Source organism: Desulfovibrio legallii (assembly GCF_900102485.1).
Classification (GTDB): domain Bacteria; phylum Desulfobacterota; class Desulfovibrionia; order Desulfovibrionales; family Desulfovibrionaceae; genus Desulfovibrio; species Desulfovibrio legallii_A.
The window spans coordinates 1-46,917 of sequence record NZ_FNBX01000020.1 but is presented as its reverse complement, the minus strand read 5'-3'; the positions used below and the strand labels follow the sequence as shown (position 1 = coordinate 46,917).

General features: G+C 64.5%; 34 protein-coding genes and 1 tRNA gene. 23 read left to right on the top strand and 12 right to left on the bottom strand.

The features are described from left to right. Positions 1–4,727, bottom strand: a 4,727-nt coding sequence (locus tag BLS55_RS10570; RefSeq protein ID WP_143339550.1) for a DUF4347 domain-containing protein, incomplete at its 3' end; no start/stop codon positions are given. A 477-nt stretch (positions 4,728–5,204) separates the two neighbouring features. Between BLS55_RS10570 and BLS55_RS10560 the strand changes: the two genes are divergently transcribed. The 3 genes from BLS55_RS10560 to BLS55_RS12130 all read left to right on the top strand — a co-directional run bounded on the left by BLS55_RS10560 (position 5,205) and on the right by BLS55_RS12130 (position 9,188). Beyond that, positions 5,205–6,746 (top strand): TolC family protein, encoded by a 1,542-nt coding sequence (locus BLS55_RS10560; RefSeq protein ID WP_257243220.1) that lies wholly within the window; start codon positions 5,205–5,207, stop codon positions 6,744–6,746. Between the two features lie 289 nt (positions 6,747–7,035). Continuing rightward, positions 7,036–8,694 carry a ribonuclease J gene (locus BLS55_RS10555; RefSeq protein WP_092155004.1) on the top strand — a complete coding sequence of 553 codons (1,659 nt, stop codon included), beginning with the start codon at positions 7,036–7,038 and terminating at the stop codon, positions 8,692–8,694. A 338-nt stretch (positions 8,695–9,032) separates the two neighbouring features. Then, complete coding sequence (locus BLS55_RS12130) at positions 9,033–9,188, top strand: hypothetical protein (RefSeq protein WP_180365454.1); 156 nt, start codon at positions 9,033–9,035, stop codon at positions 9,186–9,188. Between the two features lie 257 nt (positions 9,189–9,445). Here BLS55_RS12130 and BLS55_RS10550 read toward each other — a convergent pair whose 3' ends face one another. From BLS55_RS10550 to BLS55_RS10530, 5 genes are all read right to left on the bottom strand, one after another. After that, complete coding sequence (locus tag BLS55_RS10550) at positions 9,446–9,739, bottom strand: type II toxin-antitoxin system RelE/ParE family toxin (RefSeq protein WP_092155002.1); 294 nt, start codon at positions 9,737–9,739, stop codon at positions 9,446–9,448. Next, positions 9,727–10,020: a CopG family ribbon-helix-helix protein gene (locus BLS55_RS10545; RefSeq protein WP_092155000.1), complete on the bottom strand. Its 294-nt coding sequence runs from the start codon at positions 10,018–10,020 to the stop codon at positions 9,727–9,729. Before BLS55_RS10545 ends, BLS55_RS10550 begins: the two co-directional genes overlap by 13 nt. A gap of 462 nt (positions 10,021–10,482) precedes the next feature. Then, on the bottom strand, positions 10,483–10,794 hold the full coding sequence (locus tag BLS55_RS10540; RefSeq protein WP_092154998.1) for an addiction module antidote protein: 312 nt from the start codon (positions 10,792–10,794) through the stop codon (positions 10,483–10,485). Next, positions 10,791–11,123 carry a type II toxin-antitoxin system RelE/ParE family toxin gene (locus tag BLS55_RS10535; RefSeq protein WP_092154996.1) on the bottom strand — a complete coding sequence of 111 codons (333 nt, stop codon included), beginning with the start codon at positions 11,121–11,123 and terminating at the stop codon, positions 10,791–10,793. The genes BLS55_RS10540 and BLS55_RS10535 overlap by 4 nt, the downstream gene beginning before the upstream one ends. A 405-nt stretch (positions 11,124–11,528) precedes the next feature. Continuing rightward, positions 11,529–11,620, bottom strand: a tRNA-Ser gene (locus BLS55_RS10530). Positions 11,621–11,776: 156 nt separating this feature from the next. Between BLS55_RS10530 and BLS55_RS10525 the strand changes: the two genes are divergently transcribed. Then, the gene (locus BLS55_RS10525; protein WP_092154994.1) at positions 11,777–13,504 is read left to right on the top strand and encodes a glutamine--tRNA ligase/YqeY domain fusion protein; all 1,728 of its coding nucleotides are present in this window, start codon (positions 11,777–11,779) and stop codon (positions 13,502–13,504) included. A 399-nt stretch (positions 13,505–13,903) separates the two neighbouring features. Then, positions 13,904–15,592, top strand: coding sequence for an L-lactate permease (locus BLS55_RS10520; RefSeq protein WP_092154992.1), 1,689 nt, complete (start codon positions 13,904–13,906; stop codon positions 15,590–15,592). Positions 15,593–15,900: 308 nt separating this feature from the next. Here BLS55_RS10520 and BLS55_RS10515 read toward each other — a convergent pair whose 3' ends face one another. Next, positions 15,901–16,206: a hypothetical protein gene (locus BLS55_RS10515; protein WP_092155012.1), complete on the bottom strand. Its 306-nt coding sequence runs from the start codon at positions 16,204–16,206 to the stop codon at positions 15,901–15,903. A gap of 174 nt (positions 16,207–16,380) precedes the next feature. Between BLS55_RS10515 and mutL the strand changes: the two genes are divergently transcribed. The 13 genes from mutL to BLS55_RS10450 all read left to right on the top strand — a co-directional run bounded on the left by mutL (position 16,381) and on the right by BLS55_RS10450 (position 37,027). Continuing rightward, positions 16,381–18,513 carry a DNA mismatch repair endonuclease MutL gene (gene mutL, locus BLS55_RS10510; RefSeq protein ID WP_092154990.1) on the top strand — a complete coding sequence of 711 codons (2,133 nt, stop codon included), beginning with the start codon at positions 16,381–16,383 and terminating at the stop codon, positions 18,511–18,513. A 195-nt stretch (positions 18,514–18,708) separates the two neighbouring features. After that, on the top strand, positions 18,709–20,730 hold the full coding sequence (locus BLS55_RS10505) for a monovalent cation:proton antiporter family protein (RefSeq protein ID WP_092154988.1): 2,022 nt from the start codon (positions 18,709–18,711) through the stop codon (positions 20,728–20,730). Next, on the top strand, positions 20,727–21,167 hold the full coding sequence (locus BLS55_RS10500; protein WP_373886030.1) for a YkgJ family cysteine cluster protein: 441 nt from the start codon (positions 20,727–20,729) through the stop codon (positions 21,165–21,167). The genes BLS55_RS10505 and BLS55_RS10500 overlap by 4 nt, the downstream gene beginning before the upstream one ends. 4 nt (positions 21,168–21,171) lie before the next feature. After that, positions 21,172–22,134 carry a J domain-containing protein gene (locus BLS55_RS10495; protein WP_092154984.1) on the top strand — a complete coding sequence of 321 codons (963 nt, stop codon included), beginning with the start codon at positions 21,172–21,174 and terminating at the stop codon, positions 22,132–22,134. A 52-nt stretch (positions 22,135–22,186) separates the two neighbouring features. Continuing rightward, positions 22,187–23,791 carry a sigma-54 interaction domain-containing protein gene (locus BLS55_RS10490; RefSeq protein WP_092154982.1) on the top strand — a complete coding sequence of 535 codons (1,605 nt, stop codon included), beginning with the start codon at positions 22,187–22,189 and terminating at the stop codon, positions 23,789–23,791. A 535-nt stretch (positions 23,792–24,326) separates the two neighbouring features. After that, a complete protein-coding gene (locus BLS55_RS10485; protein ID WP_092154980.1) occupies positions 24,327–25,535 on the top strand; it encodes an ammonium transporter in 1,209 nt (402 codons plus the stop codon). 28 nt (positions 25,536–25,563) lie between these two features. Further along, entirely contained in the window at positions 25,564–25,902 is a 339-nt protein-coding gene (locus BLS55_RS10480; protein ID WP_092154978.1) for a P-II family nitrogen regulator, read from the top strand. A 102-nt stretch (positions 25,903–26,004) separates the two neighbouring features. After that, complete coding sequence (locus tag BLS55_RS10475; RefSeq protein ID WP_092154976.1) at positions 26,005–28,191, top strand: glutamine synthetase III family protein; 2,187 nt, start codon at positions 26,005–26,007, stop codon at positions 28,189–28,191. A 560-nt stretch (positions 28,192–28,751) separates the two neighbouring features. After that, the gene (locus tag BLS55_RS10470) at positions 28,752–31,046 is read left to right on the top strand and encodes a type I secretion system permease/ATPase (protein ID WP_180365453.1); all 2,295 of its coding nucleotides are present in this window, start codon (positions 28,752–28,754) and stop codon (positions 31,044–31,046) included. Between the two features lies 1 nt (position 31,047). After that, positions 31,048–33,081, top strand: a complete 2,034-nt coding sequence (locus tag BLS55_RS10465; RefSeq protein WP_257243221.1) for an HlyD family type I secretion periplasmic adaptor subunit — start codon at positions 31,048–31,050, stop codon at positions 33,079–33,081. A 30-nt stretch (positions 33,082–33,111) separates the two neighbouring features. Continuing rightward, the gene (locus tag BLS55_RS10460) at positions 33,112–35,178 is read left to right on the top strand and encodes an HD domain-containing phosphohydrolase (RefSeq protein ID WP_257243219.1); all 2,067 of its coding nucleotides are present in this window, start codon (positions 33,112–33,114) and stop codon (positions 35,176–35,178) included. A gap of 242 nt (positions 35,179–35,420) precedes the next feature. Beyond that, positions 35,421–36,209, top strand: a complete 789-nt coding sequence (locus BLS55_RS10455; RefSeq protein WP_092154971.1) for a tetratricopeptide repeat protein — start codon at positions 35,421–35,423, stop codon at positions 36,207–36,209. Positions 36,210–36,232: 23 nt separating this feature from the next. Beyond that, the gene (locus tag BLS55_RS10450; protein ID WP_092154969.1) at positions 36,233–37,027 is read left to right on the top strand and encodes a hypothetical protein; all 795 of its coding nucleotides are present in this window, start codon (positions 36,233–36,235) and stop codon (positions 37,025–37,027) included. 167 nt (positions 37,028–37,194) lie between these two features. Here BLS55_RS10450 and BLS55_RS10445 read toward each other — a convergent pair whose 3' ends face one another. From BLS55_RS10445 to surE, 5 genes are all read right to left on the bottom strand, one after another. Beyond that, entirely contained in the window at positions 37,195–37,788 is a 594-nt protein-coding gene (locus tag BLS55_RS10445; RefSeq protein ID WP_092154967.1) for a TrmH family RNA methyltransferase, read from the bottom strand. A gap of 135 nt (positions 37,789–37,923) precedes the next feature. Beyond that, positions 37,924–39,150 (bottom strand): carboxynorspermidine decarboxylase, encoded by a 1,227-nt coding sequence (gene nspC, locus BLS55_RS10440; protein ID WP_092154965.1) that lies wholly within the window; start codon positions 39,148–39,150, stop codon positions 37,924–37,926. A gap of 25 nt (positions 39,151–39,175) precedes the next feature. After that, positions 39,176–40,177: a type I glyceraldehyde-3-phosphate dehydrogenase gene (gene gap, locus BLS55_RS10435; RefSeq protein ID WP_092154963.1), complete on the bottom strand. Its 1,002-nt coding sequence runs from the start codon at positions 40,175–40,177 to the stop codon at positions 39,176–39,178. Positions 40,178–40,258: 81 nt separating this feature from the next. Then, complete coding sequence (gene fba, locus BLS55_RS10430; protein WP_092155008.1) at positions 40,259–41,185, bottom strand: class II fructose-1,6-bisphosphate aldolase; 927 nt, start codon at positions 41,183–41,185, stop codon at positions 40,259–40,261. A 214-nt stretch (positions 41,186–41,399) separates the two neighbouring features. Next, positions 41,400–42,167, bottom strand: coding sequence for a 5'/3'-nucleotidase SurE (gene surE, locus BLS55_RS10425; protein WP_092154961.1), 768 nt, complete (start codon positions 42,165–42,167; stop codon positions 41,400–41,402). Positions 42,168–42,247: 80 nt separating this feature from the next. On the opposite strand from surE, the gene BLS55_RS10420 reads away from it, so the two are divergent. From BLS55_RS10420 to BLS55_RS10395, 5 genes are all read left to right on the top strand, one after another. After that, the gene (locus BLS55_RS10420) at positions 42,248–43,297 is read left to right on the top strand and encodes a 3'-5' exoribonuclease YhaM family protein (protein ID WP_092154959.1); all 1,050 of its coding nucleotides are present in this window, start codon (positions 42,248–42,250) and stop codon (positions 43,295–43,297) included. Next, complete coding sequence (gene tmk, locus BLS55_RS10415) at positions 43,273–43,926, top strand: dTMP kinase (RefSeq protein ID WP_092154957.1); 654 nt, start codon at positions 43,273–43,275, stop codon at positions 43,924–43,926. The genes BLS55_RS10420 and tmk overlap by 25 nt, the downstream gene beginning before the upstream one ends. A gap of 58 nt (positions 43,927–43,984) precedes the next feature. Then, positions 43,985–44,320, top strand: coding sequence for a hypothetical protein (locus BLS55_RS10410; RefSeq protein WP_092154955.1), 336 nt, complete (start codon positions 43,985–43,987; stop codon positions 44,318–44,320). Further along, positions 44,313–45,680, top strand: a complete 1,368-nt coding sequence (locus BLS55_RS10405; protein ID WP_092154953.1) for a histone deacetylase family protein — start codon at positions 44,313–44,315, stop codon at positions 45,678–45,680. Before BLS55_RS10410 ends, BLS55_RS10405 begins: the two co-directional genes overlap by 8 nt. Positions 45,681–46,069: 389 nt before the next feature. Next, the gene (locus BLS55_RS10395) at positions 46,070–46,771 is read left to right on the top strand and encodes a DUF134 domain-containing protein (RefSeq protein WP_092154949.1); all 702 of its coding nucleotides are present in this window, start codon (positions 46,070–46,072) and stop codon (positions 46,769–46,771) included. The last annotated feature ends 146 nt before the right edge of the window (positions 46,772–46,917 follow it).

Here is a 46,917-nt window from a genome sequence, read left to right as displayed (position 1 = left end):
GCGCTCAGGCTGTCGTCGCCGTCGCCGCCGTCGATGGTCAGGCTGCCGCCGGTGGAGACTGCGCCGATGGTGAAGCTGTCGTCGCCTGCGCCGCCGTCGATGGTCAGGCTGCCGGAAACGGTGCCCGCGCTCAGGATGTCGTCGCCGCCGTCCAGGGAGAAGGTGTAGTTCTCCGCCGCACCAACAGCGCGGCTGAAGGTGACGGTATCGGCATTGTCCGTACCGCCGTAGGCTTCAAAGCCGGTAATGACAGCCGCGGCGATGCTAGCAGCATTCTGATAGAGCGTCACGCTGTCGGCATCAGCAAAGCTGAAGTTGGCGGCAACGGAAGCGGCCGAGCCCTTCACTTCCAGGAGGTCGGTGCCGTCATCACCAGAAAGGGCCATGGTAGTGTTCGCATAGCTATTGGGCAGGTGCAGCACCACGGTGTCGTCACCCTCGCCGCCGTAGACCCTGGTGGCAGAAGAGAGCATCTCGGTCAGCGTGCTGCTATCCAGCGTAATGCTGTCGTTGCCCGCGTTGCCGGAGATGGTGTCGCCGCCGGTGCTGGTAATGGTGTCGTTTCTCGTGCCGCCGTAGACGGTGTTTCCGCCGCCGGTGGCCGTGATGCGGAGGAGATGGGTGGATGTGGCATCCGTTTCGTTCGCGCCCCCGCCAGTCAGAACCACCTGGCCGGCAAAGATGATGCTGTTGGGGTCGGTAATGCCTGCAAAGACCACGTTGATGGTCTGGCTGCCCTTGGTATAGGTGAAGGTGGTGGTCTTCTTCTTGCTGTCCACCACGGCGGCGTCGGCCTTGGACCAGCCAGCATCACTCAAGGCGCTGTCGTTGACGTAGTCGTCCGCGCCGTAGCCCTGGACCGTAATGGTGGTGACGCCCTTTTTGCTGTAGTTCAGGTCCGCGGCGGGCTGCAGCACGATGCCGTCCGAACCGCCCTTTGTGAGGTCCAGGGTGTCGTTGCCGCCATCGGCAATGAGCAGGTCTTCGCCGCTGCCGCCCACCAGCAGGTCGTTGCCCAGGCCGCCGGTAAGGATCATATCCTGCGTGGTGACCCCGCCGGCGTTGAGCGTATCGTTGCCCGCGCCGCCGGTGTAGACCTCAAAGCCGCTGATGCCGCCAATGGAAGTAAGGTCTTCACCGTTCACCGTGGCCGCGCCGGAAAGCACGTTGGTGCCGCTTTTGATGACCAGTTCGTCATCTTCGGTGCTGAAGGTGATCTTATCGTTGGTGGCGCCGAAGGAGAGGGTGTCCTCCCCTGCGCCGCCTTCCACAGCGCCGCGATTATATCCATAACTTCCGCGCTGGATAAAGCTGTTGGCGGCGATTTCCACAATATCGTTGCCAGCCCCGGCGTCGATGTAGTCCGCGCCGCCGCCGCCCACGATGCTGTCGTTGCCCGCACCAGTTATGATTTCTGTAGCGTAGGCGTTGCCTTGCACGGTAACGGCAGCATCGCCGGTGACGTAGACGCTGGCGTCCTGCGCGGCAGCGTCCAGCTTGACCACTTCCATGCCGGTGATGGCTGTGCCCGTGCCCAGGGAGACAATCCCGGCGTCCTTGGTCACCAGCAGGGTGTCGACGCCGCCGCCGCCACTTATGGTGTCATTCCTCACCTCAAATTCGCCTTCATCGCTTTCCACGTAGGTGAGGCCGTGGTAGTAGATGAGGTCGCTGCCAGAGCCGCCCACCAGGCTGTCCTCGCCGCCCTTGCCGTCCAGGGTGTCGCCATTATCGCCGGCCACGAGGGTTTCCGCAGCCGTGGTGCCGGTGAGCTTGGTGGCTGCGCCAGAGTTCTCCACATATTCCACGTTCTTAAAGCTGGCGGAACCCAGGTCGATGGCCACGCCGGCGGTGGAGATGCTGTCCACGCCTTCGCCGTCTTTTTCCACCACCTTGTCGCCCTTATTGTCCACATAGTAGAGGTCGTTGCCCGTGCCGCCCACCATGCTGTCCGCGCCTTCGCCGCCGTCCAGGGTGTCGTTGCCGCTGAAGCCCACCAGGGTGTCGTTGCCCGCGCCGCCGGAAAGCTCGTCGTTGCCGTTGGCTGTTGCACTATCATCATTGGTGGTGTTGCCGCCATAGAGCTTGTTGGCCGAGGCGTTGCCCACGAGGGTCATATTCTGCTGGTTTGCAGCTGCAACGCTGTCGCCCACATTCACTGCGCCCGCGGCGTCGTCCAGCACAACCACGTCAATGCCGTGAATGTTGTCGGCGCTGTCCAGCGTTTTATCGCCTTTTTTGAGGCTCATGACGTGCAGGGTGTCGGCACCCTCGCCAGCAGTTACGGTTTCCGCACCATAATAATAGATATAGTCGTTGCCCGTGCCGCCGGTAATGGTGTCCGCACCGCCCTGGCCGTCAATGGTGTACCCAACGGTGGAGTCGGTGGCCCCAGTGAGGGTATCCGCAGCGGCCGTGCCCACCAGATAGGTGTTGTCGGCGCTGCCGGTGATATTCACGCCGCCGGCTTTGCTGTCCGCAGCATTGCCGCGGTAGACGAAGGTAAGGTTGGTGGTGGTGCCGGTGATCCGGTCGCCGAAGTAGTTGATCCAGTCGGCGTCAGTCATCTCAGCGCCGCCCAAGACCTCATAGCTCACATAGACGACGTTGCTGCCGCCAGTGATCTCAATGTGGTCATTGGTGTTATTGACCACAAAGGTGGTGTGGCTGGTGCCGCCTTTGAGGGTATCGCCAGCGGTATTGGCCGCGTTCTGGCCGCCGTCCAGCACCACGTTGCCGCTGAGGGTGCTGGCGTCGATGACGTTGGCGAGCTCATTGCCCGTGCCCTTGGTCGCGCCGGCTGTAAGGACCAGATTCTCCAGGTTCGCGCCCAGGGTGTAGTCTATGTTGGCTTCCACCGTGTCGTCGCCGGCGTTTTTCGCTTCCTGCACCACGTCATCGGCGTCCACATAGTAGTAGTCGTTGCCCGCGCCGCCGATGAGGGTATCTTTGCCCGCGCCGCCGATGAGGCGATCGTCCCCATCGCTGCCGGTGAGCTTGTTGTTGCCGCTGTTGCCCACCAGGGTGGCGGCAACGGTCTTTTTGGCCGTGGCATTAATATTGCCTGAGCCAGTCAGCGTCACGGACTCGATATCAGCGTTTTTGAACTTGTTGAGGTCAATGGTGCCGGAGGCCAAGACGGTATCCGTGCCGCCCGCGTCCTCCAGGGTGTCTGTGCCGTCAAAAATGAAGGTATCGTCGCCGGTGCCGCCCACCAGGGTATCTTTGCCCGCGCCGCCGTCGAGCCAACTGCCCTTGGTGGCGTTGCCCTCAATGCGGTTGTTGAGCGCGTTGCCGGTGCCCGTATCGGCGCTGCCCAGGAGGACGAGGTTTTCCACGCCGTCGCCCAGGGTGTAGCCGCCGCTCACGCTGCTCTCAAAAACCACGGTGTCGTTGCCCGCGCTGTCTACGATGACGTCGTCAGCGTCGCCATAGAGGTGGTAGAGGTCGTTGCCCGCGCCGCCGTTGAGGGTATCGACCGCCGTGCCGTCCTTATTGCCGTAGAGGGTGTCGTTGCCCTTGCCGCCATCCAGATAGTTGGCGGCGCTGTTGCCGGAAAGCACGTTGTTCAGGTCGTTGCCGGTGAGGTTGCTGGCCTGGGGGGCGGTGGTGGTGCCGTTATTCAGCAGCGTGCCGTTTTCAATGTTCGCGCCCAGGGTGTAGTCCACAAAGGAATAGACCTGGTCCGTGCCCTCGTTCTTGTTTTCCACCACGGTTTCGTTGCCGGTGCGGACCACGTAGTTGTCGTCGCCCTTGCCGCCGATGAGGGTATCGTAGCCGCCGGTAACCGAAACCTCGCCGGCAGCGCTCAGGTCGCCGTTGCCGCCGTCCAGGTAGTCGTCGCCGTCATAGCCGTAGAGCAGGTCGTTGCCGCCCATGCCCGTGAGGTTGTTGCTGAGGGCGTTGCCCACCAGGGTCTGGCTGTAGTTGTTGCCCGTGGCGGACTGGTTGGTCATGCCGCTCTGGGCCTGGAGCACGACGTATTCGATCTGGGATTTGCCTTCACTGCCGTCAGCCGCCGTGGAGCTCGCGCTCAGGTCCAGATCCGCCACCTGGCTGTAGACCGTATCAATGCCTTCGTAGGCTTTTTCCACCACATTAGTGCCGGCGGTGCCCGATCCGCTGACGTAGTAAATGTCGTTGCCGTCCTCGCCGACCATGGTATCCGCGCCGCCGTTGCCGTAGATTTTGTCGTTGGCGGCGGAGCCGGTGATGGAATCAGCGCCGGTTGTGCCGTTGATGACGCCCCAGCCGGAAATCTCGCCGGCCAGATCGCCGTCGATGCCGGGGTTCACGGCGCCGGTGGTGACGTCGCCCACCGTGTATTCCAGGGTCCAGTCGCCGGACGCGCCGGTAACGTCGTCCGAAGCGGCCACGTCCACGCTGGCCAGGCGGGCCAGGCGGTTGATGAAGCTCTCGCCCGTGCTGCCCGCCGCCGTGTTGCAGCTGTAGAGCAGCAGATCCGCGCCCGCGGCCAGGCTCTGCCCGATGGCGGCCAGAGTTGCCGCATTGGCGTTGAGGACGGCCTCGTCAAAAACCTGGCCGCCCAGGGTTACGCTGCCCGCCGCGCCGTGGGCGTAAATGTGCACGGCCGTGGCCGGATTCTCCAGGCTGGCCAGGGCCTGCTCCATCTGGAGAAAGGCGTTGCTGGTGTTTTCTATAACAAAGATTCTGGAATCGTCGCCAATGGTGAGGGCCAGGGCTTCCGCATCCAACGAGGAATCCACAAAGTAGACCTCTCGTTGGACGCCGCTTCTTGCCGCACCTCATTGAGCACCTGGGACTGGCCGGAGGAACTGGTCAGCACATCCTGGCTCATGCCTTTCTCCTTTGTTGGCAATTGCAGAAAAGAGCCTTGATGCGCCGCCGTTTTCAGCGCAAGAAGGCTAAACTATTAACTTTTACACAGATGCTTACAGCATAACGCATTAGACGTTTGCTGTCAATGTAAATCGTGTTACAAGTTAGAAATTCAACTTGCTGAATACTGTTTATTTATGAGTAAAATACTATGAAATCCATGCACAACCCGTTTGCGGCCGCCATTGCCCCCAGGGCGGCCGCGAGCGGCCGCGCGCCCGGCAAAAAAACGGGGCTCCGCGCCGCGCCGAACGCGCGGCGGACGGCCGCCGGCAAAATGCGCCCGCCCTGCGCCCGCAGCCCAGCGCTTGCCAAAGCGCGGCCCGCGGTGTAGCATGCCCGCCATGCCTGAAAAAAACCTGCCGCCCACCCCCTGCCGCCGCGCCTGGCCCCTGCGCCTTGCGGCGCGCGCCTTTGCGCGCCTGCTGCCGCCCCTGGGCCTGCTGGCGCTGCTGGGCCTGGGGGGCCCGGCTGCAACCGCGGGCGCGCAGACAGAAACAACCGCGGGCGCACAAGCCGGCCCGGAGAACGCCCCCGACCGCAGCCTGGCCATCCCGGTGGGGCGCACGGCGGCCGTGCCCCTGTATTCCGGCGGGCGCAGCCTGGCCGCAGAAAAACCCCACACCCGGCCCATGCGCGCCCTGAGCATGCGCGAAGCCGTGGAGCGCGCCCTGCAGCAGAACCCCAGCCTGGGCTCCCAGGAAGCGCAGAGCAAATCCAGCGAAGAAACCCGCAAATCCGCCCGCGGGGCCTTTGGCCCCAAGCTGGGCATGAGCTATACCGCCACCAGAACGGACAAAGATTATTCCCCCTCTTATACCGTTACGCAGGCCCCCAAACAGGGCGTCTACACCTGGGGGATAGAGGTATCCCAACCCGTTTTTACCGGCTTTAAGCTGCTGGCCGATTATCAGAAAGCCGCCCTGCAGGCCGAAAGCGACAAGGCCAGCCTGCGCAGCGCGGAACTGACCATGACCGAAGAGGTGCAGACCCAGTTTCTGAACTATCTGCGCTATGAAGAAAGCGTGCGCAGCTCAAGCGACGCCCTGGCCCGCCTGCGCGACCAGCTGCGCATTACCCAGGCCTTTTACGACGTGGGCCTGCGCCCCCGCCTGGACGTGCTGCAGGCCGAAGTGGACGTGCGCAAGGCCGAAAACACCCTGATTCAGGACGAAAACAACCGCGACACCAGCCTGGCCAAGCTCAATACCCTGCTGGGCCTGCCCGCCCAGGCCGCCACCCGCTATACCGGCAACCTCAACCATGTGCCCTTTACCCGCAGCCTGGAGCAGTGCCTGGAGGCCGCCTACCGCCAGCGGCCGGACCTGTATATTGCCGCCAAATCCGTGGCCATTGCCGGCAAAAACCGCCAGGCCGCGCAGAGCGCCTACTACCCGCAGGTGGAGGCCTATTACAACGTGGCCCAAACCGGCAACACCATGGACCTGCAGCGCGTGGGCGACCAGGGCTACCGCGGCACCGCCTGGGAGCTGGGGGCCAAAGCCACCTGGGACATTTTTCAGTGGGGCACCACCTATTACGCCGACCAGAGCGCCGGCTGGCTGGTGACCAAGGTGCGCTACGAAGAAGAAAATCTGAAACTGAACGTGGGCTACGACATCAAATCCAAACTGCTGGCCGTGCGCGAAGCGGAAAAACGCATTGCCGTGGCCGAAACCGCCGTGGAACAGGCCACGGAAGCCTATAACGTGGCCCTGGCCCGCTATCAGGAACAGGTGGGCACCAACTTTGACGTGCTGGACGCCTCTTCCAACCTCACGGCGGCGCAAGCCTCGCTGACCAGCGCCAAGGCCGACTACCTTACCGCCCTGGCCCAGATCTATGTGGCCATGGGCGAGTTCCGGCCCGACCTGGCCCGGCGCTGACCCGGAAACCGGCCCAAAGACCGGCCCGGCCCCGGCCGCCACGGCCCCATATGGCCCGGATCTGGACTGGATCTGGCCCGGCCCGGATCTGGCCCGGAGACTGCCCCGGCCCGCGCTTCCGGCCCACACCCCGGCCACAGACACTTTTCGGGGAGACGCCTCCCCGCCTTCGGAACCGCCCCCCAGCCGCCAAGGGCCCCGCCTCCGCGCCCGGCCCTTTCCGCGCCCTTTCCTTCACCCTGCGGGCCTTGCGCCCGCCACAGAGACAACAGGATACAACCTACCCGACATGCACGATCCTTACCTTACCATCACCCCCCTGGGAGGCCTGGGGGAAATCGGCCTGAACTGCCAGCTCTGGGAAACCCCCGGCGGCGTCGTTATGGTGGATTGCGGCCTTATGTTCCCCGACGACGCCCACCTGGGCGTGGACGTGGTTATCCCCCACTTCGGCGCGGTGAGCGCCATCAAAGACAAACTGCTGGGCATTGTGCTGACCCACGGGCACGAAGACCACATCGGCGCGCTGCCCTGGCTGGTGCCGGAGCTTAAAGGCACCCGCATCTACGGCTCGCCCTTTACCCTGGCCCTGGTGGAACACAAACTGCGCGAACGCGAAATACTGGACTGGGTGGAGCTTTGCCCGGTCAACGCCAAAACCGTGCTGCCCCTGGGGGATCTGACCTTCCACTTCTTCCCCGTCTGCCACTCCATACCCGAAGGCTTCGGCCTGGGCGTGGAAACCCCCGTGGGCCGCGTGGTGCACAGCGGCGACTTTAAAATCGACCCCCACCCCTTAAGCGGCAGCGGCACGGATCTGCGCCTTTTTCGCAATTTTGCCGGGCCCAAGGGCGCGCGCCTGCTGCTCTCTGACTCCACCAACGCCATGCGCGAGGGGCGCTCCCTTACCGAGCGCGAGGTCAAAGACTCGCTGGATAACATCTTTGCTACGGCCAAAGGCCGCATTGTCATCACCCTGTTCTCCAGCCACATTCAGCGCATTCAGGAAGTTTTTGACCTGGCCCGCGCCCACGGCCGCACCGTGGTCATCAGCGGCAAATCCCTGGCCAACAACATCGAAATGGCCCGCGACCTCGGCATCGCCAAGCTGCCCCCAGCCTTCTTCAACGCCCACAACGGCGTGCCCGACCTGCCGGACGATCAGATCGTGCTGGTGGTCACCGGCGCGCAGGGCGAGCCGCTCTCCGCGCTCTCCCGCATGGTGCTGGGCGGCCACCGCCAGCTCGATATCCGCAAGGGCGATACCGTGGTCATGAGCTCGCGCATGATACCTGGCAACGCCAAGGCCATCTCCAAGCTCATCAATGAAATGTACCGCATGGGCGCGGAAGTGCTCTACGAAAGCGTGCACGCCATCCACGCCTCCGGGCACGCCCAGCGCGACGAACTGCGCGAAATGTTCGCCGCCGTGCGTCCGCAGCTCTTCATCCCCATCCACGGCGAATACCAGCACCTGGTCAAGCACGGCCGCCTGGCCGCAGAGTGCGGCGTGCAGCAGGAGAATGTGGTGCTGCTTGAAGACGGCCAGCCCATCACCCTTCGCCCCGAAGGCTTCCAGCTTGAAAACCGCGTGCCCGTGGAGTGTACCCTGGTGGACGGCAAGGGCGTGGGCGACGTGGGCTACGCCGTGCTCAAAGAACGCCGCATTCTCGGCGACGAAGGCATGGTCATTGTGGTGCTGGTGGTGGATTCCGAAACCGGCAGCATCCTGCACGGGCCGGAAATGATCTCTAAAGGCTTTGTTTTTGAACAGCACTACAGCCACCTGCTGGAAGACGCCAAGTGCCTGGTGCTGGACGAAATAGAAGCCGCCCGCCCAGGGCAGCTCAGCCGCCTGCAGGAAAACATCCGCTCCTCTCTGCGGCGCTTTTTCCGCCGCGTGCTGGAGCGCGACCCCATTGTGGTGCCCGTGATCAGCGAAGTGTAGCGCGCGGTGGCGGGGCGCAAGCCCCGCCACCTAAAATCCTGACCATAAATTTTTACACGCCTTCATCCACCGGAACAATGGTGAGCTTAAACCCCATCGGCGTGAGCACCTTGAAAAGCGTGTCGATTTTTGCCGGGAGCCGAAGAAGGGCAAATTCAGAAACACTTCGCCGATGCGTTTCATGAGCGCCAAGTTGTATACGGACCCGCCGATCGCCTTATAATAATACGTTGAGCGTTGCAGTTTGAGGATTTCGCACTGCCGCCGAACACTGAGCACTTGGTGGTCTGCGGCGACAATTTTACGCCTTCGCTCATAGCTCAAATTTTGGCGAAGGCTTGCTGCAAAAAATCCTTCTCCACAGTGCGTTGACCAATCGTGGCATGGAGTTCCCTTATCCGGACTTCATCGCTCTGCCGGGTCTTCTGGGCCTTGCCGGCAAAGCCTGCCGCAATCTGTTCCCTGGCCTGCTGTTTCCCCACTGGGAAACTTGATGGGGATGCACGCCATATTTGCCGGCGAGTTCGGACAATGTATGCTCTCCGGACAGGGCATCCAGGGCGACGCGAGTCTTAAACGCAACGGTGGACTTCCCTCCCCATTGGGACATAAAAGCCTCCTCTGGCTTCTTACGTCCACCTTAGCCCATGGTCCGTTTTTCCGAAACCACCTCTCTTTCATACCAACGGACATACCAACCGTCTGAGGAGATGTTGGGAGTTCGAGTGTGGATTACGCACTGCAAATACCGTCAATACCCTGCTTCGCGTTGATGCTTGAGGGAAAGGATAAGCGCATATCCTTCCCCCACTTCATAGAACACGGCGTAGCCAGAGGCGCCAAAAGGAATCAACAGCTCCCGGTGTTCAGGCTCCAAATCGTCAGTAGGCCGTCCGGCATGGGGGAATTGCTCCAACACGGCCGTACCCGCCTCTATGGCGTCCAAGGCCTTCTGCGCTGCCTGCGGGTCACTTTTCGCCCAAAAAGCATGCACCCGCACGAGTGAAGCCAACGCGTTGTCCGACCAGCGCACTATATATGACATTTGGGAGCATCCACCTGCTTACCTTGGCGGAGCTGGGCAATCCAGTCTTTCACTTCCGCCTGGGTGACGTGCAGGCCCGTCTGCTGGTAATGCTCATGAGCGGCGATACACTCCTGACGAAGGGCTTCCCGCTTTTCTTCCCGCTCCACAAAGGCCGCAACAGCCTGCACCACAAGAGCGTTGGTAGAACGCTGCCTTGCTGCGGCAAGGCCCTGCACCCGCGCTTTGAGGTCGGCGGGGAGTCGTATGCTTATGGGGGTGGCTTGAATTTGTGCTGGCATGGCTTTTAGTCTCCTATAGTTAGTCATATTAACTACACATAGCTACAAGGTCAAGCGAACGTATCCACGATGGCTGGGGAATCGGTCAGTAAAACTGTCGGGAAGGGGCCCGCTGAAAGCGGCTGCCCCGGTCTTTGGTGTAGACCCGCGTGGTGCTGGAACGCGAAAAGACAAAGCAGCCATACCCCCGCGCGTAGCACCTGGAAGTATAGCTGCTTATATTTACTTAGCTCATAACAATATGAACTAGTTTGATATTTCTGGCGGAGAGGGAGAGATTACAACATGCAGCGTACCATTCTGTAATTGATTGCTGTTTTATGTTTCAAGAATATAGCTACTTGTAAAGTTACCCACGCAAAATTTTCTTGAATTATTTGCATTCCACGGCGGACGCACCGGGAGTTAGCCGGAGCGTTGCGGATTCAATTAAAATCCTGAACATGGATTTTTACGCACGGCTTACTGATGCTGTTCCCGCGTCAGGGGCGTTACCGCAAGGCGCATGCCCATTGCGCCGAGAATGGCCTGAAAGCTGCGCAGTTCGGGGTTTCCGGCGGGCGAGAGCGTGCGGTACAGCGTCTTGGGGTTAAGCTGCGCGGTTTCCGCCACGCCTTTCATGCCGAAGGCGGCAGCAATACGGCGCAGGGCGAGCATAAGCTCTTCCTGATCGCCGTCCTCAAGCACGGCGTTGAGGTATTCGGCGGCATAGTTCGGGTCTTTCTTGAAGCTCTCGATAGTAGCTTCTTCATGGGAAATATACGGCTTACTCATTGTAATTCCTCCTTCATCCGGCGCAGGAAATCGGCCCTGTAGGCAACGGCCTTGCTGATATCCGCGTCCTGGGTGCGCTTGTCGCCGCCACACAGCAGCACGACCAGCGTTTGTCCATGTTGGAAATAGTACACACGATACCCCTGCCCGACATCAATGCGCATCTCGGAAACACCATCCCGGCAAGCCTTGTGGTCGCCGAAGTTACCCATTGCCGCCCGGTCAATCCGCCGCAGAACGGCAATCCTGGCGCGATTATCACGCAGAGCATCTACCCATTTTTGATATGGGTCTGTGCCGTCTTCAGTGGTGTAGTGAATAATTCCCACGAGGAGATGGTAGCTTTTAAGCGAAAGAAGTCAAGAGGTGGGTGTGAAAGCTGTTTGGAGCGTTGCACTGCCGAAGGCGAGCGAATACGCAGCTTTGCCCCGCTCGGCCCTCAAATCTTGCTGCCGGATATTGCCCGCTATTGTCCGCAACCAGGAAATGGGCGTTTCGGCAACTTCTGGCAACGATTGGCAAGAGTAGGTATCTTTCATCTGCAATTTGCAATACTTGGCAACCCCAAGCAACATAAGCACTAACTTACAAGTGGAATACGCAATGGGGTAAGCTCACCCAGACAAGAGGCGGTTTTCTCAGTTTCTTACCCGACGACATGAGACAAAAGAAAGACCGGAAATCGTCTTGTAGCAACGACTTCCGGTCTTTCTTGACAACTTGAAACAAAATTCTGGCGGAGAGGGAGAGATTCGAACTCTCGGTACGCTGTTAACGTACACACGATTTCCAATCGTGCTCCTTAGACCAGCTCGGACACCTCTCCGCGCTGCCGCGCGCCCTGAGCGCGCTTCCGGCGAAGACGCACACTAGCTCAGCGGCCCGAACCTGTCAAGCGCCCCAGGCCTCGGCGCATTGACCGCAGCTGCGCCTTGACGTAGATTATACGGCTGCATTGACGTCACAGCAAGGGAGCCCGTCCATGTCTTCTGAACACCATTCCGCCAGCCCCGCCGCTGCCGCCGCGCCTGAAGCGGCCGCGGCCAGACCCGGCACGGACTTCATCCGCGCCCGCATCCTGCAGGACAACGCCTCCGGCCGCTTCGGCGGCAAGGTGCATACCCGCTTTCCCCCGGAGCCCAACGGCTACCTGCACCTGGGGCACGCCAAATCCATCTGCCTCAATTTCGGCGTGGCCAAAGAATTTCACGGCCAGTGCAACCTGCGCTTCGACGACACCAACCCCACCAAGGAAGACACGGAATATGTGGACGCCATCCGCGAGGACGTGCGCTGGCTGGGCGGCGACTGGGAAGACCGCGAATTTTACGCCTCAGACTACTTTGAGCGGCTCTACAGCTACGCCGAAGAGCTCATCAAAATGGGCAAGGCCTATGTGGATGACCTCTCCGCCGACGCCATCCGCGAGTACCGCGGCACCCTCACCAGGCCCGGACGCGAAAGCCCCTGGCGCAACCGCAGCGTGGAAGAAAACCTCGACCTCTTCCGCCGCATGCGCGCCGGCGAATTCCCCGACGGCTCCCGCGTGCTGCGCGCCAAAATCGACATGGCCTCCCCCAACCTGGTCATGCGCGACCCAACGCTCTACCGCATCCGCCACGCCGCCCACCACCGCACGGGCGAGGCCTGGCGCATCTACCCCATGTACGACTACACCCACTGCCTGTCGGACTCCATTGAAGGCATCACCCACTCCCTCTGCACCCTGGAATTCGTCAACAACCGGGAGCTCTACGACTGGGTGCTGGATACCCTTGGCGTATACCACCCGCAGCAGATCGAATTTGCCCGCCTTAACCTGACCTATACCATCCTTTCCAAGCGCAAGCTCATCCAGCTGGTCAGGGAAGGTCACGTCTCCGGCTGGGACGACCCGCGCATGCCCACCTTAAGCGGCCTGCGCCGCCGCGGCGTGCCCCCCGAAGCCCTGCGCGAATTCTGCGCCCGCATCGGCCTGGCCCGCGCCGACTCCGTGGTGGATTACGCCATGCTGGAATTCTGCATCCGCGAGCGCCTCAACGCCCACGCCAAACGCCTGATGGCCGTGCTGGACCCCATCAAGGTCGTCATCGAAAACTACCCCGAAGGCCAGGTGGAAGAGCTGGAAATGCCCTTCCACCCCGAAGACCCCGCCTACGGCAGCCGCAAGACGCCCTTTGCCCGCGAAATCTATATTGAGCGCGACGACTTTCGCCTGGATCCGCCCCAAAAATACCACCGCCTCTCCCCCGGCGCGGAAGTGCGCCTGCGCTACGCCTATCTGCTCACCTGCCGCGAAGCCCTCCTGGATCAGGACGGCAACGTGCGCGAGCTGCGCTGCGTTTACGACCCGCAGAGCCGCGGCGGCCAGAGCCCCGACGGCCGTAAGGTCAAGGGCACCATCCACTGGGTTGCCGCGGCCAGCGCCGTGCCCGCCGAGGTGCGCCTCTACAGCCAGCTCTTTGCCGTGGAAAACCCCGACGAAGCCCCGGAAGGCAAAACCTTTCTCGATAACCTCAACCCCCATTCCCTCCAGGTGGTCCGCGGCCTGCTGGAACCGGCCGCCGCAGCCCTTGAAACCGGCGAGGCCGTGCAGTTTGAACGGCTGGGCTACTTCTGCAAAGACAAAGACAGTACCGCCGCCCTGCCCGTGTTTAACCGCACCGCCACCCTGCGCGACACCTGGGCCAAACTGGAGCGCAAAGGCTAGCGCCGCCCAGGGCGGCGAAATCCGCACGACCGCAAAATAAAAAAAGCACAAAGGCCGCTGGGTTCCCCCGGCGGCCTTTTTGTCTGATTTTTCCGGGGCCTGGCCGCCGGACACTTTTTTGCCGCCCTAGCTGGAAATCCCCGCAAAAATAGTGTAGCGTATGCCAACTTAGCTTTTGCAGGGAATTTTCTGCCCGTTACGGCAGCAGGCCGACCAAAGGACCAGCACCGCGCGTCCCCTCGTCCAACAGCCTAACCTTTAACAAACGTCGCTGCGCCCCACGATGCAGCGCGGCTTGCACTATACCCGCGTCTATCCCTCTTTGAGTACACAAAGAAAGATAAACGGCGCGCGGCGGCCTCCCCCACCGCAACGCGCACAACAGCAAAAGGAGTGCCCATGTCCATAGGAATACTGGCCCTGCTGGCGGTAATCCCCATCTTTATCGCCCTGATTCTCATGGTAGGGCTGCGCTGGCCCGCCACCCGGGCCATGCCCGTAGCCTGGCTGGCCTGCGCCGTAAGCGGCGTCATCGGCTGGAAACTGGATATCCTTTACCTTGCGGCCCTGTCTTTGCAGGGCCTTGTTGTCGCCATCGGCGTGCTGATCATCGTCTTCGGCGCCATCCTCATCCTTTACACCCTTGAGGAAAGCGGCGGCATGGAAACCATCCAGTGCGGCATGCGGGACGTGAGCCGCGACCGGCGCGTGCAGGTCATCATCATCGGCTTTATGTTCGCCGCCTTCATTGAAGGCGCGGCCGGCTTCGGCACCCCCGCCGCCCTGGCCGCCCCCCTGCTTCTGGCCCTGGGCTTCCCGGCCATGGCCGCCGCCGTGGTCTGCCTGGTCTTCAACTCCGTGCCCGTCACCTTCGGCGCGGTGGGCACCCCCGTGCTGGTGGGCTTTGGCTTCCTCAAAGGCAGCATCGCCGAAGCCGTGGCCGCCAACCCCGGTCTCTCCTTCCAGAGCTACGACGCCTTCTGCAAAGCCGTGGGCGAATGGGCCACCATCATGCACGCCCCCATGGCCATCATCATCACCATCTTCATGCTGGGCTTCCTCACCCGCTTCTTCGGGGTGGAAAAATCCTGGGCCCTCGGCTTCCGCGCCTGGAAATACTGCGTGTTCGCCGCCGTCTGCTTTCTTGTGCCCTACCTTTTCTGCGCCTGGGTGCTGGGGCCCGAATTTCCCTCCCTGCTGGGCGGCCTGCTGGGCCTCGGCGTAGTGGTCTGGGGCACCAAGAAAGGGTTCTGCGTGCCCACGGAATCCTGGGACTTCGCCCCCGCCAGCCAGTGGGACAAAGCCTGGACCGGCACCGTGCCCGCCAGCACCAAGACCGACTTCCATGCCCATATGAGCCAGTTTCTCGCCTGGCTGCCCTATGGAATCATCTGTGCGCTTCTGGTCATCACGCGCATCCCCTCTTTGGGGCTCAAGGGCTGGCTGACCCAGCAAAAAATCAGCTTTACCAACATTCTGGGCTTCAACGGCGTTAACGCCAGCATTGATTATCTGTATCTGCCCGGCACGTTCTTCATTCTGGTTGCGCTGGTTACCATTCTGCTCCACAAAATGTCCGGCCAGGCCGTTTCCCGCGCCTGGAAAGAAAGCCTCAGAAAGATGAAGGCCCCCACCATCGCCCTGGTTTTTGCCGTGGCCATGGTTTCCATTTTCCGCGGCTCTGCGGTCAACTCCGTGGACGCGCCCTCCATGCCCCTGGCTCTGGCCCAGGCCGTGGGCGCTTTTGCCGGCGGCGTCTGGCCCATGCTGGCGGCCTTTGTGGGCGGCCTTGGGGCCTTCATCACCGGCTCCAACACGGTCTCCGACCTCATGTTCGCCGAATTTCAGTGGAACATGGCCGGCACCCTGGAGCTGCCCCGCCAGATCATCGTAGCCGCCCAGGCCGTGGGCGGGGCCATGGGCAACATGATCTGCGTGCACAACATCGTGGCCGCCTGCGCGGTGGTGGGCCTTTCCGGCCGGGAGGGCGAAGTGCTGCGCCGCACTTTCTGGCCCTTCCTGCTCTACGGCGTCATCGCGGGGGCCATCTGCTGGACGCTTGTGGCGGTCAACCCCAACGTGTTCTAAGCCCAACGTGTTCTAGGCCCAACGTGTCCTAGGCCCAACGTGTCCTAGGCCCAACGTGTCCTAGGACCAACGTGTTCGCGGGCAGGCAAGGCGCCCCTTCCGGCGCGTAACCGCGCGGCAAAGGCGCTGCCGCCCTTATGAGAAGGGCCTTGCCCCAGAAGCGGAGAGGGGCCGCAAAATCCCCTCCCCGCCTACCCAAAACGCCGCGGGCGTCCTCCGGTCATCTGCTCCGGAGAACGCCCGCGGCGCGGCATAACGGCCCCCTGGCCGCCGGCCTGTTCCGCCGCGCCCGCGCGCGGCCGCAATGCTCAGGCGTTGCCGTAGTACGGCGGCCTGCGGCTGGGCGTATCCCCGCCCACCCGGAAAATCTGCACCGTATAGTGCCCCTTGCCGCCGCACATGGGGCAGCCGTCCGTCACCAGCATGCAGGAAGCGTCCAGCTCCAGCGGGTCGATGCCCGCCAGGCCGAGAATCTGCGAGGCCTTGCCCTTCTCCCACATGACCGGGGAGCCGCAACGCCCGCACTCCACATAGAGCAGTTCCGGGTCATAGCCCTTGGGCACCAGGGGCCCCCGCAAGGGTTCAGCAATAGCTTTGATAGGGTTATTGCGCATGGCGGATACCTCCCGGCGGGCCAGGCGGCGCGCCAACGCTCTTGCGGCGCGCAGGCCAAGCCTGCCTTTCCATACATAAGCACAGCGCGCGCCAAGGCAAGCCCCCCCACGCCGCCAGGCGCAGGCCCGCACCCGCCGCTTGCCTTGCCCCGCACGCCCGCATACACTGGAGCCATGACCGGAAAATTTTCGCATATTCGTTTGTTACCGCCCGCTCTGCGTAATCAGATTGCCGCCGGCGAGGTGGTGGAACGCCCCGCCAGCGTGGTGAAAGAACTGGTGGAAAACAGCCTCGACGCCCAGGCCCGTCAGATCGACGTCCTGCTGGAAAACGGCGGCCAAAGCCGCATCCGCGTGCAGGACGACGGCGCGGGCATCCCCGCCGACGAGCTGGAGCTGGCCGTCACCCGCCACGCCACCAGCAAAATCACCCAAATGGAAGACCTGGAGCGCATCCGCTCCTACGGCTTCCGGGGCGAGGCCCTGCCGAGCATCGCCTCTGTATCGCGCTTTGCCATCACTTCCGCCCTGCGCACGCCCGCAGGCGTGCAACCGGCCCACTGCGTGGAGGTGGAGCACGGCCGCCTCAAAAGCGCGGCCCCGGCGGCTCTGCACCAGGGCACGGTGGTGGATGTCCGTGATCTTTTCAGCAACATACCAGCGCGGCTGAAATTTTTAAAGACCCCCGGCACGGAGTTCAAACGCGCTCAGGATTGGCTGGCCCGCCTGGCTCTGACCCGGCCGGAAGTGGGCTTCGCCCTTTTCTCCGGCGAGCGCGAGGCCCTGCGCTTTCTGCCCGGAGAAGACCTGCCCCGCCGCCTGGCCCGCATCTGGCCCCGCCTGGTGGTGGAAGCCCTGCGCCCCTTCGATGCCACGCGCCACGGCGTCCGCGCCCACGGCCTGGCCGCCCTGCCCAACGTGAGCCAGCCCCGCGGCGACCGCATCCTGCTCTATGTCAACAACCGCGCCGTCACGGACAAACGCCTGCTCAGCGCCGTGCGCCAGGCCTACAAAGGCCGCCTCACCAGCCGCGACTACCCCCAGGCGGTGCTTTTTGTGGATCTGGACCCCGCCGAAGTGGACGTCAACGTGCACCCGGCCAAGAGCGAAGTGCGCTTCCGCGACGAATCCGCCGTGTTTTCCGCCGTGCTCCACGCCGTGCAGGGGGCGCTGCTCACCTCCTTCGACCTGGCGGTGGGCGGTTGGGACGCGGCGGCAGCCGCCGGAACGGACGCGCCCGCGAGCGCCCCGAGAAACAACAGTTCGGACAACAGCCCGGACGCCCCCCGGCCCCTGGGCTTCTGGGGGCGGCTGGACCAGCCCCCGCTGCTGGAGCGCCCCCGGCCGGAACCTGAGGGCGTTGCCCCCTGGGAAGTGCGCCGCCCCCAACCGGACGCCGCGGCGATCCCCGCACCAAGGCCGACGGAGACACCGGCGGCCTCCCCGGCGGCGGACGCAGCGGGCGCGCTGGAGGCCCCTGCAGCGCCAGACGCGGCGGCCCCGCGCGGCGGCGCGACCGAGACCATGCCGGAGCGAGTCCCGCACGTCCAGCCCATTTTTACGCCAACGGCCGCCGCCCGCGCAACGGCTGCCCCGGAAGCGACGGCCGGGCCGGAGGCCCCCCAAAGCCTTTGGGCGGACGGGGCCGCGCCCCTGGCCGCCCTGGCGGAAGCCGCCACCGCCTATGGGGCGGCCCAGGACGAAGCCGGGCCCACGCCCCCCGGCGCGGCAGGAGCCGGGCGGGAACCCGTGCGGGTGGGGCCCTTTGTCTATCTGGGGCAGGTGGCCGCCACCTATCTGACGCTGCGCGACCAGGAAGGCGCGCTGGTGCTGGTGGACCAGCACGCCGCCCACGAGCGCGTGCTCTACGCCAGGCTGCGTCAGGGCGGCTTTGCGGGCACCGGGCAATTGCTGGCCCTGCCCCTGGAGCTGCCCCTGCCCCCGGCGGAAGCGGAGCGCTTCTACGCCCTGCGCCCGCGCCTGGAGGCCCTGGGCTTCAGCGCGCGGAGCGAGGCCGGGGGCCTGCGGGTCACGGCCGTGCCGCCCGTGCTCAGCCGGGCCGAGGCCCGGCAGTTTCTGGAAGAAGCCCTGGCCGGCCGCAAGGACGACCTCACGGCCCTGTTCGCCTCCATGTCCTGCAAGGCCGCCATCAAGGCGGGACAAGCCCTGACGGACGACGAGGCCGCCGGGCTGCTGCGTCAGTGGCTGCAGACGCCGGAGCGGGAATACTGCCCCCACGGCCGCCCCTGCGTGCTGCGCTGGGATGCGGCCGCGCTGGAAAAACTGTTTAAGCGGCGGCAATCGTAGCCGCGCTCAGGGCTGCCGCCTGGGCCAACGCGCTACGTTCTCCCTGCGGCAACAACGCAACCCTATATAATGCCTCCGCTATATGGGCGGAGGGCCCGGCAGGGCCGCAGCAGACGCCGCGCTCGCCCTGATCGGCACGGCCGCAGGCTTGCCTTAGAAGGCTGCGGCGTGTATTTTGCGCCCCACGGAGGCCGCATGGACGTCCCTTTGCTCTATGAGATCGTGACCATTTTTCTGCTTTCCATTGTGGTCACCATTGTCTGCAATAAAATCAAACTGCCGGCCACCGTGGGTTTTCTGCTCACGGGCGTGCTCTGCGGCCCTTCCCTGCTGGGCGTGGTGCGCGACCGCCAGGCCATTGACCATGTGGCGGAAATCGGCGTGGCCCTGCTGCTTTTTACCATCGGCATGGAGCTTTCGGGCGACGCCCTGAACCGCCTCAAGCGCCCGGTCTTTCTGGGCGGCAGCCTGCAGATCGGCCTTACGGTGCTGGCCGTCACGGGCCTCGCCCTGACCCAGGGCCTGCCCTACCAGCAGGGCGTTCTCTGGGGCTGCCTGGTGGCGCTTTCCTCCTCGGCCATTGTCCTGCGCATTATGCAGGAAAAAGGCTCCACCAATACCCCCACGGGCCGTCTTTCCCTGGCCATCCTGGTCTTTCAGGACATTATGGTGGCCCCCATGCTGCTCTGCGTGCCCCTGCTCGCCGGCACGCTGGACCTTTCCCTGAAGGATGCCGTCCTTTCCGTGCTCTGGGTGGTGCTGGTGCTGGGCGGGGTGCTGCTTTTCGCCCGCTTCGGGCTCAACCGCCTTATGGAAGCCGTGGTGCGCACCCGCACCCGCGAAATCCTTTTGCTCACCACCCTGGGCCTCTGCCTGGGCATGGCCCTGCTCACCAACATTCTGGGCCTTTCCCTCTCCCTGGGGGCCTTTCTGGCCGGGCTCATGCTGGCCCGATCCCAGTACAGCATGAGCGTCATCGCGGGCATATTGCCCTACCGCGACGTTTTCATGAGCCTTTTTTTCATCTCCGTGGGCATGATGCTCAATGTGGATTTTTTCGGAGCCCACTTTTTTTCCATCATCGCCTATACGGCCGTCTTCATCATCCTCAAAACGCTGCTCACCCTGCCCGCCGTGCTCATCCAGGGCTACCCTCTGCGCACGGCCGTGGTCACCTCGCTGAGCCTCGCGCAGGTGGGCGAATTCGCCTTTGTGCTGGCCGCCTCTGGCCTGGCCGCCGGGCTTTTTGACATGAACGCCTACCAGAACTTTCTGGACGTGAGCGTGCTGACCATGATGCTCACCCCAGGCCTCATGGCCATCGCGCCCCGCCTGGCCGCCCGGCTGCCCGGCGGACGGAACGAAACCCCGGAAGCCGCCGAAGCCGAGGCCGAAGGCTGCCCCTTGCAGGATCACCTCATCATCGTGGGCTTCGGCATCAGCGGCAAACACCTGGCCCATGTGGCCAGGGAATCGGGCATCGCCTACACCATCCTGGAAATGAACCCGGAAACCGTGAGCCGCTACCGCCACAAGGAGCCCATCGCCCACGGCGACGCCTCCCAGCCTGTGGTGCTGGAACACCTGGGCGTGACCAAGGCGCGGGTGCTGGTCATCGTCATTTCCGACCCGGCGGCCGTGCGGGCCATCGTTACCGAGGCCCGGCGCTTCAACCCCAACCTGCACATCATTGCCCGCACCCGCTTTGTGGCCGAGGTGGCCCCCCTGCGCCGCCTGGGCGCAGATGAAGTGGTGGCCGAAGAATTTGAAACTTCCATCGAAATCTTCTCCCGCGTGCTCACCCAATACCTGGTGCCCCGCCAGGACATCGACGCCTTCGCCGCCCGCATCCGGCAGGAAAACTACCGCATGATCCGGCGCATGAGCCACTCGGTGGACGCAGTGGACGCCATGGTCAGACGCCTGCCGGACATGGGCGTGCAGGCCATGCGCCTGGGCGCGGCATCGCCCCTCTGCGGCCAGAGCCTGGCCCAAAGCCAGATGCGCAAGGCTTACGGCGTTACGGTCATCGCCATCCTGCGCGAAGGCGTAACCCTGGCCTCGCCCGAAGCGGACACGGTTTTCGAGCCCGGCGATATTGTGTATATTTTCGGCAGCACCAACAAACTGCTGGCCATAACCCCGCTGTTTTCCGGCCCCCTGCGCCAGGGCAAAGAAAATGCAACCGCACCGGAGCCCCAAGGATGCGAACCATGAGCGCCGCCGTGTTCCACTGCCGCATGTGCGGCCACTGCTGCCAGGGCAAGGGCGGCATTGTGGTCAGCCCCGCAGACCTCACCCGCCTGGCCGGGCACCTGGCCCTGCCCGAAGCGGAGGTTCTGGCCCGCTACTGCGAACGCTTGGGCGGCAAATGGCAGCTGCGCGCGGGGGCGGACGGCTTCTGCATTTTTTTCCGTCCCGGCGCGGGCTGCGGGGTGCATGCGGGCAAGCCCGCCGTGTGCCGGGCCTGGCCGTTTTTTCGCGGCAATATTGAGGATGCGGCCAGCCTCGCCATGGCCAAGGAATACTGCCCCGGCATCGCGCCGGAGGCCACCCACACGGCCTTCGCCCAAGCCGGACGCGCCTACCTGCGCACCCACGGCCTGCTGGCCCGCGACCCGCGCTGCGAAGCCAACGCCCTGATCCTCAAATAACGCCATGCGACGCCGTAGCCCACGCCAGCCAAGCCTCAAGGAATGTTACGCCATCCTGCGCCTGGAGCCGGGAGCGGACCTGGCCGCCCTTAAGCGGGCCTACCGGCGGCGGGCTTTTGAGCTGCACCCGGACCTGCACCCCGGCCAGGCCGATGCGGGCCGCAAATTTCAGCTGCTTAACGAAGCCTATGTGGCCCTTTCCGCCGTGCTCCAGCCCGGATCGGAGGAAGCGGCGCAGCCCCGGCAGGAGCAGAAGGCCCACGAGGACGACGCCGCGGAAGGCGGTCCCGCGCAAGCGGCCGGACCCGCCGCGGACCCGAACGCCGACAAGGGCGCGCGCGCTGCGCGGGCGGAAGGGCGGGACGAAACCGAGCGCCCCGCCGGACAGGCGGAAGACAGGGCAGAGGACGGAACGGCGGACGCGGCAACGGACGCGCAGGCCGCAGACCGCCAGAGCGCGGCGGGGCGCGCCGCCTACGCGGAGCACGACGTGCTGCGCGACCTGCTCAACGATCCCTTTGCCCGCCGGGTGTTTGAGGATATTTACAGCGAGCTGAACCGGCAGCAGGCCACGCCGCCGCCCCAGGCCGGGGCCGAGGCCGGCCCCCAGTCCGCCCGGGCGCGGGCCCGCGAAACCGCCCCAAAGACCGCCAGACTGCACCGGGCCAATCTGCTCTGGGGCGCGCCCAAGGGCGAAGCCGACCCCGGCGGCGTAACGGGCCTGGTCAAGGGCTGGCTGCGCCGCCAGATTGACGAGGAGCAAAGCCTGACCCTGCCCGCCGCCCACCTGGCCCCAGGCAAGCGCGTGCGCCTGCAGATCCGCCAGGCCTTTTCCGGAGAGCTGAGAACCGTGGAGATCACCCTGCCGCCGGACTTTGCCGTGGGCAAGCCCGTGCGTTTGCGCGGCCTGGGCAAGCGCGTGGGGCCCTGGCAGGGCGATCTCTACCTGACCCTGCACAACGCTTAACCCCGCCCGCCGCGCCGGCCTGCCGCGCCGGGAAGGCGGGCCTCAGAGAGCCATGCGAACCAGCCAATCTTCCCCCCGCCGGGCTGCCGCCGCCCAAGAGTCCTTGCGCGACCACCGCGAAGAGCAGCTCAGGCTGCTGCTGGAACTTTCCGAAACGATGAACGCGGCCACGGACGTTTCCCTGGCCCTGAACAAGGCCCTCCAGCTCATGGCCCAGCACCTGCACATGATGCGCGGGGCCATTACCCTTATCTCCCCCAACACGGGCGAAATCCGCATTGAGGCCGCCTACGGCCTCAAACCCGCCGAGGCCCGGCGCGGGCGCTATGTGCGCGGCGAGGGCATTACGGGCCGGGTCATTGAAACCGGGCGGCCCATGTACATTTCCAACGTCTCGGAAGAACCGCTGTTTCTCAACCGCACCCGCTCGCGCGATCTGGGCAAGGAGGACATTTCCTTCATCTGCGTGCCCATCCGGCTCAACGATCAGGTGGTGGGGGCCCTTTCCGTGGACCACCTGCTGGTGGACGAAGCCACCCTGGAAGACGAAATGCGCCTGCTGACCATTGTTTCCACCCTGCTGGGGCACGCGGCCCTGGAAACCCAGGGGCGCATGGACGAGGAGAATGTTCCGGCCCTGCGCCCGCGCGGCTTTGTGGGCAATTCCGAAGGCATGCAAAAAGTCTACGCCCAGATAGCCCAGGTGGCGCCCTCCACCACCACAGTCTTTCTGCAAGGCGAATCGGGCACGGGCAAGGAGCTGGCCGCCAGGGCCATCCACGCGGCCAGCACGCGGGCCAACAAGCCCTTTATTTCGCTCAACTGCGCCGCCCTGCCGGAAAACCTCATTGAAAGCGAGCTCTTCGGCCACGAGCGCGGGGCCTTCACCGGGGCCAACGCCACGCGCAAGGGCCGCTTTGAGCTGGCCAACGGCGGCACGCTGTTTCTGGACGAAGTGGGCGAGCTTTCGCTCATGACCCAGGCCAAGCTCTTGCGCGTGCTGCAGGAACGGGCCTTTGAACGCCTGGGCGGCATGGAAACCCACTATGTGGACGTGCGCTTCATCACGGCCACCAACCGCGACCTGGAACGCATGGTGGCGGAGGAGACCTTCCGCCGCGACCTGTTTTACCGGCTCAACGTCTTTCCCATCAACCTGCCGCCCCTGCGCCAACGGCCTGAGGACATCCTGCCCCTGGCCAACCACTTCATCAAAAAATACGGCCAGGCCAACGGGCGGGACAACGTGCGCCTTTCCCTGGCGGTTATGGACATGCTGCAGCGCTACGCCTGGCCCGGCAACATCCGGGAGCTGGAAAACGTTATGGAGCGCGCCGTGCTGCTTCTGGGGCGGGAGGGGCTTATCCTGCCGCAGCATCTGCCCCCGGCCCTGCACGGCGAGCACGGCGCGCCGGGCGGCAAACTGCCGGGCGCGGCCAGGCCCGTCTTTTCCGGCAGCCTGCAGGAGCAGCTCAACGAGCTGGAGCGGGCCTCCATAGTGGAGGCGCTGGAATGCAGCCAGGGGCAGATGGGCCGGGCCGCGGCCAGCCTGGGCCTGACGGAACGGATCATGGCCCTGCGGATGAAAAAATACGGAATCGCCTACAAGGATTTCCGGCCCCGCAAAAACGGCGGCGCGCGGACAGACGCAGGCTAGCGCGGCCAAGCCCGCGGACACAGAATCTACAAAAAAGTATTTTTTATCTGTCCCGAACTGCCCGTTTCGACAAAAATTTTTACAAAAAATTTCTTTATGTTAGGCTAACAACACACGGAACAGAAGAAATTTTCGCAACAAAAACGACATTTTTGTATAATTTCCAAAAACATCATTAACCATTTTAATTTCTTATATTTCACTCTATGCATCCTCTGCAGCCCCTTTGTGGCCGTGGAGGATGCTCTTTTTTTCTACATAAACGTATAAAAACTCCATACCCCTTGCGGCAGGCCCAGGCCGCCTTCGTCCGCACTTCTAAAAAATTAAAAATAAAAACAGCCAATTACAAGAGAATTTTACCCCTGTACGCCCCTTTGGCACAGTGCGTGCTTAAAGGGCTAAGACCGGTCAGGAAGTCCGGTCCGGGACAGGCGCCAGCCCCGAGAGAAGGAACAGGTTGTGAACCGGGTGCGGCGGCGGATGGCACCGCAAGGGCGATCCCCCCGCAAAACCACCTCAGAAGGATGTCCGTATGAACGCCTCGGATACTGCATTTATCCTCATCTGCGCCTGCATGGTCATGCTCATGACCCCGGCGCTGGCCCTTTTTTACGGCGGTCTTGTCCGCTCCCGCAATATTCTTTCCACCCACATGCACAGCTACGGCGCGCTGGCGCTGGTCTCCGTGCTCTGGGCCCTCATCGGCTACACCCTGGCCTTCGGCCCGGACGTGGGCGGCGTCATCGGCGACCTTTCCTACATTTTTCTTAACGGCGTGGGCGGCGAATCGGCCCCTGCGGCGGCCCAGCTGCCCCACACCCTGTTCATGATCTTCCAGTGCATGTTCGCCGCGCTGACCGTGGCCCTCATTTCCGGCGCGTATGCGGAACGCATCCGTTTTTCGGCCATGATGCTCTTCTCCGGCCTGTGGCTGATTTTCGCCTATGCCCCCATGGCCCACTGGGTCTGGGGCGGCGGTTGGATGGGCCAGATGGGCGCTCTGGACTTTGCCGGCGGCGCAGTGGTGCACATGGCTTCCGGCGCGGCCGCCCTGGCCTGCGCCCAGGCCCTTGGACCGCGGCTTTCCAACGGCGCGGAGCCTGCCACCCCCAATAACCTGCCCCTGACCCTCCTGGGCGGCGGCCTGCTCTGGTTCGGCTGGTTCGGCTTCAACGCCGGCAGCGCCCTGGTTTCCGGTCCCCTTTCCGCCCACGCCCTGGTCACCACGCACCTCGCCTCCTCCTGCGGCGTGCTCGGCTGGATGGTGGTGGAATGGGCGCGCACGGGCAAGCCCACCAGCTTGGGTGCCATCTCCGGCGCGCTGGCGGGCCTGGTGGCCATCACCCCCGGCGCGGGCTTTGTGGGCATCCTCCCGGCCATGCTTATCGGCTTCGTGGGCGGCATCGTGTGCTACGGCGGCGTGCTGCTGAAGAACAAGTTCGGCTATGACGACGCCCTGGACGTGGTGGGCATTCACGGCATCGGCGGCACCTGGGGCGCGCTGGCCACCGGTCTTTTCGCCTCTGCCGCCGTTAACGGCGCCGACGGCCTCTTTTACGGCAACCCCAAGCAGGTCTGGATCCAGCTTGTGTCCATCGTGGGCACCTGGGTGTTCGTGTATATCGTGACCCGCATCATTCTCTTTGTAGTCAACGCCACTGTGGGTCTGCGCGTGGCGCCTGAAGAGGAGTTCACCGGCCTGGATCTGGGCGAACACAACGAACGCGGGTACTCCCTGTAACCCCCCCTTTCAGGGAAAGGAAACGACCATGAAAAAGATGGAAATCATCATCAGGCCCAGCATGTTCGACAAGGTTAAGAACGTGCTCTCGGAGATGGGCATCCACGGTCTTAACTATGTGGAAATCAAGGGTTTCGGCCGCCAGCGCGGGCACACGGAGGTCTACCGGGGCACCACCATGCAGGTGGATTGCCTGCCCAAGACCAAGCTCGAAGTGGTCCTGCCCGATGAAATGGTTGAAAACGTGCTCAACGCCGTGGTTTCCATGGCCCGCACCGGTCAGGTGGGCGACGGCAAAATCTTTATCAGCGACGTGCAGGACGCCATCCGCATCCGCACGGGCGAACGCGGCGACGAGGCCCTGTAGGCAACGGCAAACCCCAACAACATCCGCGGGGCGGGCGGCTGAAGGCCCCCGCCCCCGCCGGGCGACAACCCGCAGCATTTTTAACGAGAAAGGAGACTGGGTATGAGTTCCCCCCGGAAAAAGGCCATGTTCAAGGCGGTGAATACCGCGCCTGTGACGCCCTGCGAGAAAAAGGCGCAGAAAACCGACGAGCTTTTCGGCAGCCATGTGTTCGGCCTGAGCACCATGCGCAAGCGCCTGCCCAAGGACGTGTACCGTAAGCTCGCCAAGACCATTCGCGACGGCGAACGCCTGAACCCGGAAATTGCCGATGTGGTGGCCAACGCCATGAAGGACTGGGCCATTGAAATGGGCGCCACCCATTACACCCACTGGTTCCACCCCATGACCGGGCTTACCGCCGAAAAGCACGACGCCTTCCTGTCTCCCGCCTCCGACGGTCAGGTCATCAGCGAATTTTCCGGCAAAATGCTCATCAGCGGCGAGCCGGACGCCTCCTCCTTCCCTTCCGGCGGCCTGCGCTCCACCTTTGAGGCGCGCGGCTACACCGCCTGGGATCCCTCCGTGCCGGTGTTCATCATCCCCGCTTCCTACGGGGCCACCCTGCACATCCCCACCTACTTCTACTCTTACTCGGGCGAGGCCCTGGACCGCAAAATTCCCCTGCTGCGCTCCATTTCCGCCCTCTCCCGCCAGGCCCTGCGCATTCTGCGCCTCTTCGGCAACAAGACGGCCGCCTATGTGCGCCCCAACGTGGGCCCGGAACAGGAATACTTCCTGGTGGACAAAAACCTGGCCGTGCTGCGGCCCGACCTGCTCCTGGCCGGCCGCACCCTCATGGGCGCGCCCTCGCCCAAGGGCCAGGAGATGGAAGACCACTACTTTGGCGCCATCCCCAGCCGGGTCATGAGCTTCATGCAGGACGTGGAAAACGAGCTCTGGGCCCTGGGCATCCCGGCCAAAACCCGCCACAACGAGGTGGCCCCCGGCCAGTTTGAAATCGCCCCGGTGTTTGAAGAAGCCAACATCGCCTGCGACCACAACATGCTCACCATGAACATGATGCGCCACATGGCGGCCAAGCACGGCTTTGTCTGCCTGCTGCACGAAAAGCCCTTTGCCGGCGTTAACGGCAGCGGCAAGCACAACAACTGGTCCATGAGCGATTCCGACGGCGTCAACCTCCTCAACCCCGGCAGCACCCCGCAGGACAACGCCCAGTTCCTGGTCTTCCTGGCCGCCGTGCTGAGCGCCGTGCACAAGCACAGCGTGGCCCTGCGCCTGGGCACTGTGGGCGCGGGCAACGACCACCGCCTGGGTGCCAACGAGGCTCCGCCGGCCATCCTTTCCGTCTACCTGGGCGAACAGCTCACCGACGTGCTGGACGGCATTGTTAACGGCAAAAGCGCCGCCAGCAAGAAGAGCCCGGTCATGGAAGTGGGCGTCTCCACCCTGCCGCCCCTGCCCGTGGACCTCTCGGACCGCAACCGCACCAGCCCCTTCGCCTTCACCGGCAACAAGTTTGAATTCCGCGCCGTGGGCTCCTCCCAGTCCGTAGCCCCGGTGAACATCGCCCTCAACGCGGCTGTGGCCTGCACCCTGGACGACATCGCCACCGAGCTGGAGGCCTCCGTGGCCGGCGGCGCAGACCTGAACAGCGCTCTGCAGCAGCTCCTGCCCCGCCTGTTCAAAGAACACCTGCCCATCGTCTTCAACGGCAACGGCTACTCCGCCGCCTGGCCCGAAGAAGCGGCCCGCCGGGGCCTGCCCAACTACCACAACTCCGTGGAAGCCCTGGCCCACTACACTGACCCGGACGTCATGAACGTCTTTATGCGCCACGGCATTCTCACGGAACGCGAAATCCTTTCCCGTCAGGAAATCCTGCTGGAAAATTACGCCAAGACCGTGTGCATCGAAGGCCACCTCATGGCCGACATGCTGCGCGCCTCTGTGCTGCCGCCCAGCCTGGAAGCCCAGACTAAGGCCGCCGAAACCGTGCTTAAGGCCCGCGCGGTGCTGGGCGAATCCGGAGCCGGCAGCGAAGAAGCCTGCTTCCATGAGCTGCGCGGCCACATCGTGGCCCTGCAGGAAGGCGTTGCCGCGCTGGAAAAAGCCGTGGCCGCCGCCCAGGAAGCCGAAGGCGCTCTGGACCAGGCCAAGGCTGCCCGCGACGGCGTGCTGCCTGCCATGACCGCCTGCCGCGAACACGCCGACGCCCTGGAACGCATGGTGGACGACAACCTCTGGCCGCTGCCCAAGTACGCCGAGCTGCTCTGGGCGCACTAGACCGATAATCCCGGCGTAAACGCGCCGTAACACTGTTGGGGGCGGGCGGTCTCATCCCGGGGGGGAAGATGGTCCCTCGCCCCCAACCCCCGCGACCCGGTTCGCGGGGAGCCACGGGCCTCGCCGTTCGCCGCAACGGACGGCGCAGGCCGGTGGCTGCTGAAGCGGGGAGTCTGGCGGCTCCCCGCTTTTTTTTGTGGGGGCAGGGGGGACTTTTGTTCACAAAAGTCCCCCCTGCCCCTTCAAAAATCTTATTCTCCCCTCAGGGAACGGCAGGGCGTACCTTGGGCAAATGCCAGAAAAATGCCCGCAAGCCGGCACGCTCCACGCAGCGGCCCCGAAACCCTGCCGCTTGGCAAAATAGGGGGCTTGGGGTAAGCTCTTGCCCTGCCTTGACTGTCGCTGCGGGGTGCGCCGCAGTGCCGGCATCCCGCGGCGCAGTTCTGTGAGCCGTTTGTGGGCCTCCTGCAGGCGCAGCGCCTCCCCCTGCAGGATTTTTAAGGGCAATAGTTATTTTTTCTCGCGCCGGCCCTTCCGGCACAACCCGCCAGAGCACCCCTATGCACAAAACCGCCGCTTCAGGGGCCGCAAGCCCGCCAGACACCGCCGCAGCGCCATCGTCGGAATCCGCCAGCGGGGCAGCTTCCCGGACCGGCGGCCCTTCGCCCGCAGCGGGCATGGGGCCCTTGCGGCCTTCGGACGTGGATTTCATGCCCGGCCTGCTGCGCAGCCTGGCCATTGTGCTCCGGCTGCGGGGGCGGGTGGTTTCGCCCCAGGCCCTCATGGCCGGGCTCACGGGCAGCAGGGTCACGCCCCAGGCCTGCCTGCGGGCCGCGCGCAAAGTGGGCCTTACGGGCCGCATCGCCTACCGGCCGCAGCTGGAAAACATCCCCGGCCTGGTTCTGCCCTGCATCCTTCTGCTCACCAACGACCGTTCCTGCGTGCTTACGGCCCTGGACAACGACATGGCCGAGGTCATCTTTCCCGAAACGGCCGGAACCTCGCAACTGGTGCCCCTGGACGCTCTGCGGGAGGAATATTCCGGCTACGCCCTCTTTGCCGCCGTAGAGGCCGCGCCCGACCACCGGGCGGACCGCCTGAGCATCTCGCACGGCAAGCGCTGGTTCTGGGACGTGCTGCGCTACTACGCGCCCATTTACCGGCATGTGGCCCTGGCCAGCGTGGTCATCAACCTCATTGCCGTGGGCAGCCCCCTGTTTGTCATGAACGTCTACGACCGCGTGGTGCCCAACAACGCCATGGAAACCCTCTGGGTGCTGGCCGTAGGCATCTTCATCATCTACCTGTTCAACTTCCTGCTCTCTGCCCTGCGCACCCACTTTGTGGATGTGGCGGGCCGCAATGCGGACATTGTGCTTTCCAGCTCCCTGGTGGAAAAGGTGCTTTCCATGCGCATGGACGCCAAGCCGGAATCCACGGGCGCGCTGGTCAACAACCTGCGTGAATTTGAGCAACTGCGCGAATTTTTCAGCTCCTCCAGCCTGCTCGCCTGCATTGATCTGCCCTTCCTGGTGATTTTTCTTCTGCTCATTGTCTTCATCGGCGGGCCGCTGGTCTTTCTGCCCCTGGGGGCCATGCCCCTGCTCATCGGCCTGGGGCTTACCCTCCAGCACCGTTCCCGCCGCAGCGCCGAGGCCGGCTACCGCCAGAACATGCAGAAAAACGCCCTGCTGGTGGAGATCGTCAACGGCCTGGAAACCCTCAAGGCCTGCATGGCCGAAAGCCGGATGCAGAAACTTTGGGAATCGGTAGTGGGCCTTTCGGCCAAATCCAGCAGCGAGGCCCGCAAATACAACAACCTGGCCGTCACCCTCTCCATGCTGATCACCCAGGTGGTCACCGTGGCCTGCATTGTCTGGGGCGTCTACCGCATTGCCGACGGGCAGATGACCATGGGCGCGCTCATCGGCGTCAACATCCTGGTGGGCCGCACCATGGCCCCTTTGCTGCAAATGGCCTCCCTGCTCACCCGGATCCAGAATTCCCACGTGGCCCTCAAGGCCCTGGACCTGCTCATGACCCTGCCCTCAGAGAACCAGGCCGAAAAAACCTGCATGGATTTCGGCATGCTGCGCCCTTCGTTCAGCATGGAGAGCGTCTCCTTCGCCTACCCGCATCAGGAGCGCCTGGCCCTCAGCAACGTGTCTCTGCGCATTGAACCCGGCGAGCATGTGGGCGTCATCGGTCCCATGGGTTCGGGCAAAAGCACCCTGGGCAAGCTGCTCATCGGCCTCTACCAGCCCAAGGAAGGCGCGGTGAAATTCGGCGATGTGGACATCCGCCAGATCCCCAGCACAGATCTGCGCGGCCGCGTGGGCGTACTGCCCCAGGACGTGGTGCTCTTCTACGGCAGCATTCGGGACAATATCGCCCTGGGCGATCCCACCATCAACGACCACCTGGTGCTGCGCGCCGCGGCCCTGGCCGGCGTGGCGGACTTTTTGCGCAACAACCCCGCGGGCTTCGCCGCCCAGGTAGGCGAGCAGGGCAAGGCCCTTTCCGGCGGCCAGCGCCAGGCCGTGGCCTTGGCCCGCGCCCTGGTGCGCGATCCGGAAGTGCTCATCCTGGACGAGCCCACCAGCAATATGGATACGGATTCCGAGCTGCTGCTGCAAAAACGCCTCCAGACGGTCATGGGCGGACGTACCGTGGTGCTCATCACCCACCGCCTGTCCATGCTGCGCATTGTGGACAGGCTTATCGTCATGGAAGACGGACAGATCAAGCTGGACGGCCCGCGCGACAAAGTGCTCCAGCGCCTGCGCGAGCGGTCCCGGCAAAGCGCGGCCGCCGCGGGCCGCTCCGCCTCCCCCCAACCCACGGAGCGTGGCTGAAATGCGCCCGCAACACACTGCCCCCCCCGATGAAGCTGCCCCTCTGAACCCGCAGGAGGCGCGGCAGCCCGCCGCACGCACAACGCCGGGCGGGCAGCCTGCAGCCGCCCCCGACCCGCAGGCGGTTCTGACGCCGAACAAAACCCCTGACCGGGAAGACCAGCGCCCATCCGCATCCGCCACGCCCGCCCGGCCGCCGCAGAGCGGCCCCGCGCCCGACGTCTACCGCGTGCCGCTCCGGCCTGGCGAGGCCTGCGCCTGGAGCGACCTGGGCCTGCCTTTTCTGCCGCCGCCCCCCACGGCCAGCGACGCCCCTTTGCCCCCCATGCCCGGCACGCCCCCCCCCGGCGACGCGCAGGGCCCCGCCCTGCCGCCGGAAGGCGGCCTGCCCCTTTCCCTGCTGGGGCCGGGCATGCCGGAACCCACGCCCCAGGCCCCGGAGGCCTCCTCGGAAGCCGAGGGCGCCAAGGCCTTTTTCCGGGAGCTGCTGCTGGGCGGCGAACACGAACAGAAGCCGGACAAACCCCTGCGCCAGAGCCTGGCCGAGACCGTGGCTCAGCTGAAAAACGGCCGCCAGAGCCGTGCGCCGGCCGCCGCGCCCGACGGCATGCCGCCCCTGCCCCCGCAGGGAAACCCCAGCCTGTTCGCGGCCATGGACGCGCCCCTGCACGGCCTTAGCCCCGACGACATCCAGTTTGCCAATGAGGTGGACGCCGCCCTGGCCCGCCGCCCGCGCTTCGGGGCCCGCGCCCTTTCCGTCAGCGTGGCGGCCATGTTGCTCTGCCTGCTGGTCTGGGCGGCTTTTGCCAATGTGGATGAGGTGACCCACGCCGAAGGCTCGGTGGTGGGCTCCCAGCGCACCCAGACCATCCAGAACCTGGAAGGCGGCATCCTGCGCGCCGTGCAGGTGCATGAAGGCCAGATTGTGGAAAAAGGCGAGGTGCTGGCCCAGCTGGACAATGAAATGGCCGAAAGCGCCTACCGGGACGCCGTGAACAAGGCCATGGAAAACAGCCTGGCCATCCTGCGCCTGGAAGCCGAGCTCAAAGGCCAGCAGCCCGTCTTTCCCGAAGATATGGCCGCCTGGGCCGCCCAGCTGGTGGGCCGCCAGGTGGACGGCGACGTGCTGGCCCGCGCCCGCCAGATCACGCGCGATCAGACCAACGCCTGGAACAGCCGGCAGGAACAGCTCCGCGCGGAGATCGAAGTGCTGCGCTCCCAGTATGTGCAGCGCACCCACGATGTGGAGGAGCAGACCGCCCGCAAGCTCCAGCTGGACCGCAGCCTGGCCCTGTCCATGGAGCAGCGCGACACGGCCTACGCCTTGGTGCAGCGCCATAATTTTTCCAAAATGGAATACCTGGGCCTGCAGCAGCGGGTGGTGGAGCTGCAGGGGCAGATAGACGCCCTGGCAGCGGCCATTCCCAAAGCCCAGGCCGCCGCGGAGGAATCCCAGCAGCGCATCGCCTCCCGCCAGGCCGAACAGGCCGCCGCCATTACGGAGGAAATCAACAAGCGCCGCCAGGACCTCAACTCCCTGCGTGAAAGCCTTTCCGCCGGGCGCGACAGGGTAACCCGCACGGAGCTGCGCGCCCCGGTGCGCAGTACGGTCAAGCAGATCTACATCACCACCGTGGGCGGCGTGGTCAAACCCGGCGAACCCATCATGGACCTGGTGCCCCTGGACGACACCCTCCTGGTGGAAGCCCGCGTCAGACCCCAGGACGTGGCTTTTCTCAGGCCCGGCCAGGAAGTGATGGTCAAGGTCTCCGCCTACGATTTTTCCATCTACGGCGGCCTGGAAGGCAAACTGGAATCCATCAGCGCGGATACCATTGAAGACAAAAGGGGCGACCACTACTACCTGGTCAAAGTCCGCACCCGCAAAAACGCCATTGCCTACCACAACCAGCTGCTGCCCATCATCCCCGGCATGGTGGTGACCGCAGACATTCTGATCGGCAAAAAAACCGTGCTGGACTATCTGCTCAAGCCCATCCTCAAGGCCAAGCAGAACGCCTTGCGGGAACGTTGAGAGGACCCCATGCCCACGCAGGAAGCCCCCGTGCGGACCCCTCGCGCACACAACCGCCGCGCCGGCCTGACCATGCTGGCCCTCTTTGCCCTGGCTCTGGCCTGCATTGCTGCGGGCGCCAACTGGTACCTGAACAACGCCCGCCAGCGCCGGCAGCACGAAACCGCCCAGAGCCTCAGCGTGCAGACCGCCAACCAGGTGGCGCTGCTCACCGTCTGGTCCGGCAGCCTCGTCGACCAGGTGCGCACCTTCGTCAGCCAGGACTGGCTGCGCCTTTTTGCCGCCGAGGCTGCCGCCACGGGCCGCCCGGCCGCAGACCTGCTGCAGCTGGCCGCCGCCGTGGAGGCCAGCGCCATGCCCGTGGAGGAAGCCCCGCAAGGCACCACTGACCCCTTGGCGGCCCTGGCCCCGCGCCTGCCCGCCACCCTGCGTCAGCTGCGCGACTTCAATGAGAAAAACAGCTTCCTGCATGTGGCCCTGGTCAATGCGGCGGGCGAGGTTTTTCTGGCTTCCGGCAAGCCGCCGCCGCTGGACGGCGACCGCCGCCAATGCGTGCTCAAGGCCTTCAGCGACAAGCAGCCCGTATTCCTGCCCGCGCGCCGGGAAGAAGGCCTGCTGGTCATGGACATGGCCTTCCCCGTGTTCACGCCCCTGTATCTGGACGCCTCCGGCACGGGCGTGCCCGCCGTCCTCCTGCTCAGCGCCAACGTGCAGCCCGTGGTCAAGGCCGTTTCCCGCCACGGCGAATCGGCCATCCTGCAATCTTTTGCCGGAGGCCTCCAACGCCTGGATCCGCAGACCGGCCCCCACAACCTGCCGGGCTGGCAGCTGGAAAACGGCCGCCTGCCCCCGGCCATGCGCGAAGACAACGCCCTGCCGGAACACTGGCGGCGCAGCTTCTGCCTGGCGGAACCCGTGCCCGGCCTGCCCTGGCTGGTGGTGCAGGGCGTGCCCGCCCCGGAACTGGACGTCCTGCAGACCCAGACCCGCAAAAACGTCCTCCTGGCCTCCCTGGTGCTCACGGCCCTGGCGGGCATCATGCTGGCCGCCCTCTGGTGGTGGCTGGTAGGCCGCAACGAACGCGCCGTGGCCGACCAGCTGCGCCGCCTCTACCGCGTGGTCAACCAGCAGAAGCAAATCATGGACGGCGTTAATTCCGCCCTCTCCGCAGGCATTGTGCTCAACGACTTCAACGGACGCCTGTTTTACGCCAACCAGGGCTTTGCCCGCATGACCGGCCTGCCCGCCGAACAACTGCCCGGCCTGGCCCACACCGACCTGGGACCGGACCTGGCCCGCAGCCTGGTCACCCACACCCTGGCCGTCTACCGCACAGGCGCGCTCTCCAGCTTTACCGAAACCCTGCCCCTCCGCGGCCAGACCCGCTACTTCCTCACCTCCTGCACGCCCTTCCGCGACGAACAGGGCCGCATCACCGGCGTGGTTTCAGTCTACAGCGACATGACCGACCTGGCCCTGGCCCAGCAACGCGCCCAGCTTATGGTCACCCAGGCCGTCAATGCCTTTGTCCGCGCCATAGAAGCCGTGGATTCCTACCTGCGCGGGCACTCCGATTTCACCGCCCACCTGGCCGCCACCCTGGCCCGCCGGCTGGGCCGCGACGACCCGGAAACCCTCGCCACCCTGCGTACCGCCGCCAAGCTCTCCCAACTGGGCATGATCCAGCTGCCCAAAGAGCTCATCGCCAAGTCCGGCGGGCTCACCCCCGATGAACGCGCCCAGCTGGAGCGCCATGTGGACTACGCCCGCGAAGCCCTGGCCGGCATCGACTTCGGCCTGCCCGTGCTGGAAGCCATCACCCAGATGCACGAACGCCTGGACGGCTCCGGCTACCCGGAACGCCTCCGGGGCGAGGCCATCTGCCCCAACGCCCGCATCCTGGCCGTGGCCAACACCTTCTGCGCCTTGGTCCGCCCCCGCTCCTACCGCACCGCCCTGCCCGTGGACCAGGCCCTCAAACTTCTGGACGCCGCCCCGCCCGCTTACGACCCGCAAGTGGTCGCCGCCCTGCACGCCTTCCTCCAGACCGAAGAGGGCCAAGACTTTCTCGCTCTGCTCCAGGACACAGAAAAATAATTTTTGTGGGCGGAAGGGAACTGTTGCTCAAAAGTTCCCTTCCGCCCACGCTTTCAGCCTTCAAAAAATGTTTCTCTGCGCGGAAAACGCGCCGGGCCTGCCTTGGCAACGGCATCTCAAGATTGAAATGCCGTTGCCTGGCTGGCCTGACCCCTTCGCAAACCATAGCAATTCAGTTTGTTGCAAAAAAACACAGCTACTATATAGTTTATAATATATAAAATATCTATTTGGAGAACAATATGCCCAGATTGCTTCTCGTCTTTTGTCTTATTCTTTTTTCCGCGGCAACCTGCGCTGCGGATACCGTTACGGACCTGAACGCAGCCATCAAAGCGCTGGAAAGAGGGCAGACAGACACAGCAAAAAGCCTGCTTGCAAACGTTATTCAGGACACGCAGACCGGCACAGAGCATAAGGCCATGGCTTACTACATCTATAGCCTTGCGGAAAAAGATCCCAATGAATCCATCCTCTACTGTCGCAAAGCTGCGGAGCTTGCGCCGGGCAATGCCCGGTATCACGAAAAGCTGGGCATACTCTACTACCAGGTCAAGGCCTATGAAAACGCCGTGATAAGCCTTAACAACGTCATTACCATAATGCCCATCAATGCCGGGGCGTACAGCCTCCGTGGGCTTGCTTACAGAGATATGGGCAACCTTGAAAAAGCGCTGCCGGATTTGGACAAAGCCATTTCCCTCGATCCCTCGAACGACATTTTTTATGCCCGGCGCGGCGTGGCCCGATTCCAGGCCAACCAGCACGACGGGGCCCTTGAGGATCTGACCAGGGCGACAGAACGCAACAGGCTGCCCCGGCCGACCCAGGCAAACTGCTACTTTTACGCCGCAAAAATTTACCTGGAAAACACCAGTACGCCGAGGCAAAACGACTGTTCGCCGCCGCGCAACGCAACCTGGACACGGAAGAAAAAAGGCTGGAGGCCCAAAAACTGCTGGAACAGATCAGCCGGGCTGAAAAATGGAGTTAGCCGCAACACGCCGGCCCTGACAACGCTGCAGCACTAACCGCTTTTACGGGAGAACAGGGGATGAAGATCAACGTGGAGCGAAAATTTTTCAAGATCAGCCAACAGTTCTTTTTTATCATTACGTCAGTCAGCTTGGCGATTGCCGTTGGGTGTTTTTTCTACGCTCTCCACCTGTACACCGCCACGCCTAAGGAAAAAATCTCTCAACCGACGCCATCGTATACCGACCTGCTGGCGAAAAAAGCGCGTGAAGCTGCCGCGGCGGAGCGCCAGAAGGCGCGCCAAGAGGCGCGCAAGGAGGCCGCCCCCACCTCCAACGCCGAAACCGCGCCCCCCAAGAACCCAGAAAGCATCCCCGCGGAATATCTGGACACGCTCAACAGCATTGAAAAATCTATCGTGAGCTTTGCCAACAAAGCCAGACAGGTAGCCCCCTCGGACAAGCTCCGCTTCCGCATCTACAAGGCGGCTGAAAGATACACGGCCTACGTTGCCATTCCCGCCCTGCTGCAACAGCTGGATGCGGAAGCAAAGAAGCTGGAGGCCGATGCGGAGCGCATAAGGTCACTGCAGCAGTCTGCGCCTGACTATATCACCTGGGCAGAGTTTTTGGATAACTTTTTTGAACAGATTGACATAAACATAGCTGAACAAGAAAAAAATATTAATATAGAAAAGGAGCAGGTCAGACTAAAAAAAGCCTTTTCATATTTTATTTTTTATACTGCAGCAGTGGCCTTTTGTGTCTTTATTTTATTCACCATGTTTCTTGTCATCATCAGTATGGAAAGGAATACATACATCCTGCGCAGCATTCATGAGCGCCTGCAAAAAGAAGAAGCTGCCAGCAAATAGAGCAGATTGCCTTTAAGAACAGACATTCTCAACGTTTACGGCACGCGCGTTCCTGCGCTTAACAGTGCAAATCAATTGCGCTTACGCCTCCACAGCGGGCGTCCGCTCGCGCAGCGGCCAAGGCATTTCAAAGTTGAAATGCCCTGGCCGCCCGCAGGGGCGGGGCCCTATTTTTCCAGCCAGTCGGCCAGCCGGGCCGCAAGCGCTGCTTCGTTCATGCGGGGCGCGGCGTAAAAACCCGCGGCCTCGCGCTGGCGGGCAGCCTCGGCCAGGATGATGGCCGCAGCCACAGAGACGTTGAAGCTCTGGATCATGCCGTACATGGGGATATAGAGCGCGCCGTGGGCCTGGCGCAGCAGGTCCGGGGCCACGCCGCTGTGCTCGTTGCCCATGATGACGGCCGTGGGGCGGGTGAAGTCCCATTGGCGCAGAGGGCGGGCGCCTGGTTCGCAGGAGGTGGCCAGGATCTGCATGCCCTGACCATTGAGGGCCTGGAACAGCTCTTCGGCGCTTTTATGGCGGACGCTTTCCACCCATTTGCGGGCTGAGGCCGAGGTCTTGCGGCCCAGCACGGGGAAGGGCGTATCCGTGTAATAGAGGTGCACGCGGCTGACCCCGAAGGCGTCGCAGGAGCGGTAGATGGCCGAAACGTTGTGCGGATCGTGAATATTGGCCAGCACCAGGGTAAGGTCGTCCTGACGGTGGGCCAGCACCTGGCGCAGCCGTTCCCTGCGCCGCGCTGTGGGTTGTTTGCCGGGCATGATATTCCTTTCTCGTTCAGGGTCGCCCTGCGCGCCCCCTGAGAAGAAAAAGATCGTTGCAAGCGGGGGCCGTGGGGGGAAGGGAGCTTTTGTGAACAAAAGTTCCCTTCCCCCCACACAGAAGCCATGTCCCAGCTACGACAACCGGCCTTTAAAATCCTGATAGCCGAATTGGCGCAGCAGGCGGAAGCGTTCGCCCCCGCCGGGGTCGGCTTCGCAAATGCCGATGGAGGGCAGGCGCAGGCCGTTAAAAGTAGTGGTTTTGACCATGCTGTAGATGGCCATATCCTCAAAGGCCAGACGCTGACCGGGCCGCAGGGGCGCGCTGAAGGCGTATTCCCCGGCCACGTCCCCGGCCAGGCAGGATTTGCCCGCCAGGCGGCAGGTCCAGGCCTGTTCGCCGGGCAGGCCCGCGCGGGAGGGCAAACCGTCTCCCGCCAGGAAAAGCACGCTGGGGCGGTAGGGCATTTCCAGCACGTCGGGCATGTGGCAGGGCACGCCGATATCCAGGATGGCCACGGGCATGTCGGCCTGCACCACATCCAGCACGGTGGCCGTGAGCCAGCCCGCGTTAAGGGCCACGGCTTCGCCCGGTTCCAGGTAAATCTGCGCCTGGTAGCGCCCCCGCCAGGCGGTAAGCAGGCGGCAGAGCTGGTCCAGGTCATAGTCCGGCCGGGTAATATGGTGGCCGCCGCCCATGTTGATCCAGCGGCACTGGGGCAGCCAGGGGCCGAATTTTTCCTCCACGGCGGCCAGGGTGCGCTCCAGGGCGTCGGCGTTCTGCTCGCAAAGGGTGTGGAAATGCAGGCCGGAGATGCCCTCCAGGGCCGTGGGGTCAAAGTCTTTGCGGCGGATGCCCAGGCGGGAGCCCGGCGCGCAGGGATTATAAATGGCCGCCGCGCCCTCGGAGTGCTCCGGGTTGATGCGCAGGCCGCACTGGATCTGGCGGTCCGGACAGCGGCTCTGGTTACGCATGGCGACGGCCGGGCGGAACTGCCGCCACTGGGCGGTGGAGTTGAAGACCAGGTGGTCCGCCAGCTCCAGCAGCTCGGCCATTTCGCGCGCGTTCCAGGCGGCGGCGAAGGCGTGCACCTCCCCGCCGAATTCTTCCCGCGCCAGGCGGGCCTCGTCCACGGAGCTGGCGCAGGCCCCCCAAAGGGGGCCCTCGCCTTTGAAACGCGAAAGCAGCGGAAAGGCCGCCCAGGCCGCAAAGCCCTTGAGCGCCAGCAGGATTCTGGCCCCGGTGCGCTCCTGCACCTGGGCCAGCACGGCGGCGTTGGCGCGCAGCCGGTCCGCGTCCAGCACAAAGCAGGGCGTGGGCACGCGCCCGGCGTCAAACAGGATTTCAGGGCACAGGGGCATGGGCTTCCTTCTGGCTTTGGGGCACTCAGCAGTCCTTGGCCACCATGCGCAGCAGGCGCAGCAGCTGGTTGGTGAAGCCGGCCTCGTTGTCGTACCAGAGCAGCAGCTTGACCATGGTCTGATCCAGCACCTGGGTGGAAAGGGCGTCCAGCACGCCGCCACAGGTGCTGCCCTTGTAGTCGATGGAAACCAGGGGCTCTTCGGAATACCCGAAATGCGCGCCCAGAGGACCGGCGCTGGCGGCCTTGAAGGCGGCGTTGACGGCGGCGGCGTCGCAGGGGCGCTCCACCTCGCAGGTCAGATCCACCAGGGAGCAGTCAAAGGTGGGCACGCGCACGGACATGCCGTTGAGCTTGCCCGCCAGCTCCGGCAGCACCTGGCCCACGGCCTTGGCCGCCCCCGTGCTGGAAGGCACCATGGAAACGGCCGCGGCGCGGCCGCGCCGCCAGTCCTTGTGGGAGCCGTCCAGGATGCGCTGGCTCATGGTGTAGGAGTGGATGGTGGTCATGAGCCCGTGGCGGATGCCGCAGAGATCGTGCAGCACCTTGGCCGCCGGGGCCAGACAGTTGGTGGTGCAGGAAGCGGCGGAAACGACGCTGTGTTTGCCGCCGTCATAGACCTCATGGTTCACGCCCATGACGATCATGGCGTCCACGTCCTTGCCCGGCGCGGAGATGACCACTTTTTTGGCCCCGCAGTCCAGGTGTTTGCTCAGCCCTTCGCGGTCTTTGATGGTTCCCGTGGTCTCCACGGCCAGGGTCACGCCCAGGCGATCCCATTCCCATTCGCCCGCCTTGCAGCGGGTGACGGCAATGTGGCGGCCGTTGACGATGATGCCGTCCGCATCGTGCTCCACGCTGCCCGCAAACGTGCCATAGGTGGAATCGTACTTAAAAAGATAGGCCAGGGCCGCATTGTCCGCGCGGGCGTTAATGGCGGCGATGGTCATGTCCTGTTCGTCGGCCATGAGCCGCAGCAGATACCGGCCGATGCGGCCGAAGCCGTTCAGTCCCAGTTTGACGGGCATGGAGGCGCTCCTTAATGCGTGAAGGGGTTGCTTAACGGGCTCTCCGTAAAGACCGGGGGCGGGGGCAAGCGCCCCTGCGGCCTAGGCCTTGCCGGACGAGCCCATGACGTTGCGGATTTTATGGGCCACCATGTCCTGCACGGCCTGGCGCGCCGGCTTGAGGTAGGCCCTGGGGTCGAACTGTTCCGGATGTTCCGCAAGGAATTGACGGATGGAGGCGGTGAGAGCCAGGCGGATGTCCGTATCCACGTTGATCTTGCACACGCCCATGCCCGCGGCCTTGCGCAGCATGTCTTCGGGCACGCCCTTGGCGCCGCCCACCTGACCGCCGTACTTGTTGCAAAGGGCCACGAATTCCTGCGGCACGCTGGAGGCCCCGTGCAGCACCAGGGGGTAGCCGGGCAGCTTCTGGCTGATGGTTTCCAGGCGGTCAAAATCCAGCCTGGCTTCGCCCTTAAATTTGTAGGCCCCGTGGCTGGTGCCGATGGCCACGGCCAGGGAGTCGCAGCCCGTGCGCCGCACAAAGTCCACGGCCTGGTCCGGGTCGGTATAAACATGTTCGGCCGAGGCCACATGCTCTTCAATGCCCGCCAGCTTGCCCAGCTCGGCCTCCACCCATACGCCGCGCGGGTGGGCGTAGTCCGCCACCTGTTTGGTGAGGGCGATGTTCTCCTCGTAAGGCAAATGGGAGCCGTCGATCATGACGGAGGTAAAGCCGCCGTCGATGCAGTCCCGGCACATTTCAAAGCTGGGGCCGTGGTCCAGGTGGACCACCACGGGGATGGAGGGGTCGTCCTGCAGGGCGGCCTCCACCAGCTTCATGATGTAGCCCTGGCCCGCGTACTGCCGCGCGCCGGCGGAAACCTGAAGAATGACGGGCGATTTCTCCGCCGCGGCCGCACCCATGATGCCCTGGATGATTTCCATGTTATTGACGTTGAACGCGCCGATGGCGTAGCCGCCGGCATAGGCCGCAGCAAACATCTGTTTGGGACTGGTAAGGGGCATGGCTTCCTCCGGTATGACAAACAGTACGGGGCGGTGAAGATACCGCCGCGGCCCGCGCAGGGCAAGACCCTGCATACACCAAATCCGCGCAAAGGGGAATGGGCCGCGCCCGCAGGGCGCAGAAACGGCGGGCGCGGCAGGGGGCAAAGACGCCGTGGCCGTTTCCGGCCCGGACAGCTTGCGCGTCATGGCGCGCCCCCAGCCGCACGGCGGCCTACTTCCCGCCCAGCTCCATGCCCTCCAGGGCCGCCAGGCCGTGGCGGTCCGTAAATTCAAAGCAGAGCGGGGTCAGGGTGATGTAGCCCTGGCTGAGCAGGTCTTTGTCCGACTGGGGCTCAATGGTTTCGGGCGGGATCTCGCCCTCCAGCCACCAGTAGGGCGCGCCGCGCGGGTCTTTGCGCTCCAGGTAGGTATTCTTCCACACGGCGCTGGTCTGCACGCAGACGCGCAGCCCCAGGGCCTTGTCCAGCGGACGGGCCGGATAGTTGACGTTGAGCACCCGGCGGCGGCCCAGGCGGGGCCAGTCCACGCGCTCGGCCAGGGCCACGGCGTGTCGGGCCTGGGGCAGGGGGTCCGTCTCCGGCCCGCCGTTGGTGTCGTGGGAAACGGCCATGCTGGGCAGGTCTTCATGGGCGGCCTCGGTGGCTGCGCCCACAGTGCCGGAATAGAGGATGTCCGGCCCCACGTTGGGCCCGGCGTTGATGCCGGAGATGACCATATCCGGCCGCTCCGGCAGCAAACGGCCCAGGGCCAGCTTCACGCAGTCCGTGGGCGTGCCGAAAATGCCCGTGCCCCTGAACTCCGGCTCCACAATGTCCATGGAGCGCACGGGCTCAAACACGGTAAGCGAATGCCCTACGCCCGACTGCTGGCGCATGGGCGCCACCACCCACACCGTATGGCCGGCCTCGCGCAGGGCCGCGTACAGGGCGCGCAGGCCGGGCGCGCGGATGCCGTCGTCGTTGGTGAGCAGAACCTTCATTGACAATACCTCGCAAACAAGGGAAATTCAGGACAGGGGCGTGTGTGCCGGCAACCGGCCCGCGCGCCTAGGGACGATATATGGAAAAAGGCTGCTACGTCAAAGACATTACCCCCCCCGGCGAGGCGCGGGGGCTGTTTGCCGTGAGTCAGGCCGTGCAGGGGCAATCCCGCAACGGCCCCTACTGGCGGCTGACCCTGGCCGACGCCAGCGGCGCGCTGGAGGCCAAAATCTGGCATCCCCTCAGCGCGGCCTTCGAGGCCATCCCCGTGGGCGCGCTGGTCTGGGCCGAGGGCCGCGCCGGCCTTTACCGCGACCAAGTGCAGCTTTCCATAGAGCAGCTGCGTCTGCTCTCGCCCGAAGAATGCGCCGCCGTGGACCAGGCGGCCCTGCTGCCCGCCAGCCCCTATCCCTTGGATGACATGCTGGAGCAGCTCACCAACCTGTGCAAGGCGGAATTCGTCTATCCCCCCTGGCGCAAGCTGGCCCTGGGCTTTCTCAACCACCAGGACCTGCGCGCCCGCTTCCGCGTCTGCCCGGCGGCCAAAAGCGTGCACCACGCTTATGTGGGCGGCCTGCTGGAGCACACCCTGGGCGTGTTCACCCTCTGCCGCCGCATTGCCGACCAATATCCGGAGCTGGACCGCCAGACCCTGCTGGCCGGGGCCCTGTTTCACGATGTGGGCAAAATCCGTGAATTTTCCGGCGGCGTGGCCAATGACTACACCACCGAAGGCCGCCTTCTGGGGCACCTTATGCTGGGGCTGGAGATGCTCGCCCCCCTGCTGGCCAGATCCGGCCTGGACGCGGGCCTGCAGGAGCACCTCAAGCACCTGGTGCTCAGCCACCACGGCGAGCTGGCCTTCGGCGCGGTGCGCCTGCCGCAGACGCCCGAAGCCCTGGCCCTGCACTATGCGGATAATCTGGACGCCAAAATGGCCCAATGCCGGGGCCTGTTCGCCCAACTGAGCGACAACGGGCAGGACTGGACCCCCTGGCAGGCCACGCTGAGCCGCCCCCTCTACCGGGCCGCGCGCACGCCCCAGGCTGCCGCCAAAAAGCCCGCGCCCCAAAAATCGGCCCCACCAAAGGTGGTGAAAGAAGAATGTTTGTCTCTTTTGAAGGCATAGAGGGCGCCGGGAAATCCACGGTCATGGAAACGCTGGCCGCCTACCTCACGGCGCACGGGCTGGACCCTGTGCTGACCCGTGAGCCGGGGGGCTGCGCCCTGGGCCGGAGTCTGCGATCCCTGCTGCTGGACGCCCGTATCCGCGGGCTTTCCAGCCGGGCGGAGCTGTTCCTGTTTCTGGCCGACCGGGCCCAGCATGTGGCCGAAGTGGTGCGTCCGGCCCTGGAGGCCGGGCAGATCGTGCTCTGCGACCGCTACACCGATTCCACCCTGGCCTACCAGGGCTATGGCCGCGGCCTGGATACGGAATATCTGCGCCGCCTCAACGATGCGGCCACGGGCGGGCTTGCGCCGGACCTGACCCTGCTTCTGGATCTGCCCGTGCGTTGCGGCCTGGGCCGCGCCGGGGAACGCAACCGGAACAAAGGGCTGCTGGTCTCTGAAGGGCGCTTTGACAACGAGAGCCTGGACTTTCACGAGCGCGTGCGCCGGGGCTACCGCGCCCTGGCCGAAGAGGAGCCGGAACGCTTTGCCATCATCGACGCGGCCCAACCGCCCGAAGATGTGGCCCTGCAATGCCGTTCGGCCCTGGAGGCGCATCTGAGCCGGCGCGGCAAAGGGCTGGAGTAGCGCGCGGCGCGCTTCCAAGCGGCCAGCACAACAAACATTCTTTCCTCGGCGGTGCGGCATGAACGAATATTATGTACTGGAACCGGAGGGCGCGGGCCTGCGCTTTGCGCCCCTGCCCGAAGGCGGCCCGGCCCTGCCGGAACACGGCGCGCCGCCCGCAGGCTATACCCTGGCCGCCCGGCTGGGCGACCCGGAGCTTTTGCACTGCGCGGCCTACCGCAGGGCCGACGGGCCGGGCGGGCTGTTTGTGCTGCACGACGGGGAAGGACGGCTCTTTGCCGCCTTGGCGGAGAGCAACCTGGCCTACGGGCTCGGCCTGGCGCGCATGGGGCGCCTCACGGCCTACGCCCGCTATGGGGCCGACATTTTTGAGGATCTGGACAACGATGACTGAATCCGCGCTGCAGACGTTCGCGCCCCTCAAGGCCGCGCAACGGCTGGGGGTGGTGTTTTTTCCCGCCTTTGACTGGGCCATCGCGCCCACGCATCCTGAGCGGGAAGAGCGCCTGCTCTATACCCGCGACCAGCTGCTGGAAGAGGGCCTCTTCGACATCCCCGGCATCACTGAATACCGGCCGGACTTCGCCACGTGGGAGCAGCTCGCCCGCGTGCATTTCTGCCTGCCCACGGTGGGCGCGGTGAGCACCGATTCGCACCTGGCCTCGGCCGGCGGGGCCATCCGGGCCGCGCGCCTGGTGCTGGAAGGCCGCGAAAACCGCGCCTTCGCCCTGGTGCGGCCCCCAGGGCACCACGCCATGCGCGTGGTGCACGGCAACCGCGGCTTCTGCAACATCAACAACGAAGCCGTCATGGTGGCGTACATCCGCGACCACTACCCCCGGCCCGACGGCCGCCCCCTGCGCATCGCCATTGTGGATACGGACGTGCACCACGGCGACGGCTCCCAGGACATTTTCTGGAACGACCCGCACACCCTGTTCATCTCCCTGCATCAGGACGGCCGCACCCTTTACCCCGGCACGGGCTTCCCGCGCGAATGCGGCGGCCCCGGCGCGCTGGGCCGCACCATCAATATCCCCCTGCCGCCGGAAACCTCGGACGAAGGCTACCTCTACGCCATCACCCACGCCGTGCTGCCCATGCTGGAGGACTTCAGGCCTGACCTGATCATCAATTCCGCCGGGCAGGACAACCACTTTACCGACCCCCTGGCCAACATGAAACTTTCGGCCCAAGGCTATGCGGCCCTCAATGCGGCCCTCAAGCCGCACATCGCCGTACTGGAAGGGGGCTATGCCATCCGCGGGGCCCTGCCCTATGTGAATCTGGGCATCTGCCTGGCCCTGGCCGGGCTGCCCGCCACGGACATCCGCGAACCGGGCTGGACGCCCCAGGCCACCCGCCAGCGCCCGGAGGTGGGCGAATACATCGCCCGGCTCTGCGAGCAGGTGCGGCAGGTCTACTTCCGCCCCCCCGCCGAACCCACCGAAGGCCGCGCCGAAGACGGGTGGTGGGTGCGCGCCAAGCACATTTTTTACGATACGGACATGCTGCGCGAGCAGCAGCAGGAAGGCTGGCGGCTCTGCCCGGACTGCTCCGGCCTGGGGCGGTGGGAGACCAGCTCGGAGCGGGTGCCCCGTTCCTTCTGCCTGCTCGCCCCGCGCCACGCCTGCCCCCGTTGCCGCGCCCTGGGCCGGGAACTGGCGGCAAAGGCCCGCAAAAGCGGCCGCTACGCCCATGTGCTGCTGCTGGAAGGCGACAGCGCCGCCGGTGCGACGGAATACGCCGGCTAGGACATTGCAACTTTGAAATTCCGTGGCGGCTGCGCGCAGGCGCCCGCCGTGTAGGCGGAAGCGCGATTTACTTGCGCGTTAAGCGCCGGAAGGAGCAGCCTTACACTTTGAGGCTGCACATTCTCAAGGTTACTCTGCGTAGAGTATTTTGCTTTTGAAAACGTCTGCGCTCAAGGGCTGGCAAAACGCGCGCTTCGGCGCGTACAACCCGGACAGCGACGTGAGGCCCCGGCCCGCCTGGTGCAATCCCGGACGCGGCTGCTGCACGGAGGCATTACGACGCGCGAGGATGGAGACGCCGTACGGCGCACACGCCACGGCCCGCCCGTACCACATGCCCGCGCCTGACGTAAGCCTGCTGTAAAAACACAACGTAGTTTGGATTGCCTATGGCCCGTCCCTGCCACTGCCGCCGCGTGAGCGGCCTGCCCAAAGCCCGCTACTTCAAGCCTCGCGGCGTGCCCATGAGCGAGCTGGAAGAAGCCGTACTCACCCTGGATGGCCTGGAGGCCCTGCGCCTGGCCGATCAGGAAGGGCTGAACATGGACGCCGCCGCCGCACAGATGGGCGTTTCGCGCCACACGTTCGGCCGCCTGCTCCGACGGGCGCGGCAATGCGTGGCCGGGGCTCTGGTCCACGGCCAGGCCCTGCGCATTGAAGGCGGCGTCTGCGCTGTGGGCGGCGAGGAGGCGGATGACCCCGCGCCGCCGGCAGAAGGACTGCTGGCCGCCGTGCCTTCGCAACCGCCCGGCGGGCTCGCCGCCGCGCCTGAGCCGCACTTCGGCCGCTGCACCACATTCACCCTGGCCCAGGTGCACGACGGCATTGTGGGTGCGGTGCGGGTGCGCGCGGGCCTGACCCACGAACAGGGCGACTGCGGCGCTGTGGTGCGGGCCCTGCAGGATATGGGCGTGGAGGCAGTGCTGGCCGGCGGCCTTGGCCTGCGCCCCCTGCGCGAGCTGCAGGCCGCGGGCATGGCCGTATACCACCACGCGGGCCTGCCCAGCGTGGGCGACTGCCTGCGGGCCTTTGCCGCCGGGGATCTGCCTTTGTTCGGCGAAAGGCAGATCTGTCAGGGCGGAAAATTTTAGCGGCTTACGGATAAGGACAGCAGGGCCGGAGCGACGCCCGGCGCGCAAACACAAAAAGCCCCTCGCGCGCGGAGCAGCGAGGGGCTTTGGGAGCAATCTTTGGCGACGGCCTACTTTCCCACATGACGTTGCCTTAGCCGTTGCCG

Excerpts from the sequence above, each read along its gene's own strand:
- BLS55_RS10560 (WP_257243220.1), top strand. The coding sequence starts at position 5,205 with ATGCCTGAAAAAAACCTGCCGCCCACCCCCTGCCGCCGCGCCTGGCCC.
- BLS55_RS10555 (WP_092155004.1), top strand. The coding sequence starts at position 7,036 with ATGCACGATCCTTACCTTACCATCACCCCCCTGGGAGGCCTGGGGGAA.
- BLS55_RS10550 (WP_092155002.1), bottom strand. The coding sequence starts at position 9,739 with ATGTCATATATAGTGCGCTGGTCGGACAACGCGTTGGCTTCACTCGTG.
- BLS55_RS10545 (WP_092155000.1), bottom strand. The coding sequence starts at position 10,020 with ATGCCAGCACAAATTCAAGCCACCCCCATAAGCATACGACTCCCCGCC.
- BLS55_RS10540 (WP_092154998.1), bottom strand. The coding sequence starts at position 10,794 with ATGAGTAAGCCGTATATTTCCCATGAAGAAGCTACTATCGAGAGCTTC.
- BLS55_RS10525 (WP_092154994.1), top strand. The coding sequence starts at position 11,777 with ATGTCTTCTGAACACCATTCCGCCAGCCCCGCCGCTGCCGCCGCGCCT.
- BLS55_RS10520 (WP_092154992.1), top strand. The coding sequence starts at position 13,904 with ATGTCCATAGGAATACTGGCCCTGCTGGCGGTAATCCCCATCTTTATC.
- BLS55_RS10515 (WP_092155012.1), bottom strand. The coding sequence starts at position 16,206 with ATGCGCAATAACCCTATCAAAGCTATTGCTGAACCCTTGCGGGGGCCC.
- mutL (WP_092154990.1), top strand. The coding sequence starts at position 16,381 with ATGACCGGAAAATTTTCGCATATTCGTTTGTTACCGCCCGCTCTGCGT.
- BLS55_RS10505 (WP_092154988.1), top strand. The coding sequence starts at position 18,709 with ATGGACGTCCCTTTGCTCTATGAGATCGTGACCATTTTTCTGCTTTCC.
- BLS55_RS10500 (WP_373886030.1), top strand. The coding sequence starts at position 20,727 with ATGAGCGCCGCCGTGTTCCACTGCCGCATGTGCGGCCACTGCTGCCAG.
- BLS55_RS10495 (WP_092154984.1), top strand. The coding sequence starts at position 21,172 with ATGCGACGCCGTAGCCCACGCCAGCCAAGCCTCAAGGAATGTTACGCC.
- BLS55_RS10490 (WP_092154982.1), top strand. The coding sequence starts at position 22,187 with ATGCGAACCAGCCAATCTTCCCCCCGCCGGGCTGCCGCCGCCCAAGAG.
- BLS55_RS10485 (WP_092154980.1), top strand. The coding sequence starts at position 24,327 with ATGAACGCCTCGGATACTGCATTTATCCTCATCTGCGCCTGCATGGTC.
- BLS55_RS10480 (WP_092154978.1), top strand. The coding sequence starts at position 25,564 with ATGAAAAAGATGGAAATCATCATCAGGCCCAGCATGTTCGACAAGGTT.
- BLS55_RS10475 (WP_092154976.1), top strand. The coding sequence starts at position 26,005 with ATGAGTTCCCCCCGGAAAAAGGCCATGTTCAAGGCGGTGAATACCGCG.
- BLS55_RS10470 (WP_180365453.1), top strand. The coding sequence starts at position 28,752 with ATGCACAAAACCGCCGCTTCAGGGGCCGCAAGCCCGCCAGACACCGCC.
- BLS55_RS10465 (WP_257243221.1), top strand. The coding sequence starts at position 31,048 with ATGCGCCCGCAACACACTGCCCCCCCCGATGAAGCTGCCCCTCTGAAC.
- BLS55_RS10455 (WP_092154971.1), top strand. The coding sequence starts at position 35,421 with ATGCCCAGATTGCTTCTCGTCTTTTGTCTTATTCTTTTTTCCGCGGCA.
- BLS55_RS10450 (WP_092154969.1), top strand. The coding sequence starts at position 36,233 with ATGAAGATCAACGTGGAGCGAAAATTTTTCAAGATCAGCCAACAGTTC.
- BLS55_RS10445 (WP_092154967.1), bottom strand. The coding sequence starts at position 37,788 with ATGCCCGGCAAACAACCCACAGCGCGGCGCAGGGAACGGCTGCGCCAG.
- nspC (WP_092154965.1), bottom strand. The coding sequence starts at position 39,150 with ATGCCCCTGTGCCCTGAAATCCTGTTTGACGCCGGGCGCGTGCCCACG.
- gap (WP_092154963.1), bottom strand. The coding sequence starts at position 40,177 with ATGCCCGTCAAACTGGGACTGAACGGCTTCGGCCGCATCGGCCGGTAT.
- fba (WP_092155008.1), bottom strand. The coding sequence starts at position 41,185 with ATGCCCCTTACCAGTCCCAAACAGATGTTTGCTGCGGCCTATGCCGGC.
- surE (WP_092154961.1), bottom strand. The coding sequence starts at position 42,167 with ATGAAGGTTCTGCTCACCAACGACGACGGCATCCGCGCGCCCGGCCTG.
- BLS55_RS10420 (WP_092154959.1), top strand. The coding sequence starts at position 42,248 with ATGGAAAAAGGCTGCTACGTCAAAGACATTACCCCCCCCGGCGAGGCG.
- tmk (WP_092154957.1), top strand. The coding sequence starts at position 43,273 with ATGTTTGTCTCTTTTGAAGGCATAGAGGGCGCCGGGAAATCCACGGTC.
- BLS55_RS10410 (WP_092154955.1), top strand. The coding sequence starts at position 43,985 with ATGAACGAATATTATGTACTGGAACCGGAGGGCGCGGGCCTGCGCTTT.
- BLS55_RS10405 (WP_092154953.1), top strand. The coding sequence starts at position 44,313 with ATGACTGAATCCGCGCTGCAGACGTTCGCGCCCCTCAAGGCCGCGCAA.
- BLS55_RS10395 (WP_092154949.1), top strand. The coding sequence starts at position 46,070 with ATGGCCCGTCCCTGCCACTGCCGCCGCGTGAGCGGCCTGCCCAAAGCC.